Annotated in this window: 37 protein-coding genes and 2 pseudogenes (2 of these 39 cut by a window edge); 20 read left to right on the forward strand and 19 right to left on the reverse strand. The window is 65.5% G+C overall.

The window, feature by feature from the left end; genetic code table 11:
* The 9 genes and pseudogenes from UCD39_RS27560 to UCD39_RS27600 all read right to left on the reverse strand — a co-directional run.
* Nucleotides 1–76, reverse strand: partial view of a glycosyltransferase family 32 protein gene (locus tag UCD39_RS27560; RefSeq protein ID WP_330498801.1) — the 5' portion only. Its footprint begins 650 nt before the window's first position; 76 of the gene's 726 nt are visible here — the first part of the coding sequence; it begins with the start codon at nucleotides 74–76; its stop codon lies beyond the left edge, outside the window.
* Between the two features lie 35 nt (nucleotides 77–111).
* A complete protein-coding gene (locus UCD39_RS27565; RefSeq protein WP_330498802.1) occupies nucleotides 112–903 on the reverse strand; it encodes a glycosyltransferase family 2 protein in 792 nt (263 codons plus the stop codon).
* An 18-nt stretch (nucleotides 904–921) separates the two neighbouring features.
* Entirely contained in the window at nucleotides 922–3,027 is a 2,106-nt protein-coding gene (locus tag UCD39_RS27570) for a tetratricopeptide repeat protein (RefSeq protein ID WP_330498803.1), read from the reverse strand.
* Between the two features lie 73 nt (nucleotides 3,028–3,100).
* On the reverse strand, nucleotides 3,101–3,697 hold the full coding sequence (locus UCD39_RS27575) for a hypothetical protein (protein ID WP_330498804.1): 597 nt from the start codon (nucleotides 3,695–3,697) through the stop codon (nucleotides 3,101–3,103).
* A 106-nt stretch (nucleotides 3,698–3,803) separates the two neighbouring features.
* Nucleotides 3,804–5,681: an O-linked N-acetylglucosamine transferase, SPINDLY family protein gene (locus tag UCD39_RS27580; protein WP_330498805.1), complete on the reverse strand. Its 1,878-nt coding sequence runs from the start codon at nucleotides 5,679–5,681 to the stop codon at nucleotides 3,804–3,806.
* A 71-nt stretch (nucleotides 5,682–5,752) separates the two neighbouring features.
* Nucleotides 5,753–6,304, reverse strand: a complete 552-nt coding sequence (locus UCD39_RS27585) for a hypothetical protein (protein ID WP_330498806.1) — start codon at nucleotides 6,302–6,304, stop codon at nucleotides 5,753–5,755.
* Nucleotides 6,305–6,479: 175 nt separating this feature from the next.
* Complete coding sequence (locus UCD39_RS27590; protein ID WP_330498950.1) at nucleotides 6,480–15,101, reverse strand: hypothetical protein; 8,622 nt, start codon at nucleotides 15,099–15,101, stop codon at nucleotides 6,480–6,482.
* Nucleotides 15,102–15,110: 9 nt separating this feature from the next.
* Nucleotides 15,111–15,257 (reverse strand): annotated as a pseudogene (locus UCD39_RS27595) (hypothetical protein); the annotation flags it as partial.
* An 892-nt stretch (nucleotides 15,258–16,149) separates the two neighbouring features.
* The gene (locus UCD39_RS27600) at nucleotides 16,150–17,049 is read right to left on the reverse strand and encodes a LysR family transcriptional regulator (protein WP_330498807.1); all 900 of its coding nucleotides are present in this window, start codon (nucleotides 17,047–17,049) and stop codon (nucleotides 16,150–16,152) included.
* Nucleotides 17,050–17,296: 247 nt separating this feature from the next.
* Here UCD39_RS27600 and UCD39_RS27605 point away from each other — a divergent pair, with 247 nt between their 5' ends.
* The 4 genes from UCD39_RS27605 to UCD39_RS27620 all read left to right on the forward strand — a co-directional run bounded on the left by UCD39_RS27605 (nucleotide 17,297) and on the right by UCD39_RS27620 (nucleotide 21,256).
* Nucleotides 17,297–17,776 carry a cyclophilin-like fold protein gene (locus tag UCD39_RS27605; protein ID WP_330498808.1) on the forward strand — a complete coding sequence of 160 codons (480 nt, stop codon included), beginning with the start codon at nucleotides 17,297–17,299 and terminating at the stop codon, nucleotides 17,774–17,776.
* Between the two features lie 57 nt (nucleotides 17,777–17,833).
* Nucleotides 17,834–18,850 carry a zinc-dependent alcohol dehydrogenase family protein gene (locus UCD39_RS27610; RefSeq protein ID WP_330498809.1) on the forward strand — a complete coding sequence of 339 codons (1,017 nt, stop codon included), beginning with the start codon at nucleotides 17,834–17,836 and terminating at the stop codon, nucleotides 18,848–18,850.
* A gap of 255 nt (nucleotides 18,851–19,105) precedes the next feature.
* Nucleotides 19,106–20,221 (forward strand): alpha/beta hydrolase, encoded by a 1,116-nt coding sequence (locus UCD39_RS27615; RefSeq protein ID WP_330498810.1) that lies wholly within the window; start codon nucleotides 19,106–19,108, stop codon nucleotides 20,219–20,221.
* A 141-nt stretch (nucleotides 20,222–20,362) separates the two neighbouring features.
* Nucleotides 20,363–21,256, forward strand: a complete 894-nt coding sequence (locus tag UCD39_RS27620) for a LysR family transcriptional regulator (protein WP_330498811.1) — start codon at nucleotides 20,363–20,365, stop codon at nucleotides 21,254–21,256.
* Nucleotides 21,257–21,264: 8 nt separating this feature from the next.
* Here the strand turns inward: UCD39_RS27620 and UCD39_RS27625 are convergent, their stop codons facing one another.
* Both UCD39_RS27625 and UCD39_RS27630 read right to left on the reverse strand, forming a co-directional pair.
* Complete coding sequence (locus tag UCD39_RS27625; RefSeq protein WP_330498812.1) at nucleotides 21,265–22,464, reverse strand: MFS transporter; 1,200 nt, start codon at nucleotides 22,462–22,464, stop codon at nucleotides 21,265–21,267.
* Nucleotides 22,465–22,786: 322 nt separating this feature from the next.
* Complete coding sequence (locus UCD39_RS27630) at nucleotides 22,787–24,040, reverse strand: replication initiation protein (protein ID WP_330498813.1); 1,254 nt, start codon at nucleotides 24,038–24,040, stop codon at nucleotides 22,787–22,789.
* 860 nt (nucleotides 24,041–24,900) lie between these two features.
* Here UCD39_RS27630 and UCD39_RS27635 point away from each other — a divergent pair.
* From UCD39_RS27635 to UCD39_RS27660, 6 genes are all read left to right on the forward strand, one after another.
* A complete protein-coding gene (locus UCD39_RS27635) occupies nucleotides 24,901–25,929 on the forward strand; it encodes an AAA family ATPase (RefSeq protein WP_330498814.1) in 1,029 nt (342 codons plus the stop codon).
* Nucleotides 25,930–25,934: 5 nt separating this feature from the next.
* On the forward strand, nucleotides 25,935–26,804 hold the full coding sequence (locus tag UCD39_RS27640) for a ParB/RepB/Spo0J family partition protein (protein WP_330498815.1): 870 nt from the start codon (nucleotides 25,935–25,937) through the stop codon (nucleotides 26,802–26,804).
* A gap of 117 nt (nucleotides 26,805–26,921) precedes the next feature.
* A complete protein-coding gene (locus UCD39_RS27645) occupies nucleotides 26,922–27,350 on the forward strand; it encodes a pseudoazurin (protein WP_330498816.1) in 429 nt (142 codons plus the stop codon).
* Nucleotides 27,351–27,546: 196 nt separating this feature from the next.
* Nucleotides 27,547–30,438: a glycoside hydrolase family 127 protein gene (locus UCD39_RS27650; protein ID WP_330498817.1), complete on the forward strand. Its 2,892-nt coding sequence runs from the start codon at nucleotides 27,547–27,549 to the stop codon at nucleotides 30,436–30,438.
* Between the two features lie 149 nt (nucleotides 30,439–30,587).
* On the forward strand, nucleotides 30,588–31,289 hold the full coding sequence (locus tag UCD39_RS27655; RefSeq protein WP_330498818.1) for a response regulator transcription factor: 702 nt from the start codon (nucleotides 30,588–30,590) through the stop codon (nucleotides 31,287–31,289).
* Complete coding sequence (locus UCD39_RS27660) at nucleotides 31,276–32,661, forward strand: sensor histidine kinase (RefSeq protein ID WP_330498819.1); 1,386 nt, start codon at nucleotides 31,276–31,278, stop codon at nucleotides 32,659–32,661. The genes UCD39_RS27655 and UCD39_RS27660 overlap by 14 nt, the downstream gene beginning before the upstream one ends.
* Nucleotides 32,662–32,692: 31 nt before the next feature.
* Here the strand turns inward: UCD39_RS27660 and UCD39_RS27665 are convergent, their stop codons facing one another.
* Nucleotides 32,693–34,378 (reverse strand): methyl-accepting chemotaxis protein, encoded by a 1,686-nt coding sequence (locus tag UCD39_RS27665; protein WP_330498820.1) that lies wholly within the window; start codon nucleotides 34,376–34,378, stop codon nucleotides 32,693–32,695.
* A 461-nt stretch (nucleotides 34,379–34,839) separates the two neighbouring features.
* Between UCD39_RS27665 and UCD39_RS27670 the strand changes: the two genes are divergently transcribed.
* The 3 genes and pseudogenes from UCD39_RS27670 (at nucleotide 34,840) to UCD39_RS27680 (ending at nucleotide 40,813) form a co-directional block, all read left to right on the forward strand.
* Nucleotides 34,840–38,094, forward strand: a complete 3,255-nt coding sequence (locus UCD39_RS27670) for an efflux RND transporter permease subunit (RefSeq protein ID WP_330498821.1) — start codon at nucleotides 34,840–34,842, stop codon at nucleotides 38,092–38,094.
* A gap of 36 nt (nucleotides 38,095–38,130) precedes the next feature.
* Nucleotides 38,131–39,339, forward strand: coding sequence for an efflux RND transporter periplasmic adaptor subunit (locus UCD39_RS27675; protein WP_330498822.1), 1,209 nt, complete (start codon nucleotides 38,131–38,133; stop codon nucleotides 39,337–39,339).
* A gap of 5 nt (nucleotides 39,340–39,344) precedes the next feature.
* Nucleotides 39,345–40,813 (forward strand): annotated as a pseudogene (locus tag UCD39_RS27680) (efflux transporter outer membrane subunit).
* Between the two features lie 55 nt (nucleotides 40,814–40,868).
* Here UCD39_RS27680 and UCD39_RS27690 read toward each other — a convergent pair.
* The 3 genes from UCD39_RS27690 to UCD39_RS27700 form a co-directional block, all read right to left on the reverse strand.
* Nucleotides 40,869–42,557 carry a methyl-accepting chemotaxis protein gene (locus tag UCD39_RS27690; protein WP_330498825.1) on the reverse strand — a complete coding sequence of 563 codons (1,689 nt, stop codon included), beginning with the start codon at nucleotides 42,555–42,557 and terminating at the stop codon, nucleotides 40,869–40,871.
* A gap of 28 nt (nucleotides 42,558–42,585) precedes the next feature.
* A complete protein-coding gene (locus tag UCD39_RS27695) occupies nucleotides 42,586–43,614 on the reverse strand; it encodes a sulfotransferase family protein (RefSeq protein ID WP_330498826.1) in 1,029 nt (342 codons plus the stop codon).
* A 484-nt stretch (nucleotides 43,615–44,098) separates the two neighbouring features.
* On the reverse strand, nucleotides 44,099–46,264 hold the full coding sequence (locus UCD39_RS27700; protein WP_330498827.1) for a multicopper oxidase family protein: 2,166 nt from the start codon (nucleotides 46,262–46,264) through the stop codon (nucleotides 44,099–44,101).
* 215 nt (nucleotides 46,265–46,479) lie between these two features.
* On the opposite strand from UCD39_RS27700, the gene UCD39_RS27705 reads away from it, so the two are divergent.
* Complete coding sequence (locus UCD39_RS27705; protein WP_442943731.1) at nucleotides 46,480–47,490, forward strand: adenosine deaminase; 1,011 nt, start codon at nucleotides 46,480–46,482, stop codon at nucleotides 47,488–47,490.
* 31 nt (nucleotides 47,491–47,521) lie between these two features.
* Here UCD39_RS27705 and UCD39_RS27710 read toward each other — a convergent pair whose 3' ends face one another.
* Both UCD39_RS27710 and UCD39_RS27715 read right to left on the reverse strand, forming a co-directional pair.
* Nucleotides 47,522–48,097 carry a manganese efflux pump MntP gene (locus tag UCD39_RS27710; RefSeq protein ID WP_145735459.1) on the reverse strand — a complete coding sequence of 192 codons (576 nt, stop codon included), beginning with the start codon at nucleotides 48,095–48,097 and terminating at the stop codon, nucleotides 47,522–47,524.
* A 338-nt stretch (nucleotides 48,098–48,435) separates the two neighbouring features.
* Nucleotides 48,436–49,146: an EthD domain-containing protein gene (locus tag UCD39_RS27715; protein WP_330498829.1), complete on the reverse strand. Its 711-nt coding sequence runs from the start codon at nucleotides 49,144–49,146 to the stop codon at nucleotides 48,436–48,438.
* 288 nt (nucleotides 49,147–49,434) lie between these two features.
* Between UCD39_RS27715 and UCD39_RS27720 the strand changes: the two genes are divergently transcribed.
* The 6 genes from UCD39_RS27720 (at nucleotide 49,435) to UCD39_RS27745 (ending at nucleotide 56,108) form a co-directional block, all read left to right on the forward strand.
* Complete coding sequence (locus UCD39_RS27720; protein ID WP_330498830.1) at nucleotides 49,435–51,843, forward strand: WD40/YVTN/BNR-like repeat-containing protein; 2,409 nt, start codon at nucleotides 49,435–49,437, stop codon at nucleotides 51,841–51,843.
* 120 nt (nucleotides 51,844–51,963) lie between these two features.
* Nucleotides 51,964–54,516 carry a DUF748 domain-containing protein gene (locus UCD39_RS27725; protein ID WP_330498831.1) on the forward strand — a complete coding sequence of 851 codons (2,553 nt, stop codon included), beginning with the start codon at nucleotides 51,964–51,966 and terminating at the stop codon, nucleotides 54,514–54,516.
* Entirely contained in the window at nucleotides 54,441–55,037 is a 597-nt protein-coding gene (locus tag UCD39_RS27730) for a DUF748 domain-containing protein (RefSeq protein ID WP_442943732.1), read from the forward strand. The genes UCD39_RS27725 and UCD39_RS27730 overlap by 76 nt, the downstream gene beginning before the upstream one ends.
* A gap of 101 nt (nucleotides 55,038–55,138) precedes the next feature.
* A complete protein-coding gene (locus UCD39_RS27735; protein ID WP_330498833.1) occupies nucleotides 55,139–55,384 on the forward strand; it encodes a type II toxin-antitoxin system Phd/YefM family antitoxin in 246 nt (81 codons plus the stop codon).
* Complete coding sequence (locus UCD39_RS27740) at nucleotides 55,384–55,785, forward strand: type II toxin-antitoxin system VapC family toxin (protein ID WP_330498834.1); 402 nt, start codon at nucleotides 55,384–55,386, stop codon at nucleotides 55,783–55,785. Before UCD39_RS27735 ends, UCD39_RS27740 begins: the two co-directional genes overlap by 1 nt.
* Nucleotides 55,786–55,829: 44 nt before the next feature.
* The gene (locus tag UCD39_RS27745; protein WP_330498835.1) at nucleotides 55,830–56,108 is read left to right on the forward strand and encodes a hypothetical protein; all 279 of its coding nucleotides are present in this window, start codon (nucleotides 55,830–55,832) and stop codon (nucleotides 56,106–56,108) included.
* Here UCD39_RS27745 and UCD39_RS27750 read toward each other — a convergent pair.
* Entirely contained in the window at nucleotides 56,074–57,486 is a 1,413-nt protein-coding gene (locus UCD39_RS27750; RefSeq protein ID WP_330498836.1) for a sensor histidine kinase, read from the reverse strand. The genes UCD39_RS27745 and UCD39_RS27750 overlap by 35 nt on opposite strands.
* Nucleotides 57,473–57,671, reverse strand: the 3' end of a protein-coding gene (locus UCD39_RS27755) for a response regulator transcription factor (RefSeq protein ID WP_330498837.1). 527 nt of this gene lie beyond the right edge of the window; only the last 199 of its 726 coding nucleotides appear in the window; its start codon lies off the right edge, out of view; its stop codon occupies nucleotides 57,473–57,475. The genes UCD39_RS27750 and UCD39_RS27755 overlap by 14 nt, the downstream gene beginning before the upstream one ends.

Genomic DNA, 57,671 nt, shown 5'->3' on the forward strand with positions numbered 1-57,671 from the left:
TGATCTCCGGCCCGGTCCATAGGCAAAAGACGATGCGGCCGGCGAAGGCGTTCAGGTCGTGCGACGGTGGGATCATTGGGGTGCGATCATAGGAATGCCATGGGAGCAGGCTCAGAGCATGGAGGGGGTGACCGGAATACCCAGGCCGGTCATGAGGGCGACGCGGCGCTCGGCGATCTCAGGCGTGGGGGCGGGGTGACGGCGATAGACGTATAGGTAATCGATGACGACGTTGTAGTCGTTGGCCTGGCGGCTGTCGCCCCGGCGGTCCGTGGTCGCGTCCTTGACCTCGAAGATGCGGGACGCCAGCACCGGCACATGCACCGGAATCTGACGGTTGATGACGGCCAGCATGAAATCCCAATCCTCATACGCGCGCATGAAAACGTCGAACTCCAGCCCCGTCAGCAGGGCGCGCGGAAAGGCGAAGCAGGACATGTGGACCTGGTTCTTGATGTAGACCCCCGGCGTCAGGCGGCCGGCCATGTCCACCCGGTCCTCGCTCAGGAATTCCGGTCCCTCGGGGCGCCGCCGTTCAGTCACCACGCTGCCGTTGGCATAGACGGCCAGGCCCTGCTGAACCGCGGGTTGGGCCAACAGGGCGGGAATGAAATCTGGATGCCAGGCATCGTCATCATCCAGGAACAGGATATAGCGCCCGCGCGCCAGCATCAGGCCCAGGTTGCGGCTGGCGGAGGGGCCAGGGTCGCCATTGCGGCGGATGTAGATATCGTCGGCGGACAGCAGCTCGGCGCAAGCGCGGTCCGTCTCCGCATCCGTGGCGTCGGAAATGACGATCACCTCCACCGCCGCCGGCTGCTGCTTCACGGACACCAGGGCGCGGCGTAACAAGAGCGCCCGCCTGTGGGTGGGAATGATGACGGTGACCTCGGGCTCTGCCATGGCACGGGCGCCCCTGGTTCAGGGACTGCCCGGCGCTTGCGGGGCGCCCTGGGCCGCCACCGCGTCCGCCAGCCTAGCCGTGACCGCCGCCATGACCGAGGCCCAGTCGCCCGGCACCGTCTGCCGGAACTGCGTCAGCGTCGGATACCAGGGGCTGGTCTCCACCCCCGCCTCCAGCCAGCGCCAGCAGCTGTCGAAGCGGTTCAGCAGCCAGACCGGCCGGCCCAGCGCGCCGGCAAGATGGGCCACGGCGGAGTCCACGCTGATGACCAGGTCCAGCCCCTGCACCAGGGCGGCGGTGTTGGCCATGTCGGTGAAATCCGCCGTCCAGTCGACCAGGCCCAAGGCCGGGCCATCCGCCCCCTTCTGCAGGGAGAAGAAGCGGGCGCCGGCCTGCCCCAGCAAGGGGAACAGCAGCTCCGGCGCCACCGACCGGCTGCCGTTGCGCGGATGGCTGGGATTGCCCGCCCAGCACAGACCGACGCGCAGGCCCGGCCGCTCCGCCAGCCGCGCCTCATAGGTTGCCACCTCCGCCGCCGGGGCGGCCAGATACGGCACCTCCGCCGGAATGGTGGCCAGGGTGGTGCGGAAGGCGCCGATGAGATTGTGCAGGGGCAGGCGCACATCGAAGCCGGGGGACAGGTCGCCAATGGCGACGGCCTCATCGACCTCCGGCATCGCTGCCACCAGGCGCAGCAGCTCCGGCTGGCATTCCACGATGACGCGCGCGCCCAGGGCCTTCAGCGGCCGGGCATACCGCACGAACTGCAGCGTATCGCCCAGTCCACTGTCGGCGGACAGCACGATGGTGCGCCCCGTCTGGGGGATGGGCTGGCCAGCCTCGTCCACGAACAGGCCGACCTGGCTTTCCGTGATGCGGCCATGCCAGATCCAGGCGATGCCCTCGGCCCCCTTGGCGTAGTCGCCCTTCCGCAGGTGCTGGCGGCCGGTATAGATGTTGGCCTCGACATGGGACGGGTTGATCTGCAGCGCCTTGGCCAGATAGGCCAGGGCCTCGTCGGTACGCCCCAGATGTTCGCAATATTTGCCGATGCGGCAATAAACGTCGTCCAGGTTGTTGAGCAGGGCGCCCTTTTCCAGCAACAGCGCCACCGCGTCCTCATACGCCTCCAGCGTGTCGTAAACCTGGGCCAGCGCGTCGATGACGCGGGCGTCGGTGGGGGCCGCGGCCAGGGCGCGCAGCAGCACGTCCCGCCCCTCCTCCACCCGCTGGTGGGCCACCAGCTGGTTGCCCAGGTTCAGCAGGGCGTCGACATAGGTGGGGTTGATCTCCAGCGCCCGGCGCAGCAGCGGCTCCGCCTCCGCGAACGGGGCGATCAGGGCCAGGTTGTTCATGACCGCCAGGTTGTCCGGGTCGGCGCCCAGGATGGCGGTGTAGGCGGCGTGGGCCTCCGCCACCCGGCCCTGCTGGTGCAGGCCGATGGCCTCGGCGAACTTGGCGTCGATCTCATGCCGGCGGGCGACCTGGGCGAAGCGCGCGGCGCCGTAGTCCGCCGCCGTGGCCAAGCCCCAGCCCTTGGTCCGCTTGCGCAGCACGAACTCGATAGCGGACTCCGAGGTGCCCTTCAGCGTCTGGTCTCGCAAGGGCGCGTCATACTGGAAGCCGCTGTCCAGCTTCTCCAGCTTCAGCACCTCCACCTCTTCCTTGAACAGGTCCAGCAGCTGCACGATGCTGATCGACTTGGGCGACCAGCTCTGCGGCTTCAGGATGGTGAAGGTCCATTTGTGGTCCTGGTTGAAGATCGAGGGCCAGACGCCCTGCTCATACATATCCTCGTCCGGGATGGTGATGATCAGGTGACCGCCCGGCTTGCAGATACGGATCCAGTTGCTGAGCGCCCGCACGGGGTCGACCAGATGTTCCAGGCAGTGGCTGGAATGGACGAAGTCGTAACTGCCGTCCGCCACCCCCTCCATCAGCATGGCGTCGCCGTCCGGCAAATCCCAGGGACGGGTGGACGTCATCAGGGGGAAATAGTCCTTGAGCTTGCCCAGCGGATCGGGGCCGCAGCCGATGTCTATCCCCTCCCCCACGATCCAACGGCGGGCGAAGCGCCCATCCGCGGCGCGGCGCAGCATCTGCTTGGTCGTTTCATCCGCCATCACATTACTCCGCTCACCGCGCGGCACCCTGATACCGGCGTGCCTTCAAGGGGAAAGATGACGCCGCGCCCTGTCAGCGCGGCGTGATGACCAGATAGCCCTCGTCACCATAATCGCGGGCGATGGTGTGGGTGTGCCGGAACAGGCGGAAGGCGAAGTCGATATTGCGATCGTAGAAGGCCAGGGTTTGCGCATGGTCCGGCATGTTGCCGCCGGCGAAGGGCCCATCCTCATAGATGCGCAGGTCGTCCACCAGGATGACGTCGCGGCTACGCGGTCGCAGCTCGCGGATCAGGCTCATCTCCCGTTCCAAGGGCAGGCGGATGTTGTAGTCCGCATGGTCACCATACTTGGCCAAATGATAATCGGCACCGGGGAAGTGCGCGTCCAGCCAGTACATGACCGGCACCTCCGCCGGGATCAGCGGCAGCACGGTCTTCAGCACGTCCTCACTGGTGGCCGTCAGGATCTGGGCCTGATGCACGCTGGCCAGCCGCCCCCGCGCATGGTCCGCGATCTCGGGGAATATTTCGGAGGAGAACAGCCGCTCAAACCCGAAGGAGGCCGCGTGCAGCAGGCTGTCGCCCGCCCCGGTGCCGGTTTCGATGAAGACGCGGCAGTGGTAGGTGTCCAGCATGCCCCTGAGATCGAAATGATGCAGTTTTCCCATGGCTACCCACCGTTATTGCGACCGGAGCCCGGTGACCGGGGCATCCGTCTGATCAGGCACCCCGCCGAAGGCGGGGTGGAACGCGGTGTCGGATCCGGCGCGGACGTCAGCCGACCTGGCCCGGCTTGACCCGGATGGCCAGCAGCCGTTCCTCCAGGTCCTGGACGAACCGGTCGGTATCACCCAGGGTGCGCCGCCAAGCGTCGCCGCCGCCCAAGGCGTCGCGGAACACCCTGTACGCCTCCGGCTCCGTGCCCAGTTTGACCGCCAGGGCCACGTAATCGTCGACGCTGGTGGTGATGCCGGCGGACAGGCCCACGGTGCGCAACAGGCTACCCGCCATGCGCGATGAGAAGGTCTTGCCCGACAGGGTGACCATCGGCAGCCCCATGCGCAGGGCGTCGCTGGCCGTGGTGCCGGAATTGTATGGATAGGTATCCAGGAACACATCGGCCAGCGGCAGGCGGGCCAGATACTGGGCGGGGCTGGCCGGGCCGGCGAAGATCAGCCGCTCGGCCGCGATGCCGTGGGCCTGGGCCCGGTTCAGCATGTTCTGGCGTGCCCAGGGCGTACGCGCCAACAACCACAGGACGGAATTCTCCACCCCGCCCAGGATGCGCATCCAGGCGTCGAAGATCTCGTCCGTGATCTTGTAGGTGTTGGAGAAGCAGGTATAGACGAACTTGTCCGTTGGCAGGCCCACGCTTTCCCGCGTGGGCGACGGGTCCACCGGCGCCTTGCTGTCGTTCACCTGATAGCAGATGGGCATGTACAGCGGCTTGGGATGGAAGTCGGTAGCCAGTTCCTGCGGCACCACGAAGTCGTCCACGATGGCGTAGTCCAGCTCGGGGATGGGCTGGGAGCCGACGAAGCCGAGATAGGAAATCTGCACGGGCGCAGGCTTGCGGCGAATAATGCCGGGGCGGGACCCATCGGTCAGGCCATTGAGGTCGACAAGGATATCCAGTTCATGCTGTCGCATGAGATCCGCCACCTGGTCGTCGCTCATCTCGGCGACGCGGAACCACTGGTCGAAGGCGCCCAGGATGCGATGGCGCAGGTAGCTGCCGTCATCCAGGCCCATGTCATAGCCATAGACCTGGAACCGCGACCGGTCGTGCTTCTCGATCAACTCCACCATCAGCATGCTGACAGGGTGAAGGTTATAGTCGGAGGAGAGATACCCGATGCGGACCTTCTCATGGTCGTAGCCATCGGCGGGCGCCCAGCGCTGAAGATCGCCGAAACGGGAAATCCACCGCTCCACCCACCGGTTGACGACCGCGTTCTCATCGAACAGGGACATGAGGGTGAGGCCGCCGGAACTGGCGACCAGATCGTCCTTGGTCAGCCCGGGAATATGTTCGTAAACCGGCCAGGCACACATCTTCAGGCGCAGGTGCACCCAGTGGCTGATGGCGTCGGACTGGTTGGGCACGGTCAGCAGGCTGCGGTGCAATTCCCGCTCCGCCTCTTCGAATCGACCCATACGCTCGAGCAAACGGCCACGCTGATTCAGCAGGGTGGTACGCATGTCGTCGGGCTGGACGGCCCGGCGCCAAATCTCCAGCGCCTCGTCCGTCTTGCCCTGGTTTTCGGACATGAGCCCCAGGTTGATGGCGGCGACGAGGAAGTCAGATTTGAGCGCCAGGGCGGCGTTGTAGGCGGCCCCCGCCTCAACCACATCGCCGATGTTGGCGAGTTCCACACCCAGATTGAAATAGGCCGCGTGCCGCAGGGGGACATCGGCCGGCGTCTCATCCAGCCACAGCCGGTACAGCGACGCGGGCCGCATCCAGGGCGCCGAACCGCGCGCCACATCGATCAGGCCCAACAGGTTGTTGAAGTCCAGGCGCCCCAACAGGAAGCGGAAAGCCCGCTCCTCCACCCCCGGGGGGATTTTCCAATCTCTGGCGGTCAGGTATTTGACGATGTCGGCGGTTTGCAGCGGTGCCTGGTTTGTAGCGGAAGCGGCAGAGGGCACGATCGATGTTCCATAATAAAGTACCCTCAGGCCTTATCAATTCCTGAAGATATCGCCAATATCGCAAGGAATCATAACACGATGTTTATGGTGGAGCGATCTGCAACTTTACCCTGATCATCGGCAACTTGCGATGAATCCGCGGCGGGGGCGGACGACGCCGTGCCGGTGACTGGGGCCGCGGGGGATTGGGCGGCACCGCCCTGGGCATTGGGTGCCTGGGATACGGCGGTCTGGGTTTGCAGAACCTTGGCATAGGCCGTGCGCCCCTGAAGCTCACGCGAAGGGGACAGCCGGAAGGCGCCTTTATCGGACTTTTCGTTCTTCGTCGTCACGTTGTCACCAACCCGAACCACGGGCCGCTGGTATCCCGGCGTCGCCGGCAGGGCCTGAGCCGCCATATTATACGCCGCCACGCCCGAGAGCATACTCTGCTGTGATATCCGGACGGCATCGGCCGGGGTGCTGCTGGTCTGGCTGGCCCTGGACGGGTCGGCCCCGGCGGACCTGGCCAGGGCTTTCTGGAAATCGCCATCGCTCCGGCCGGCGGGCGCGGTCTTGGTGAAGGTGGTCTTGGTGACCCCTCCGCCTATCGGCCGCGATGATACCGGATCGTTACCCATAAACCCCAACCCGCACGCCTTCCCATACAGCGGAAGTTGTGCCTGAACCAGGAACCGGAGCCCTTAAAAGCGTCGAGGATTGGGGGAAGGATGACACCCCCAATCCTAGCGACGCCGCCCCTGATCGGGCCGAAGTGCTGCCCCGCACCCCGGCCCGAACCGTCATGCTACCTTATCACCCGGACAGGCCGGTCAGCCAGGCATTGACCTGATCAGTGCTGAACGCGTGGACCTGGGCCGAGGTGAACACGCTGGCCTGGGCCGTCGTCATGTGTGACAGCTGGTCAGTGGTCAACCCGGAAATTTGGTCCGTAGTCAGGTTGGTCACCTGGCTGGTCGTGAACTCCCGGATATCGGCCGTCGTCAGCGAGCTGATCTGGGCCGTGGTCAAGGACTGGACCTGGGCGCTACTGAGAACCGCGACCTGGTTGCTGGCCAGAGCTGACAGGTTGTCGGTCGTCAGACCCGCCACTTGGCTGGTGGTGAGCGCCTGCACCTGGCTTGTGTTCAGCGCCCGGACATCCGTGGTGGTCAACGCCCCCAGTTGCGCGGTGGAGAGCGCCTTGACCTGGGCACTGTTCAGGCCGGAGACCTGGGTGGTCGCCAAGGCGGAGACCTGATCCGTGGTCAGCGCCTGAACCTGCGCCGTCGTCAGCCTGGTCACCTGGGCACTGCTGAGCGCCGTGAGGTTATCCGTGCTGAGTGTCGACACCTGCGCCGTCGTCAGGGAGGAGACCTGGGCCGTCGTCAGCGCCCGGACATCCGAGGTGCTGAGCGCGTTCAGCTGGCTGGAGGTCAGGGACTGGACCAGGGCACTGGTCAGGCTGGCCACCTGGGCGGTGCTGAGGGCCGTCACCGTGTCGGTGCTCAGGTTCGACACCTGCGCCGTCGTCAGCTGGCCGACCTGGGCGGTGGTCAACTCACGCACATCCGCCGTCGTCAGGCTGTTCAGCTGCGCCGTCGTCAGCGACTGGACCTGCGCGCTGCTCAGCGACTGGACCTGGCTGCTGCTCAAGGCGTTCAGGTTATCGCTGCTCAGGCCCGACAGCTGGGCCGTCGTCAGCGACTGGACCTGCGTATTGGTCAGCTTCTGCACCGTCGCCGTGGACAGCGCGTTCAGCTGATCCGTCGTCAGCGCCTTCACCTGGGCCGTCGACAGGCCGGTCACCTGGGCCGTGCCCAGTGCGGCCACCTGGTCGGTGGTCAGCGACTGGACCTGCGCCGTTGTCAGCCCGGCCTCCTGCGTCGTCGTCAACACCGACAGGTTGGCGGTGCTGAGCGCCGACAATTGCGCCGTCGTCAGTTGCCCAACCTGTGCCGAGTTCAGTTCCCGGACGTCGGACGTGGTCAGGCTGTTCAGCTGATCCGTCGTCAGCGCCTGGACCTGGTTGCTGGACAGGCGGGCCACCTGGACGCTGGTCAGCGCGTTCAGGTTGGTTGACGCCAAGCCCGACACTTGGCTGGTCGTCAGTGCCGACACCTGCGACGAGGTCAGCGCCGTCGTGGTCGATGTGCTCAGCGCGTTCAGCTGATCCGTCGACAGGGCCTGGACATCGGCCGTCGTCAGGCTGGTCACCTGGCCCGTGCTCAGCGCCGATACCGTGCTGGTGCTGAGTGTCGACACCTGCGCCGTCGTCAGCTGGCCGATCTGGGCGTTCGTCAGCTCACGAACGTCAGAGGAGGCTAGGCTGTTCAGCTGGTCGGAAGTCAAGGCCCGGACCTGCGTGCTGCTCAGCGCCGCCGTCTGGCTGCTGCTCAGCGCGTTCAAGTTGTCGCTGCTCAGGGTCGACACCTGCGCCGTCGTCAGCTGGCTGATCTGGGGGCTGGTGAACTCCCGGATGTCGGACGTCGACAGCGCGTTCAACTGGGAGCTGGTGAGCGACTGGACCAGCGCGCTGGTCAAGGATGCCACCTGGGCACTGTTCAGGGCCGACAGGTTATCGCTACTCAGGTTCGACAGCTGGGCCGTCGTCAGCGACTGGACCTGCGTGGTGGTCAGCTTCTGCACCGTCGCCGTGGACAGCGCGTTCAGCTGATCCGTCGTCAGCGCCCGAACCTGCGCGGTGGACAGACCGGCCACCTGGGCCGTGCCCAGCGCCGCCACCTGGTCGGTGGTCAGCGACTGGACCTGCGTCGTCGTCAGGCCCGCTTCCTGCGCCGTCGTCAACGCCGCCAGGTTGGCGGTGCTCAGCGTCGACAGCTGCGCCGTCGTCAACTGGCCGACCTGGGCCGAGTTCAGCTCACGGACGTCAGACGTCGTCAGACTGTTCAGCTGATCCGTCGTCAGAGACTGAAGCTGGCTGCTGGACAGGCGCGACACCTGGCTGCTGGTCAGGGCATTCAGGTTGGTGGACGCCAAGCCCGACAGCTGACTGGTCGACAGCGCCGACACCTGCGTAGCAGTCAAAGCCACCGTGTCCGCCGTGCTCAGCGCGTTCAGCTGATCGGTCGACAGCGACTGAACCTCCGCCGTGGTCAGGCTGGCCACCTGGGCCGTCGACAGAGCGTTCACGTTGGTGGTGCTGAGGTTCGACACCTGCGCCGTCGTCAGCTGGCCGACCTGGGCCGTCGTCAGTTCCTGGACATCCGCAGTCGTCAGGCTGTTCAGCTGCGCCGTCGTCAGCGACTGAACCTGCGCGCTGGTCAGCTTGGACACCTGAGCGCTGCTCAGCGCGTTCAGGTTGTCGCTGCTGAGGTTCGACACCTGCGTCGTCGTCAGCTGGCCGACCTGGGCGGTCGTCAGCTCACGCACATCCGCGGTCGTCAGGCTGTTCAGCTGCGCCGTCGTCAGCGACTGAACCTGGCTGCTGCTCAGGCTGGCCACCTGGCTGCTGGTCAGGGCGTTCAGGTTATCGCTGCTCAGGTTCGATAGCTGGGCTGTCGTCAGCGACTGCACCTGCGTGTTGGTCAGCTTCTGCACCGTCGCCGTGGACAGCGCGTTCAGCTGATCGGTCGTCAGAGCCTGAACCTGCGCCGTGGACAGGCCCGCAACCTGGGCCGTGCCCAGCGCCGACACCTGGTCCGTGGTCAGCGACCGAACCTGCGCCGTCGTCAGGCCCGATTCCTGCGCCGTGCTCAACGCCGACAGGTTGGCGGTGCTCAGCGTCGACAGCTGCGCCGTCGTCAGCTGGCCAACCTGGGCCGCACTCAGCTCACGCACGTCGGACGTCGTCAGGCTGTTCAGCTGATCCGTCGTCAGCGCCTGCAGCTGGCTGCTGGACAGGCGCGACACCTGCGCGCTGGTCAGCGCGTTCAGGTTGGTCGACGCCAAGCCCGCGATCTGGCTGGTCGTCAGCGCCGACACCTGGGACGAGGTCAACGCCGTCGTGGTCGACGTGCTCAGCGCGTTCAGCTGATCCGTCGACAGGGCTTGGACATCGGCCGTCGTCAGACTGGTCACCTGGCCCGTGCTCAACGCCGACACCGTGCTGGTGCTCAGGGTCGACACCTGCGCCGTTGTCAGCTGGCCAACCTGGGCGTTCGTCAGTTCACGTACGTCGGACGAGGTCAGGCTGTTCAGTTGGTCGGACGTCAGGGCCCGCACCTGCGTGCTGGTCAGCGCCGCCGTCTGGCTGCTGCTCAGCGCGTTCAGATTGTCGCTACCCAGGGTCGACACCTGCGCCGTCGTCAGCTGGCCAACCTGGGCCGTCGTCAGCTCACGCACGTCCGCCGTCGTCAGGCTGTTCAACTGCGCCGTCGTCAGAGACTGGACCTGCGCGCTGCTCAGGCTGGCCACCTGGCTGCTGCTCAGCGCGTTCAGGTTGTCGCTGCTGAGGTTCGACACCTGCGCCGTCGTCAGCTGACCCACCTGGGTGTTCGTCAGTTCACGCACATCCGCCGTCGTCAGGCTGTTCAGCTGCGCCGTCGTCAGAGACTGGACCTGCGCGCTGCTCAGGCTGGCCACCTGGCTGCTGCTCAGCGCGTTCAGGTTGTCACTGCTCAGGTTCGACAGCTGGGCCGTCGTCAGCGACTGCACCTGCGTGTTGGTCAGCTTCTGCACCGTCGCCGTGGACAGCGCGTTCAGCTGAGCCGTCGTCAGCGCCTTCACCTGCGCCGTGGACAGGCCGGCCACCTGGGCCGTGCCCAAGGCCGCCACCTGGTCGGTGGTCAGCGACTGAACCTGCGCCGTCGTCAGGCCCGATTCCTGGGCCGTTGTCAGCGCCGACAGGTTGGCGGTGTTCAGCGTCGACAGCTGCGCCGTCGTCAGCTGACCGACCTGGGCGGCACTCAACTCACGCACGTCGGACGTCGTCAGGCTGTTCAACTGATCCGTCGTCAGCGCCTGCAGCTGGCTGCTGGACAGGCGGGACACCTGCGCGCTGGTCAGCGCGTTCAGGTTGGTCGACGCCAGGCCCGCGATCTGGCTGGTCGTCAGCGCCGACACCTGCGACGAGGTCAGCGCCACCGTGTCCGACGTGCTCAGCGCGTTCAGCTGATCGGTCGACAGGGCCTGCACCTCCGCCGTGGTCAGGCTGGCCACCTGGGCCGTCGACAGGGCGTTCACGTTGGTGGTGCTGAGGTTCGACACCTGCGCCGTCGTCAGCTGACCGATCTGGGCAGCCGTCAGCTCCTGGACATCCGCGGTCGTCAGGCTGTTCAGCTGCGCCGTCGTCAGAGACTGAACCTGCGCGCTGGTCAGCTTGGACACCTGAGCGCTGCTCAGCGCGTTCAGGTTGTCGCTGCTGAGGTTCGACACCTGCGTCGTCGTCAGCTGGCCGACCTGGGCGGTCGTCAGCTCACGCACATCCGCCGTCGTCAGGCTGTTCAGCTGCGCCGTCGTCAGCGACTGAACCTGGCTGCTGCTCAGGCTGGCCACCTGGCTGCTGGTCAGGGCGTTCAGGTTATCGCTGCTCAGGTTCGACAGCTGGGCTGTCGTCAGCGACTGCACCTGCGTGTTGGTCAGCTTCTGCACCGTCGCCGTGGACAGCGCGTTCAGCTGATCGGTCGTCAGAGCCTGAACCTGCGCCGTGGACAGGCCCGCAACCTGGGCCGTGCCCAGCGCCGACACCTGGTCCGTGGTCAGCGACCGAACCTGCGCCGTCGTCAGGCCCGATTCCTGCGCCGTGCTCAACGCCGACAGGTTGGCGGTGCTCAGCGTCGACAGCTGCGCCGTCGTCAGCTGGCCAACCTGGGCCGCACTCAGCTCACGCACGTCGGACGTCGTCAGGCTGTTCAGCTGATCCGTCGTCAGCGCCTGCAGCTGGCTGCTGGACAGGCGCGCCACCTGCGCGCTGGTCAGCGCGTTCAGGTTGGTCGACGCCAAGCCCGACACTTGGCTGGTCGTCAGCGCCGACACCTGGGAGGAGGTCAGCGCCACCGTGTCCGACGTGCTCAACGCGTTCAGCTGATCGGTTGACAGCGACTGGACGTTCGCCGTCGTCAGGCTGGCCACTTGGGCGGTGCTCAGCGCCGATACCGTGCTGGTGCTGAGGTTCGACACCTGAGCCGTCGTCAGCTGACCGATCTGAGCGTTCGTCAGTTCACGCACGTCGGACGAGGTCAGGCTGTTCAGCTGGGCCGTCGTCAGAGACTGGACCTGCGCGCTGCTCAGGCTGGCCACCTGGCTGCTGTTCAGCGCGTTCAGGTTGTCACTGCTCAGGTTCGACAGCTGGGCCGTCGTCAGCGACTGCACCTGCGTGGTGGTCAGCTTCTGCACCGTCGCCGTGGACAGCGCGTTCAGCTGATCGGTCGTCAGCGCCTTCACCTGCGCCGTGGACAGGCCGGCCACCTGGGCCGTGCCCAACGCCGCCACCTGGTCGGTGGTCAGCGACTGGACCTGAGCCGTCGTCAGGCCCGATTCCTGGGCCGTTGTCAGCGCCGCCAGGTTGGCGGTGCTCAGCGTCGACAGCTGCGCCGTCGTCAACTGGCCGACCTGGGCGGCACTCAGCTCACGGACATCAGACGTCGTCAGGCTGTTCAGCTGATCCGTCGTCAGCGCCTGCAACTGGCTGCTGGACAGGCGCGATACCTGCGCGCTGGTCAGGGCGTTCAGGTTGGTGGACGCCAGACCGGCGATCTGACCGGTCGTCAGCGCCGACACCTGCGCGGAGGTCAGCGCCACCGTGTCCGACGTGCTCAGCGCATTCAGCTGATCGGTCGACAGGGCCTGCACATCCGCCGTGGTCAAGTTTGCGACCTGAGCCGTGCTGAGGGCCGCCACGTTGCTGGTGCTCAGGTTCGATACCTGCGCCGTCGTCAGCTGACCGATCTGGGCATTCGTCAGTTCACGAACGTCGGATGAAGTCAGGCTATTCAGCTGGTCGGACGTCAAGGCCCGCACCTGCGCGCTGGTCAGCGACGCTGTCTGGCTGCTGCTCAGCGCGTTCAGGTTGTCGCTGCTGAGGTTCGACACCTGCGTCGTCGTCAGCTGGCCGACCTGGGCGGTCGTCAGCTCACGCACATCCGCGGTCGTCAGGCTGTTCAGCTGCGCCGTCGTCAGCGACTGAACCTGGCTGCTGCTCAGGCTGGCCACCTGGCTGCTGGTCAGGGCGTTCAGGTTATCGCTGCTCAGGTTCGATAGCTGGGCTGTCGTCAGCGACTGCACCTGCGTGTTGGTCAGCTTCTGCACCGTCGCCGTGGACAGCGCGTTCAGCTGATCGGTCGTCAGAGCCTGAACCTGCGCCGTGGACAGGCCCGCAACCTGGGCCGTGCCCAGCGCCGACACCTGGTCCGTGGTCAGCGACCGAACCTGCGCCGTCGTCAGGCCCGATTCCTGCGCCGTGCTCAACGCCGACAGGTTGGCGGTGCTCAGCGTCGACAGCTGCGCCGTCGTCAGCTGGCCAACCTGGGCCGCACTCAGCTCACGCACGTCGGACGTCGTCAGGCTGTTCAGCTGATCCGTCGTCAGCGCCTGCAGCTGGCTGCTGGACAGGCGCGACACCTGCGCGCTGGTCAGCGCGTTCAGGTTGGTCGACGCCAAGCCCGCGATCTGGCTGGTCGTCAGCGCCGACACCTGGGACGAGGTCAACGCCGTCGTGGTCGACGTGCTCAGCGCGTTCAGCTGATCCGTCGACAGGGCTTGGACATCGGCCGTCGTCAGACTGGTCACCTGGCCCGTGCTCAACGCCGACACCGTGCTGGTGCTCAGGGTCGACACCTGCGACGTCGTCAGCTGGCCGATCTGGGCGTTCGTCAGTTCACGTACGTCGGACGAGGTCAGGCTGTTCAGTTGGTCGGACGTCAGGGCCCGCACCTGCGTGCTGGTCAGCGCCGCCGTCTGGCTGCTGCTCAGCGCGTTCAGATTGTCGCTACCCAGGGTCGACACCTGCGACGTCGTCAGCTGGCCAACCTGGGCCGTCGTCAGCTCACGCACGTCCGCCGTCGTCAGGCTGTTCAACTGCGCCGTCGTCAGAGACTGGACCTGCGCGCTGTTCAGCGACGCGGTCTGGCTGCTGCTCAACGCGTTCAGGTTATCGCTGCTGAGGTTCGACACCTGCGCCGTCGTCAGCTGACCCACCTGGATGTTCGTCAGCTCACGCACATCCGCGGTCGTCAGGCTGTTCAGCTGCGCCGTCGTCAGCGACTGCACCTGCGCGCTGCTCAGGCCCGCCACCTGACTGCTGGTCAGGGCGTTCAGGTTGTCACTGCTCAGGTTCGACAGCTGGGCTGTCGTCAGCGACTGCACCTGCGTGTTGGTCAGCTTCTGCACCGTCGCCGTGGACAGCGCGTTCAGCTGAGCCGTCGTCAGCACCTTCACCTGCGCGGTGGACAGGCCGGCCACCTGGGCCGTGCCCAAGGCCGCCACCTGGTCGGTGGTCAGCGACTGAACCTGCGCCGTCGTCAGGCCCGATTCCTGGGCCGTTGTCAGCGCCGACAGGTTGGCGGTGTTCAGCGTCGACAGCTGCGCCGTCGTCAGCTGACCGACCTGGGCGGCACTCAACTCACGCACGTCGGACGTCGTCAGGCTGTTCAACTGATCCGTCGTCAGCGCCTGCAACTGGCTGCTGGACAGGCGGGACACCTGCGCGCTGGTCAGCGCGTTCAGGTTGGTCGACGCCAGGCCCGCGATCTGGCTGGTCGTCAGCGCCGACACCTGCGACGAGGTCAGCGCCACCGTGTCCGACGTGCTCAGCGCGTTCAGCTGATCGGTATTGAGGGCGGCCACCTGCGCGGTCGTGAGTCCGGCCACCTGCGCGGTCGTTAGATTCGCAACGGTGGCGGTGCCAAGTGAGGCGATCTGGGCGGTAGTGAGCTGGCTGATCTGCGCGGCGCTCAGTTCGCGCAGATCAGAAGACGACAGGCTGTTCAGCTGATCAGTGGTCAGCGACTGCACCTGGCTGCTGGACAGGCGCGCTACTTGCGCGCTGTTAAGCGCCGAGAGGTTGTCGGTACTGAGACCGGAAATCTGGGCAGTGTTCAAGCCGCCGATCTGGGTGGCGCTGAACTCACCGATGTCGGAGGTGCTGAGCGCGTTCAGCTGGCTGGTGGTCAAGCCCTGGATTTGCACGGTGCTGAGCGCCTGCACCTGGGCGCTGTTGAGCGCCGACAGGTTGTCGCTGCTGATGCCCGCGATCTGTTTGGAGGTCAGGCCGCCCACCTGGGCCGTCGTCAGCGCCCGGGCGTCCGCCGTGTTAAAGGCGTTCAGCTGGTCGGTGGTCAGGAAGCCGACCTGCGTCTTGCTGAATTCCTGCACGGAACCGGTGGTCAGCGCGCTCAGCTGATCGGTGGTCAGCGCCTGGATCTGATCGGAAGATAGAGCCTGGACCTGGTTGGATTTCAGCGCTTCAAAATCTGCCGTCGACAGGACGGAGATGTCGGCGTCGCTGAACGCCTGAAGCTGCGAAACACTGAAAACCATTTGGCTGGCCTGGAAGGCCGCCACCTGGGTCGTGGTTAACGCCTGAATCTGGGCCGTTGAAAGCGCAGCGACGTCAGCTGTGCTGAGGGCCTGGATATTCGCCGTGGATAGGGCGGCAATCTGGGTCGGCCCCAGGAAAGTAATAGGCGAGACCATTTACAACCTCCGATCGCACCTCGTTTGAGGCGCCTCATGGACGGCGATGAACAACACCCATTTTTTGGGCGCAACCACAGCCATGTGGTTGATATGGCAAAAACAAACCCGCTTCGCGCTTCCCTTATGGCTACGCTGGCGAAACCCTCAGGCAACCCTGACGACGTCCCTTGTGGACCTAAGCCGTCCGACTGACCCCTATACCCAAAGCGCAAATGCACCTCTGGCACACGGATAGCCTGAGGGGCACGATAATAAGATGCGAGGGTAACTTCAAGGCGTATTTTAAGCGCATTGCTAATGAAGGCCCTGAATCCGCCTACCCCAAAGTGTTAACGAGACGTTAGCGGCCGAGTGTCCCGGTCAGTATGGGATAAACAGAAAGGACGGGACATCAATATATGGAGGGATAAGGTTGTTTCTTATTCCTTGAAATTTCCCAATCCGCCGCGGCGTTGACTCTGTTTCAGTGTGTCAGAAACATGATAACGCTGTCCCAACGATGGTTAATCGTGTCCCTATCTCATGTGATGACATGAGCAATTTTCGTCCTATGGCCTGTGTGCGATGCGTTACCGCTGTAGACAAAGACCTGTAATCTGCTGCTCTCAAGAAGTGCATGACAAATTTGCTGATGAAATCAGGTGCGGCTACTGGGGAAGGGACGGCCGTTTCCCCAGACGCGTCGCCCGGACGGGAACGCCCGTATAAATTTCGAGCGGCATCAATTCATGCCACAGGGCGACCGCCGCGGCGAATGCTTAAGTTATCAGAGGAGGTATAGCAGCCCCGGCCAATACAGGCCCCGGTTGCGCGAGGCCCGGGGAAAGGCGTCACACCCACCAGATATAGACACCGCGATGGTGGACTCGGACCCATGGCGACCAGCGGGTCAAGGGACGCCCCCATACCGCAACGCCTCCACCACGATCTGAAAAGCGGGGAGATTCTGTCGCCGGCTGGGATAATAAATGAAGTAACCTGGGAACGGCGGCGACCAGTCGTCGAGCACCAGGAGCAATTCCCCTGCCTCGACGTGCCGGCGAACGATATCCTCGGGAAGATAGGCGATACCGTAACCACTCATTGCCGCATCCACCATGGCGTATGAGGTGTTGAACGTCAGCTGTCCCTGCACGCGGACCCGCAACTCTTTGCCATCCTTGGAAAATTCCCAGGCATAAAGGCCACCTTGGGTGGCCTGGCGCCTATTGATGCACATGTGGGCGATCAGATCGTCGGGGTGGCGGGGTACCGGCCTGTTGGCGAAATAGCCGGGCGAGGCGACAGCGACCAAGCGCCAGTCAGGGCCGATTCGCACAGCGACCATATCCTTTTCGACATTCTCACCCAACCGCACGCCGGCATCGAATCCATCCTCAACGATGTTGCGCAGGCCGTTATCGATGCTGAATTCGATCTGGATGTCCGGATATCGGCCCATCACAGAGCGAAGCCTGGGCCAGACGACACTTTCCAGCGCATGGTCGGACAACGTTATGCGGACCGTGCCCGCCGGCTTTTCACGGAATTCCATGAGGGCGGCGATCGCCCCCTCGATCTCGGAAATGCGCGGGGCCAACGTCTGGCGCAACCGCTCGCCCGCCACAGTCGTCGCCACACTGCGGGTGGTGCGCGTCAGCAGACGGATGCCCATGCGCGTCTCCAACTGCTTGATGGTATGGCTGAGGGTGGATTGCGAAACGCCAAGCCTGGCAGCCGCCCTGGTGAAACTGCGCTCCTCCGCCACCGCAAGGAACCAGAGCAGCTTGTTGAAGTCCTCTCTCGCCATCCCCGCCCCCTCATCCGCCGCCGCGTCACCCATCGCCCGTAAGCGAGGGCAGATTATTTATGGCCTGTATCGATAAATCCAAGCGGATTACTTAGTCTAATCCCAATACGGCCAATGCCTTACACTCCCCCTCAAGCAGTGGCCCTAAAGCGGTGGAGCGCCACTGTCCGCCAACATCCCACGCCTTCTTCCTGGGTCGCTGCGTCACCCACGTGGCAGCCCTTCGAATTGGTAAGGAAGCAAGCTGATGATTCAGCACCACCCCCTCCCAGTCATCGCCTCCCGGCGGGGATTCATCACCGGCCTGGCGGCCGGCATCACCTGTCCGCAGCTGGCGGCCGGATCAGAGGGGGTGACGGGCAGAAAGGAGCGCGGCATGAAAATCAGGATAGCCTTCAGCAGCCACAGCTTTACCGCCAGCCTTGAGGACAATCCCTCGGCATGGGACTTCGCCAGCCTGCTGCCGCTGGCGCTGTCGATATCGGATTATTCGACCAACGAGAAGATCGCCTATCTGCCGCGCAAGCTCTCGGAAGAGGGCGACCGGCCCTTCGGGAACGAGGCGCCGGGCGATCTTTGCTATTACGCGCCCTGGGGCAACCTGGCCTTCTTCCATGCTGGATATCGCTATTCGGCGGGATTGATTCGGCTGGGTCGGCTTGAGGATGGCATCGCCCCCCTGCTGACGCGCGGCACATTCCCCCTGCATATCGACCGACTGTCTTGAGTCAGTCGGCGATCTGCCCCCCAAAGCCCTGACAAGCCCAAACCGAGGAGTTCCGAGATGCTGGCCACCATTCTGCATGGCGCTGGTGACGTGCGCTATGAGCCCGTCGCCGACCCGCAAATCCTCAAGCCGACCGACGCCATCATCAAACTGGCGGCCACCTGCATCTGCGGGTCGGACCTTTGGCCATACCGCGGACTGCAGCCGACCAGCGGCCCCGCCGCCATGGGCCACGAATATTGCGGCGTGGTGGTGGACGTCGGTGCCGACGTCCGCACCGTTCGCCCTGGGCAGTTCGTTGTCGGGTCCTTCTGCATCTCTGACAACACTTGCCCACACTGCCGCTTCGGCTTCCCCTCCTCGTGCGAGCAGCGGGAGTTCATGAGCGGTGCCCAGGCCCCGTTTGCCCGGGTGCCCCTGGCGGACGGCACCCTCGTGCCGCTGGCGGAAATGCCGCCCGACGACCTGATCCCCAGCCTGCTGGCCGCGTCGGACGTGCTGGGCACGGGGTGGTACGCCGCCTATGCCGCCAATGTCAGGCCGGGCGCCACGGTGGCGGTGGTGGGCGATGGTGCGGTGGGCCTGATGGGGGTCCTGGCCGCCAAGCAGATGGGCGCTGAGCGGATCATCATCATGAGCCGTCACAAGGCCCGCCAGGACCTGGCCTTGGACTACGGCGCCACCGATATCGTGTCGGAACGGGCCGAGGCCGGCGTGGCCCGCATCAAGGAACTGACCGGGGGTATCGGCGTGGACGGCGTGCTGGAATGCGTGGGCACGCAGGAATCCATGCGCCAAGCCATCCAATGCGCCCGTCCCGGTGCCATGATCGGCTATGTCGGCGTGCCGCATGGCGTGGAACTGGACGGCCAGTCCCTGTTCTTCTCGCAGACCGGCATGCTGGGTGGGCCGGCCCCCGTCCGGCGTTTCCTGCCCCAGCTGATCGAACTGGTGCTTCAGCGCAAGATCAATCCCGGCAAAGTCTTCGACCAGGAATTGCCCATCGCGGACGTCGCGGAAGGCTATCGGGCCATGGACGAACGACGCGCCATCAAAACCCTGCTGCGGGTTTAAGTCCGTCTTTTGAAGGACTGCGCCATGAGGGGTCGGCGGCCGCCGATCCCCTTCCCCGGCTCCGGGCCCACGGGCGCGAACCGGCGCGCAGCGCCCTCCCGGAAACCGCATCAAGCAGGGGGCCACCAAACCCGCTGGCCTCTATTAGACCAGTCCGATTGATGAGCCGCCCTCATCATCTCAAGCAAGTGAGGGCGTCTAATGCATGGCGGCGGCGGAAGCCACATTTGCCCGGACCACAGGGGAGTATCGAAGATGGCCACGCATATCGATACCGCGGAGCGCGGTGACAACCAGAAGAGCAAGACCGGCCTGGCGCGGCGGAATGTGCTGAAGCTGGCAGGCGCAGCCGCGATGGGATTCATGGCCGACATCGACCGGCAGCCCGCCAAGGCGCAAGACATGTCGAACGGCGCCGACAACTTCTACACCAGCGACCTGGTGACGGTTCGGCCCGTCACCTTCAAAAACCAATATGCCATGAGGGTGGCGGGAAATCTGTTCACGCCCAAGACCCTGAATACGACGGTGCGGGCGCCAGCCATCGTGGTGGGTCACCCCATGGGCGCGGTCAAGGAACAGAGCGCCAATCTTTACGCCACCAAGATGGCGGAACGCGGCTTCGTGACCCTATCCCTGGATCTGTCGTTCTGGGGCGCGAGCGAGGGCTGGCCGCGCAACGCCGTCTCCCCCGACATCTACGCCGAGGATTTCAGCGCTGCGGTGGACTTCCTTGGCACCCATCCCTTCATTGACCGGAAGCGCATCGGCGCCATCGGAATTTGCGGCAGCGGCAGCTTTGTCATCAGCGCCGCCAAAATCGATCCGCGCCTCAAAGCCATCGCGACGGTCAGCATGTACGACATGGGGGCTGCCAACCGGAACGGCCTGCGCCACGGGCTGAGCCTGGAGCAACGCAAGCAGATCATCGCGGCGGCGGCCGAGCAGCGCCATGTCGAATTCACTGGTGGTGAAATCCAATACACCAGCGGCACGGTCCATGCGCTGACCGCGACCTCGACACCGGTTGAGCGCGAGTTCTACGATTTTTATCGCACGCGTCGGGGAGAATTCACCCCCGACGGGCAGTCACCGTTGCTGACAACGCATCCCACGCTGACCAGCAACGTCAAGTTCATGAATTTCTACCCCTTCAACGACATCGAGACGATTTCCCCCCGCCCATTGTTGTTCATCACCGGGGAGATCGCGCATTCTCGCGAGTTCAGCGAAGACGCCTATCAACGCGCGGCGGAACCCAAGGAACTGCTGATCATCCCAAGGGCGGGGCATGTCGACCTTTACGACCGCGTGAACCTCATCCCCTTCGACAAACTTCAGTCGTTCTTCAGCCAACACTTGGCGACCTGACGCCCTATCAAGGCGGCGTTGCGTCCTCCCTTACCAGAGTCACCATAATCGCCCCCATCGGCATGCCGGTGGGGGCGCGTGCGTTGTGTCCAACGTAAGCCACGCGGCTATAGTCAACCCATGACAGAAGGATGCCGGGCGATGCCGCGCGAGAACGTCAATGACCTGATGGTCTTCGTGGCCGTCGCGCGGGAGCGCAGTTTCACGCGCGCCGCGGCGCAGCTGGGCGTCAGCCAGTCAGCCCTCAGCCATACCATTCGGCACCTGGAGGCCAGGCTGGGGGTGCGGCTGCTGTCGCGTACCACCCGGGCGGTCGTCCCGACGGAAGCGGGCGAACGACTGTTGGAGGGTATCGGTCCCCATTTCGAGGCGATCGAGGCGCAGGTCGACGCGCTGAACGCGTTGCGGGACAAGCCGGCTGGCAACATTCGCATCGTTGCGTCGGACCACGCCATCAAGCATGTCCTCTGGCCCAAATTACGCCAGTTCCTGCCCCGCTATCCCGACATCAAGATCGAACTGGTTCTCGACAACGGTCTCAGCGACATCGTCACCGAACAATTCGACGCCGGCGTACGCATGGGCGGGGATGTGGCGAAGGACATGATCGCCGCCCGGATCGGCCCGGACTTCTGCCTGGCCGTGGTGGGGGCGCCGTCGTACTTCGTCGCCCATCCGGAACCGCGGCATCCCAAAGATCTGGTGGGCCACGCCTGCATCAATTTCAGGCTCCAAGGGTCGGGGACCCTGTATGCCTGGGAATTCCAGGAAGACGGACAGGGAATGCGGGTTCGTGTCGACGGGACCTTGATTTTCAATAACATATTTAACTGCCTGGAAGCGGCCCTGGACGGCTTCGGCTTGGCCTACATCCCGGAGGAAATCATCCTGCCCCACGTCGCGGATGGGCGGCTGGTTCGCGTCTTGCAAAAATGGTCACCCTACTGGGAAGGGTATCATCTCTATTATCCCAGCCGCCGGCAGTCCTCGCCCGCCTTCGTGGCCCTGGTGGACGCCCTGCGGCACCGCGGGTGAGCCATCGGCTATGTCGGCCGGCCACGGTCGGCGCGCGCTGTCAGAAGAGCCACGCAGACGGCGAAGACCAGCAAGGCCGCGCTGGCACTGAACGTCGGCCGGTAGCCCCCCGCATCGAACAACGCGCCGCCAACCGTGGCGCCCAAGGTGATCGCCAGTTGCACCACCGCAACCATGAGACCGCCGCCGGCCTCAGCGTTTTCCGGCATGGTACGGGATATCCAGGTCCACCAGCCCACCGGCGCCGCGGTGGCCACCAGCCCCCAGACGCTGAGAAGCAAGACGGTAACGGGGACGTTCCCGTGGGCAATGACGAGGGCCAGGGCGATGGCCGCCATCGCCGCCGGAATGACGACCAGCGTCCGGTAGAGCCCCCTCTTGAGAAAGGCCCCAATGAGGATGGTTCCGACGAAGCCGCTGATCCCCATGACCAGCAGCATGAGCGACAGGCCGGATACATCAACATGCCCAGTCGTTTCGAGGAAGGGCCGCAGGTAGGTGAACAGGGAAAACTGCCCCATGAAGAACAGGCTGACAGCCGCCATGCCCAGCGCCACCACGGGCCGGCGCAACAGGACGAAGGGGTTGCGGTGACTCAACGATTCCGTCGCCCGCATGGACGGCAGGCTCACGAGCTTCCAGACCAGGACGACGGCCGCGACCGGCACGACGCAGAAGAAGGCGCCCCGCCAACCGATCAGGCCGCCCAGGAAACTGCCCAGCGGGGCCGCGACAACCGTGGCCAGGGCATTGCCTCCATTGAAGATGGCCAGGGCCCGGGGCACGAGCCCATCCGGCACCAGGCGCATGGCCGTCGCGGCCGACATGGACCAGAATCCGCCGATGGTCACGCCGATCAACGCCCGGCCGACCATGAAAATCAAATAATTGGGGGCCAATGCCACGATGGCGCCGGACACGATCATGAGGCCTGTCAGCGCCAGCAGCAGCGGCCGGCGGTCATGTCCACCGGCCAACCGGGAAATGGACAGGCTGGTCAGGACGGCGAAGGCGCCGGAAACGGAGATGGCCTGCCCCGCCTGCCCTTCGGTGATACCCAGATCCGCCGCGATCGGCGTCAACAAGCTGACAGGCATGAATTCGGACGCGACAAGCGCGAAAGCGGCGAGTGACATTGCGAAAACCGCCCCCCATGACGCTGGGCGGGCGTTCAAACCATGGACGTCAACGGGGGCTTGGGCCAGCATTCCTGATCGACCTCGACAGTGTACCGATATGAAACGACCAGGGCGCCACCGGTCTCCCGCTGACGCGGGGTTGGGAGGCGCCGTGGTCAGGCGCTACACTTAATCTAGGGCGGGCTAGGGCATTACCCGTGATGGCCTGCTTGCCATCATGATGTCTGTTCATAAATCCAGGGGCGGCGCGTCCAAGTCGCGAACACACGCAAGCCATCGCCTTTTTCACTTGCGTCCTGACAAATCTTGAGGCGCTGATTTGGGCACATTCACGTTCGGGAAAGCGCCGGATCATTAAGAGGGTTCTGACGTCAGAACCCGGGGGATGGCCTCACCGCAGGGTAAGGGCCGCCTCTTCCGCAACCCATTCCACCCACTTGTGGATATTGCTGGCGGCGGCGGCGGCGCGTACCTCGGGGGCTCCCAATTCTCGGGCCCTTTTGTAAAGGCGGGTGCGAACGTCCAACGGCTCGGCGGCCAGCCGGTCGATCAACCCCTGGTTTGGAACGCGCGGCGCCAACGCCGGAGGCGGGGCGGCCACCACGATGGGGGCGGCCTCTCCCGCCAGTTTGCGCACGAAGCCGGCGAAGGCCAGATCGGCATTGCGAATCTTGCCCGTCTGACCCGATGCCCAGCCGGCCCAACGGTCCAGCGCCATGTCAATATCGACGCCCGGATACTCGGCGCGCAGCTGTTCCACCGCCGTGTCGCTGACGCGGCGCTTCAACCCCAGGACGGAAACGGGCCGGTCACGATCCGTCTTGCCATCCTCCAAATCCACAGTGTCGGCGTCCCGGGCACCCGCGGCGAAGCCACCCTTGCCCACGGACCCCACAGGATCGATGGCGAACTCGGTGGCCCGGGCGGCAGAGGTCAACGCCGCCCGCTCCTTCTTCCGGATGGTGAAGAGTAACGCCACCACCGGGCGACCGCGCGAGGGCGATCGGATGGGGGTATAGCTGCACTCGATGGCCGAGAGTTCGTTGACCTCGCGCACCGCCCGTTCCAGCACCTCGCGCTGCAGGATGCCGAAGTTCTTGTTGGCTGAGGTGTTCTTGACGCTCAACAGTTGACGGAAGGTATCGATATCCACCTCCCAGTCCGGTTCGCGCAGATTGACCCGCACACTCAGCAACTCGTACAGAGCCAAGGCGTATTTGGAACTGAAGCTGGTGCATACCGCCAGGTGGATCCGCGCCCAGGCGGACGGCTCCGCCAAGGCGGGGCGAAGTTCCGCCGGGAAAGACCATTCCGCATACCCTTTGCCCTTGGGCAGGGCACGGAAACTCAACAAGGGGGCGCCACCCTCCTTCAGTTCCCCATCCGCGCTGAGGTAGGGGAACTCCACCCGCACGGACATGAGCCGGTCGAAACAGCTTTTCAGGCGGGCGTTGCTATGCTCCGTCTCTTCCCCGATGGCCCGCTTCAGGTCGGCGGTGGAAGCGCGGAAAGGCGGCAGAGCCGCAGTGGCATCCGCCAGCTTGTCCCAACTGTGTGCCAGGATGACATTGAACAGCTTCTTGTCGGACAGGGTCAGGCCGCCACCGGTCTCGATGATCTCGATGGTGCCACGGGGCTTGGGCACGGTGGGATCCGTGTCCAGGCGAAAGGGGTCACCTGTCGCCTCCGGGCGCCTCGCGGGCGGTTTTGCTGCGATCCTGCTCATGCTGTGCAGTCGACCAGCACCACCACACAGAGTCAACCACGCCCCGGAAGGTGGCGACAGAACACATAGAAAGGCGGCGACGGCCCCGTCAAACTGGCGAGAAAACACATAAGGAAGGGCACGTCGCTGATCTGGGTGGCGAGAAAACACATAGAGACAGCCCCCGTTCCCCTGGAATCGGCCCCCCGGCACCGACGACTCCGCCCCCGCCGGTCGCTGGCGAGAAAACACATTGAAACGACCTTTAGGCCCTGGCGAGAAAACACACAGAGATCTGTCGTCCGGTCCGGGAAGCGACCGCTTAATGCATTGATATTGAATGAATATTTTTGCACCCCCGTGAACCCTTACGGCGTGACGAGAAAACACATGGGAACGACTCGGCAGGCATGGCGAGAAAACGCATGGAAAGGGTTTGTCGCCCCGTGGACATTCCCCCCTCCACGTCCATCGCGGCCCATGGCGAAAAAACGCATGGAAACAAGCCGATGACGAGAACCCGCACAAGGACGCCGGATAAAACGCATGGAGAGCGGCGACAAAGCACATCGAGACTCGGGAGAAAGCGCATGGAAATGTTCCTTAACCCCGTGAACTAAAACACTTTCTCGGACGCGAACAAGAACAAGAGGAATCTGGAAAGAGTCTGACGAGGTCCCCTTCTTGAATAAGGCGAAGGCGAACCATCAACTATCAACCATCAACGTTGGCGTTGACACTTGATGGTGGTGCTGGCAGGTTCTGACGTCAGAACCGGCTGGAACGTGAAGGATGGGGCGATGAACGGCGACCGGATGCGCGAGTTGCGCCAAATGCTGCGGCAAAGCCAAGGCGACCTGAAGGATATGCTGAACCAGCGCCTGTCCCGCTCCTACGACAAGCCCAAGATCAGCCGCTGGGAAAACGGCAAGGAGCCCATCCCCGACGACGTGGCAGCGGAGCTGGAACAGATCGCCTCACACAAGCCGCGCAACGCCAAGGTCTTTGTCCTTGCCAATCAGAAGGGCGGCGTAGGTAAGACCACAAGCGCCCTGAACCTGGCCTATGCCCTGGGCCAGTCCGGCAGCCGGGTGCTGTTGATCGACATGGACCCGCAGGCCACCGCCACCGTGGCGCTGCTGGCTGACGCGGCGGTAGAGGTTTACCGCCAGGGTCGCACCATGGCCCACGTCATCCTGCAGAATCGGGCCATGGCCGATTCCATCCTGAAGCCGGGCATGGTCGAAACGGCGGTACCCCTGCCCTTCGACCTGGCCGCCAGCCACATCGAGCTGTCGGAAACCGATGGCCGGCGCGAACCCGGTTTCGATGCCGCCCTGCGTGAGGCGGTGGATACGGTGCGCGCCGGCTATGACTTCATCGTCATCGATGCGCCACCCAACCTGGGCATGCTGACCTGGATGGCCTTGGCCGCGGCGCAGGAGGTGCTGATCCCCGTCCGAACCGAGCCCTATGACACCATGGGCGTGGGCCTGATCCTGAACACCATCCATAAGGTGCAACGGCGCCTGAACCCAGGCTTGCGCCTAGCCGGTATCCTCCCCACGCAGTTCGGCCGCCGGAAGTCGGTGGATCGGGAGGTGCTGGCCCATCTGGTGACGGCGCTGGGGGAAAAGGTGCCGGTGCTGGAGGCCGTGCCCGACAGCGCCGTGTTCGGCCACGCCGCCCGCAACGGCCGCATCGCGCTGGAGGCATCGCCCACCTCGTCCGCCACGGCGGTTTATCGTAAGCTGGCGGACTGCATCATCGCCGGCCGGCCGTTGGCCCGCGCGGATATCGACTTGATTCCTGTTGAGAGCGAGGCCTGAGCGCCATGACGGTGAAGAAACGACCCTCCCCCATCCTGGGCGCGGCATCCGCCATGATCGGCGAGGCCTCGGGCGAGTTGGTGATGTCGCGCGACAGCCGCTTTCACCATAGCATCGAATTGCCGGTCGACCACATCGCCCCCGATCCGGAACAGCCGCGCAAGTTGTTCTCGGAGGAAGGACTGGACGGCTTGGCCGCCAGCATGGCGGAGCAGGGGCAGTTGCAGCCCATCCTGGTCCGCCGCAACCCCGATGACCGTGGGCACTGGATCGTGGTGGCGGGTGAACGCCGCTGGCGGGCCGCCCAGCGTTTGGGCTGGGGCGTTATCCTGGCCATCGAGCACACTGGTGACCCCGAAGTGCTGGCGCTGATCGAGAACCTGCAGCGCGTTGACCTGACGCCGGTGGAAGAGGCGCGCGGCCTGAAGCGCCTGATTGACGGCAAGGGCTGGAGCCAGAACCAGGCGGCGGAAGCCTTGGGCAAGACCAAGGGCGAGATCAGCGCCACACTGCGCATTCTCAGCCTGCCCGATGATATCCTGGAAGGGGTTCTGACGTCAGAACTGGGCCTGTCGCGCAATGTGCTGGTGGAACTGTCGCGGGTGGATGAACCGGCGGTGCGGGAGCGGCTGATTCAGTCGGCCCGCAGCGGCACGCTCAGCATCCGCACCATCCGTGCCGCCAAGGCGCAGGACGCCGTGCCGGAGGTGCTGGAGGGCAAGCCATCCACCGGCATCACCGCGCCGGGCGTGAATCTGGCCTCCGTGGAACGGCTGGTCAGCAATCTGCGCTCCTTGCGGCCGGCGGCCCTGAAGGATAAGGACCGGGAGCGTCTGCGGGCCCTGCGGGCCGCCATCGACGCGCTACTGGGGTAATTCACCGGCACCGAATCATTGCGCCAGCGCAAAGACGCAGCAAATCAGCCGTCGTAGGGAAGGGGCGGGGCTGGATGATGGATCCGGCACCGCCTCATCTCATGATGGAGAGTATAGATGCGTTCCCTTCCCCTGGCGCTGGTGGCCCTGATGACCTTGGCCGGCCCGGCCTTCGGCGCCGAGCATGTCGTCAAGATGTTGAACAAGGGTGCCGACGGCATGTTTGTGTTCGAGCCGGCGCTGGTGAAGATCGCGCCGGGCGACAAGGTGACCTTCCAGTCCGTCGATGCCGGACACAATGTGGAAAGCATCCCCGGGATGTTGCCCGATGGCGCTCCGGCCTTCACCGGCAAACCCAATGAGACGCTTACCGTCACCTTCGACAAGCCGGGCGTCTATGGGTATCGCTGCAAGCCGCATTACGGCATGGGCATGGTCGGTGTGGTTGTGGTCGGCACGCCCACCAACCTGGACGCCGCCAAGGCGGTGCCGCAAACCGGCAAGGCCAAGGCCGCGTTCGAGAAGCTGCTGGCTGCGGCCAAGTAAGATTCTTCATAAGCGTTTGGAAACGCGGGGAGAACGGCTTCGGGGGTGTTCCTCAGCCTCTCCCCGTTCCCTGGTTCAATCCCTCAAAGTTGACCCCCTCCCGTATATAGTCATATGATAATATTATGGCGGGGACGCGCCTGGGTGGTCGCCAACATTGGTGACCAAGCCCACAGGCCCGGAGGGAAAGAACAACATGAGCAGCACGCGCGGCCGGATACTGGCTTCGATCCACAGCGGCCAATCCAATCCTGCGGAGGAAACGCCGGCACCTGCGACCGGGCCTTTCAACGGCACGGTCGACCGGCGGCGCTTCCTCGCTACCACAGGGGGGGCGTCCCTGGCGGCAGGGCTGGTCAGCCGCACGGTGTTGGCGGCCAATCCACCGTCGCCCGCCAATCTAGCGGTCATGGCCCGGACCAGCTGGTCCAATCGGTCCAGCGGCACGCGACTGGCGGCCATCAACACCAACGCCGCGCCCACCAACTCCAAGGATGATACCGAGGGCGCCTTCGCCACGGAGCCGGAGTCCGGTCCGGCCTGGGTGGAGTATGCCTGGGACGTGCCGGTCCGCACCGACGCGGTGGATGTCTATTGGTGGCTGGGCGGATGGAAGGGGGCCTTGCCCACGGGGTGGCGGGTGTCCGCCTGGGATGGCAAGCGCTTCGTGCCCGTACGGAACGCGCGGGGGCTGGGCCTGGCGCCTAACGCCCACAACCGCACCACCTTCGACCCCGTCACCACCACGCGGCTGCGCCTGGATATCGACCCGGCGGCCAAGGCCTCCGTCGGCGTGCTGCAGTGGCGGGTGTGGAGCCATGGCGCCGTGCCGGTGTTCCCGCCCTTGGTCACTGCCGGTCAGGACCGCGCCGTCGTGCTGGGCGGGCAAACCTATCTGGGCGGCAGGGTGCGCACGCTCGATGCCACCCCGGCCGCCGCGGCCCTGTGGCACAAGGTCAGCGGGCCCGGTGCTGTCAGCTTCGCCGATGCCACCCGCGTCGACACCACCGCCCGTTTCTCCGCCCCCGGCGAGTACGTGCTGCAACTGAGCGCCAAGGCGGATGGCAAGTCGGCCCAGTCCACCTTGAAGGTACGGGCGGAAACGCCGCCGCCGGACGAGCGGCTGGATGTCGTCTACACCACGCCCTATGCCATCGACAGCCCTCTGTGGTCGGCGCGGGCCAAGGCGCTGATCACCACCTGGATCCCCCATTGCGTCGACTATTGCGAGCGGACGGACCTGAAGATCGGGCAGGGGGGCCTGGACAATTTCATCGAGGCGGGCAAGGCCCTGCGCGGGGAGCCGCACGGCGTCCACAAGGGCTATGTCTTCTCCAACGCCTGGGTGCACCAGACGGTGGAATCCATGTGCATCGCCCTGATGGTCGACCCGCAGGGCGATCCGGAGATTATCGCCGCCCATGACCTGATGCGGCGCAAGCTGGGGGAATGGATACCCATCATCCTGGCGGCGCAGGAGCCCGATGGCTATCTCCAGACCGCCTATACCCTGGCCGACCGGGCCAAATGGCCGGCGCGCTGGTCGCCGGAGCAGCGCGGCAACCATGAGGGCTATGTCGCTGGCTATTTCATCGAGTCCGCCATCAACCACTACACCCTGACCGGCGGCAAGGATCTGCGCCTGTACAACGCCGCCAAGAAGCTGGCCGATTGCTGGGTGGCCAACATCGGCCCTGGCAAGAAGGAGTGGTTCGACGGCCACCAGGAGATGGAGCAGGCGCTGGTGCGTTTCGGGCGCTTCGTCAACGATATGGAGGGGCGGGGTCACGGCGACGCCTACATCCGGTTGGCGCGCTTCCTGCTGGACAGCCGGCGGGGCGGTTCGGAATACGACCAGAGCCACCTGCCGCCGGGCCGGCAGTATGAGGCGGTGGGCCATGCCGTCCGCGCCGTCTATTTCTATTCCGGCATGGCGGACATCGCGGCCGAAACCCGCGACATCGATTACCAGAGCGCCGTGCTGTCCCTGTGGGACAACATGGTGAACAAGAAATATTACGTCACCGGCGGCGTTGGCAGCGGTGACACGGCGGAGGGCTTTGGCGAGAACTATGCCCTGCGCAACGACGCCTATTGCGAATCCTGCTCCAGCTGCGGGCTGATCTTTTTCCAATACAAGCTGAACCTGGCTTATCACGACGCCAAGTACGCCGACCTCTATGAGGAGACGATGTACAACGCCCTGCTGGGCTCCACGGCGCTGGATGGCAAGACCTTCTGCTACACCAACCCGCTGGTGGATACCGAGCGCACGGCCTGGCACGTTTGCCCCTGCTGTGTGGGCAACATCCCGCGCACCCTGCTGATGGTTCCGACCTGGGCCTATGCCAAGGACAAGGCCGGGGTGAACGTCAACCTCTTCATCGGCAGCCGGGTGAATGTGGGCGATGTCGCCGGCACCCGGGTGGAGATGGTGCAGAAGACCAACTACCCGTGGGACGGGGCGGTGTCCCTGACCGTCAACCCGGCCCAAACCACCCCCTTCGCCGTGCGTATCCGGGTGCCTGATCGCGCCACCAGCGCACTTTACACCGCCGTGCCGCCGGTGCGCGGCCTGGTCAGCCTGACGGTGAACGGCCAGCCGGTCCAATACCGCCTGGAGAAAGGCTACGCGGTGGTGGAGCGGGAGTGGGCGGCGGGCGACCGCGTGGATTTCGTGCTGCCCCTGGCGGTGCAGCGCGTGACCGGCGATGACAAGGTGGAGGCCACGCGGGGCAAGGTCGCCCTGCGCTACGGTCCGCTGGTCTACAACGTGGAGAAGGCGGACCAGCCCACCATCGACGCGCCCTTATCGACCGCACCGCTCACCGCCGAATGGCGGCCGGATCTGCTGGGCGGTGTGGTCGCCATCAAGGGCCGCTGGCAGGATGGCACGCCCTTGCTGGCCATCCCCAACTATGCCCGCATGAACCGTCTGCCGGTGCGGGCCGATGCCGTCGGCGGCACCAATTCCGGGATCAACTACGCGCTGGGCGCGCAAGGGCAGGTGATCGCCGACGCCGGCGCGCCGGGGGACGAGGATTTCGGCCGGGCCCGGCATTCGCAGGTGTGGATTTCCATGGTGTGACGGATGGGCGATTTGGCGGGCAGGGGGGCGTGACGGCGGCCTTGCGCGGGGCGTAACGTCGCCACCCCCAAAAATCACCTCCGTCCAAATTCCCAACCGGACAGGAAGGCACTAGATTAAGGGGAGGATCTTCCTGGAACCTGTGCCCGATGCCGTCCTCCGAAACCATTGCCCACCTCCATCTGGTTGAAGATGAGCCCGACATGGCGCGGGAGATTGTGACCAGCCTGGAGGCCCGCGGCTATTCCGTCAGCCATTCCGTCACCGCCGCCGCCGCGCTGGAGATGCTGCGCGCCGACCGGGGCGTGGCGGTGATCATCGTCGACCGCATGCTGCCCGGCGGCATGGACGGGTTGGACCTGGTGCAGGACCTGCGGGACGAGGGTATCGCTACCCCCATCCTGGTGTTGAGCGCGCTGGGCTCGGTCGATGACCGCGTGCGGGGCCTGGATGCCGGTGGCGACGATTACCTGACCAAGCCCTTCGCCGTGGCGGAACTGGTGGCCCGCGTGGAGGCCCTGCGCCGCCGCCCGCCGGATACCCGCGCCACCACCCTGCGCGTGGGGTCGCTGGAGATGGACCTGTTGAACCGCACCGTGCGCCGGGGGGAGCGGGAGGTGCCGCTGCTGCCCCGGGAATTCAAGCTGCTGGAATATCTGATGCGCCGGCCGGACCAGGTGATCACGCCGGCCATGCTGTTGACCGACGTCTGGCATTATCGCTTCGTGCCGCAGACCAACGTGGTCGACGTGCATATGGGCAAGCTGCGCCACAAGATCGACGATGTCGGGGAACTGCCCATGATCCATCGTGTCCGTGGCGCCGGGTTCATGCTCCGTGCCGCGGATTGATCTCTTCCGGGCCGGTCCGTTCCGGCTGGCGCTTGGCTTCGCCACGGCGCTGTCGGTGGGCATGCTGCTCATCTTCGGCTTCATCTACTGGCAGACCAGCGAGGTCGAAACCCGGCGCATGCGGCGGGACCTGGTGCAGGAGGCGGCGCTGGCGGCGCAGACGCGCGACGACGTGCTGCTGTACCAACTGCAGGTCCGCATCATGGCGGACTATCATCGGGTCACCGTGGCCGCCTGGTTCGATGCTGATGGAAAGCCGCGCTACGGCAACCTGGACGCCTTGCCACCGGATTTGCCCATAGACGACAGCGGGCATCGCCTGGATATCCAGACCAACAACACCGATCGGCCCGAGCCCGCCATCGTGGCGGCCGCCCGGCGGCCGGACGGCGGTGTGGTGGTATTGGGCCGCGCCATGGATGAGCTGCTGGCCTTGCAGCGGGTGGTGGCCCAGACGCTCATCATGGGCCTGCTGCCGGCCGTGGCCCTGGTTCTGGCCTCCGGCATCGTGGTGGGCGCGCGGGCGCGTCGGCGGGTGGAAATCATGCAGCAGACCATAGGCCGCATCATGGGCGGCGACTTGCGCGAACGATTGCCCCTGTCCGGCAATCGTGATGCCCTGGACCAGCTGTCGGCCCGCGTGAACCAGATGCTGGACCGCATCGTCCATCTGTTGGATGAGATACGGGCGGTGGGCGACAACATCGCCCATGACCTGCGCACCCCGCTGTCGGTCATGCGCGCCAAGCTGGAACGGGGGCTGGCGTCCCCCGGCCCCGGTGAGCTGCGGCGGGGGGCCGAGGCGGCGCTGGCCGACCTGGACAAGGCCTTCGCCATGATCACCGCCCTGTTGCGCATCGCGGAACTGGAGGACAGCCGCCGCCAGGCCGGGTTCACCACCGTGGACCTGACGGAGGTGGCGATGGAGGCCTTCGACCTATACGAACCTTTGGCCGAGGCCAAGGGCGTGACCCTGGAGCGGGAGGAGGCCGAGCCCCTGTTCGTCGTGGGGGACCGGGATCTGCTGATCGAGGCGGCGGCCAATCTGGTGGACAACGCCGTGAAGTTCACGCCCGAAGGCGGCCGCATCGTCATCCGGACCCACATGGCGGCGACGGAGGAGGGCGGCGGCCAGGGCCCGGTGCTGGAGGTGTCGGACACCGGACCCGGCATTCCCGTGGCGGAGCGGGCGGCCGTCATCCGCCGCCTGTACCGCTTGGACAAAAGCCGCCATGTCCAGGGCAACGGCTTGGGCCTGTCCCTGGTGCAGGCCATCGCCACCCTGCATGGGTTTCGCCTGGTGATCGGCGGTGGCGAGACCGGTGCCGTCATCGCCCTGGCCTGCGGCACGCCGCAGGCGCAGGGCGATTAAGGAAACCGGCGCTCGGGACCGCCGTCGCGGCTTACGCCCGCACCGAGGTGAGGAAGACCTGCACTTCCTGGCGCAGATTTTCCGAGTTGTCCGACAGCTCTCCGGCGGAGGTCAGCACCTGTTGCGCCATCGTGCCCGTGGTGGTGGAGCTTTCGGTGACGCCGGCGATGGCCTCGCTCACCTGATGGGTGCCCTGGGCCGCCTGCTGGACGTTGCGGGCGATCTCCATCGTGGCGGCGCCCTGCTCCTCCACCGCGGAGGAGATGGCGGTGGAAATGCCCCTGATCTGCTCGATGATCAGGGAAATGTCCTTGATGGCCGTCACGGTGCTGTGGGTCTCCTCCTGCATCGACGTGATTTGCTGGCCGATTTCACCGGTGGCCTTCGCCGTCTGGTCGGCCAGCATCTTCACTTCGCTGGCGACGACGGCGAAGCCCTTGCCCGCCTCGCCGGCGCGGGCGGCTTCGATGGTGGCGTTGAGCGCCAGAAGGTTGGTCTGGCTGGCGATATCGTCGATCAACCTGACCACGCCGCCGATCCGCTCCGCGGCGCCCATCAGGTTCTGCACCAGGGCGTTGGTGGCGGTGGCCTTGTCGAACGCCTCGCCGGCGATGGCGGCGGACTGCGTCACCTGCCGGGCGATTTCCTTGATGGAGGAGGACAGCTCCTCCGTGGCGGTGGCGACGGTCTGCACATTGGCCGAGGTCTGCGTGGACGCGGTCGCCACGGTGACGGCCTGGTTGGAGGATTGCTCCGCCGCCGACGCCATGGTCAACGACGCCTTCTTCAGCGCTGCGGAGGAGGTGGAAACGGTCTGGACCATGCCCATGACCTTGGCCTCGAAATCGTCGGCCATGCGGTTCATCGCCCGCTTCTGATCTTCCGCCGCCTGCGCGCGTTGCGCCTCCTGCTCCGCCCGCAGGTGGGCGTTGTCGATGGCGTTGCTCTTGAACACGCCAACGGCGCGCGCCATCCCCCCGATCTCGTCCTTGCGCTCCGTTCCCGGAATATCGACGGCGGTGTCGTTCCTGGCAAGCCGGTCCATGGCCGCCTGCAAGGCGCGGATGGGGTTGACGATCCCCCGTCCGATCAGCCACGCCATCACCAGCCCGGCCACTATTCCCGCTGTACCGGCGGTGATCGACAGGCTTATGGCCTGGTCGATCACGTCCTTCACTTCCTGGGCGTTCTGGTTATTCAGGTTCTCGAAGTAATGAGAAACGGCGTCGTTGGCATCTGCGTAACGCTTGGCCGAGTCATCGATCATCTTTACTGCCGCGCGGAACTCCTCTGAATTGGCGGCGACGCCGCGCGCCCGCAAGGCATCAAAGGATTTCGCATCCGCAGCAAACGTGGTCACGGTGTCCGCGAAGGCCTGCGTCAGCTTTTTGCCCTCATCGGTGCGGATTTTCCGGCTCACGGTATCGATATCCGATATCGCATCCCCAAAGGCTTTGTCGCGTTTAGCGATATAGGACTCCTCACCCGTTGCCACGTAGCTCCAAGTCATGACGCGCCCTTGGCGGACATTGAGATAGGCATTCTTCAGTCCGATGACCGCCTCCGAACGGCGATGGGCCGTCTCATATTCCCGCTTGATACTCTCAAAACGGATAACGGAGACTGTAATCAAGGTAATGATCAGGACTATTAGTATTCCGAATGCGCCAAAAAGGCGCGTTGGAATCTTAAGATTGGACATCAAAGTCGCCACCATGGACTGGAATGTAGATCATCGCCAAAATATGCAGGATATTCTCGCGGAGAAAAGGGCGTCTTTTGCACCAGGGTCATGCTCTCGCTGCGTCTCCTGGCAGCGACCACCCTTCTATCCTTTCCCGTTCGATTCGGAATGGCCTGGTTCTGGGGATGGCGTGGATTATCTACTTTAAATTGTCTTTTTCTGAAATCCTGCTCCACCTTTGGCCGCGCCTGGCATCCATGGCGGCCTGATGAGACAGATATTTTAGCCTGCCGAGGGCCATCGGCTTCTGTGTCATTTCGCACTGCAACCAAAAAAATTATTTAATCCCAATTAACCGGAACGTCCCCTATTTCCCAGGGTGTTGGGTTTTCCGAACCCGTTCTCGAGGGATCACGAGACGTGTCGCACCACATCCTGAATGACCGCCACCGGCCCCGCGCCGACCGTTCCCGTTTAAGCGCGGGGGCGCCGTCATGATCGAAATCGTCAAGATCGCCCTGCGGCGGCCCTACACCTTCATCGTGATGGCCATCCTGATCCTCATCTTCGGCGTGTCGTCGGCGGTGAAGACGCCGACCGATATTTTCCCCGACATCGGCATTCCCGTCATCGCCGTGGTGTGGACCTACAACGGCCTGCAGCCCGACGACATGGCGGGGCGCATCATCGGCTATTACGAGCGGTCGCTCACCGCCACCGTTAACGATGTCGAGCACATCGAATCCCAGTCGATGCAGGGCTTCGGCGTGGTGAAGGTCTTCTTCCAGCCCAACGTCAACATCAACGCCGCCCAGGCGCAGGTCGTGGCCGTTTCGCAGACGGTGCTTAAGCAGATGCCGCCGGGCATCAACCCGCCGCAGATCTTGACCTTCAACGCCGCCAGCGTCCCCATCCTGCAATTGGCGCTGTCCAGCGACCATCTGTCGGAAACAAGGCTGAACGATATCGCGCAGAACTCCATCCGGCCGCAGTTGGTGACCGTGCCGGGCGCCGTGCTGCCCTCGGTCTATGGCGGCAAGGTCCGCCAGGTTCAGATCGACCTGAACCAGCAGGCCCTGCACGCTTACGGCCTGTCCGCCACCGACGTCGCCGCCGCCTTGTCGGTGCAGAACCTGATCACCCCGGCCGGCACGCAGAAGATCGGCAAGCTGGAATACCCGGTGGACCTTAACGACTCCCCAGTGAATATAAATACTTTCAATGACTTGCCAATCAAGACGGTGAACGGCGCCGTCGTCTATATGCGGGATGTCGCCAATGTCCACGACGGCAGCCCGCCCCAGACCAACGTTGTGCATGTGGATGGCAAGAAGGCGGTGCTGATGTCGGTGCTGAAGGCCGGCTCCGCCTCCACCCTCGACATCATCGCCGGCGTCTATCAGCGCCTGCCCGACGTGAAAAAGACGCTGCCCGATGGCGTCACCCTGACCCCCATCGGTGACCAGTCCATCTTCGTGAAGGACGCCGTCAGCGGCGTGATCCGCGAGGGTGTCATCGCCGCCGGCCTGACCGGCCTGCTGATCCTGCTGTTCCTGGGCAGCTGGCGGTCCACCCTCATCATCACCGTGTCCATTCCGCTGGCCATCCTGGCCTCCATCACCACCCTGTCCGTCCTGGGTGAGACCATCAACGTCATGACCCTGGGTGGCCTTGCGCTGGCCGTGGGCATCCTGGTGGACGACGCCACGGTGACCATCGAGAACATCAACTGGCACCTGGAACACGGCAAGCCCATCGAAACCGCCATCCTGGACGGTGCCAAGCAGATCGTGGTGCCAGCCACCGTTTCGCTCCTGTGCATCTGCATCGCCTTCGTGCCCATGTTCGGCCTGGGCGGCGTGGCCGGCTTTCTGTTCCGCCCGATGGCGGAGGCGGTGGTGTTCGCGCTGATGGCCTCCTACGTGCTGTCGCGCACCCTGGTGCCGACCCTGGCCAACTACCTGCTGCGCAATCAGACGCATGCCGGCCATGGCCTGCACACCGACGTCCACGGCGCCCCGACGCGCAACCCCTTCGTCAAGTTCCAGCGGGTGTTCGAACGCGGGTTCGAGGCGGTGCGGTCGACGTACCAGGGGCTGCTGCTTCTGGGCTTGCACAACCGTCGTTGGCTGATCGGCGGCTTCCTGGTGGTGTCGCTGGGATCCTTCGGCCTGGCGCCCTTCCTGGGGCAGAACTTTTTCCCCGCGATCGACGGCGGGCAGATCAAGATCCACGTGCGGGGCCGCACCGGCCTGCGTATCGAGGAAATGAGCCGCCTGTGCGACCGCGTGGGTGACGCCATCCGCCATGTCATCCCGCCCAAGGATCTGGCCGGGACCGTGGACAACATTGGCCTGCCGGTCAGCGGCATCAACATGGCCTATGGCAACAGCGGCACCATCGGCGTGGAAGATGCGGACATCCTGATCGCGCTGAAGAAGGACCACGCGCCGACCGACAGCTATGTCGATACCTTGCGCCATGACCTGCCGCGGCTGTTCCCCGGCACGACCTTCGCCTTCCTGCCGGCGGACATCACCACCCAGGTGCTGAACTTCGGCCTGCCGGCCCCGCTGGACGTGAAGGTCGTCGGCAGCGACCTGGAGGCCAACCGCGCCTATACCAACAAACTGCTGGCCAAGATCGCCCGCATTCCCGGCGTGGCCGACGCCCGCATCGAACAGGCCTTCCAACTGCCGTCGCTGAAGGTGGCGGTCAACCGTTCGCTGGCCGGGCTGGTGGGGCTGACCGAGAAGGACGCCGCCACCACCATGCTGGATACCCTGGCGGGCAGCACCCAGACGGCGCCGACCTTCTGGCTGAACCACAAGAACGGCATCTCCTACCCCGTGTCCATCCAGACGCCGCAGCGGGACATTGACACCATGGCCGGCCTGCAGACCCTGCCGCTGACGCCCGCCAGCACTGGCCGCGCCAGCCAGCTTCTGGGTGGCTTGGCACAGATCAGCCGGGGCCGGCAGGACGCGGTGGTGACCCACTACAACGTCCGTCCCACCATCGACATCTATGCCACGCCCAAGGATCGTGACCTGGGCGCCATCGCCAGCGACGTGCAGAAGGCCATCGACAGCATGGCGGCGGAGTTGCCGCGTGGCAGCCACGTCGACATCCAGGGCCAGGTCACCACCATGACCAGCGCCTATCACCAGCTGTTCGTCGGCCTGGCCTTCGCCATCGTGCTGATCTACCTGCTGATCGTCGTGAACTTCCAATCCTGGCTGGACCCCTTCGTCATCGTCATGGCCCTGCCCAGCGCGCTGGCCGGCATCGTCTGGATGCTATTCGGCACCGGCACCACCCTGTCGGTGCCGGCCTTGACCGGTGCCATCATGTGCATGGGGGTCGCCACGGCCAACAGCATCCTGGTCATCAGCTTTGCCCGGGAACGGCTGGCCGCCGGTGTCGACGCCCTGACCGCGGCGATGGAGGCGGGTCACACCCGCTTCCGCCCGGTCCTGATGACGGCCCTGGCCATGGTCATCGGTATGGCGCCCATGGCCATCGAGCCGGGGCAGAACGCTCCTCTTGGGCGCGCCGTCATCGGCGGCCTGGTCTTCGCCACCCTGGCCACGCTGTTCCTGGTGCCGGCGCTGTTCAGCCTGGTGCATGCCCGTGACCATGAGCGCGCCCATGCCCCGGGGGACACGCTCATGACGGACACGCCCCGGATGGCCACGCCACCCCGGCGCCCATCTGATCCCATCCCCTTCGACCCGATCTTCCCCTAAGCCGCAGCCGCCGACCCGGATAGGAGCGCCCCGACAATGTCCACCGCCCAGATCACCACCCCCAATCCCCGCCGCCTGGCCCTGTTGGGCGGGGTGGCCCTGCTTGCCGCCGGCGCCATCGTCGCCGTTGGCCTCACCGACCGCGCCCGGGCGACGCGCGAGCTGGTCCAGTGGAACGCCGACCAGGCCATCCCCACCGTGGCCCTGGCGCCCCTGACCCGCGGCGCGGCGCAGCAGGCGCTGACCCTGCCGGGCACGCTGCAGGCCTATACCCAGGCGCCCATTTACGCCCGGGTCAGCGGTTATCTGAAAAGCTGGGACAAGGATATCGGCGCCAAGGTGAAGGCCGGTGACCTGCTGGGCACCATCGACACCCCCGACCTGGACCAGCAGCTGGAACAGGCCAAGGCTGACCTGACCAAGGCCGAGGCGACCGCCCGTCTGGCCGACCTGACGGCCAAGCGCTGGGCGGCGCTGGTGGCCTCGCAGTCGGTGTCGCAGCAGGCCGCGGACGAGAAGGTGGGTGACAGCGCCGCCAAGCGCGCCGCAGTGGAAAGTGCTGCCGCCAACGTCCGCCGGCTAGAGGCGCTGACGGCGTTCAAGCGCATCGTGGCGCCCTTCGATGGGGTGGTCACCGCCCGCACCACCGACGTCGGCGCCTTGATTAACGCCGGCGGCGGCGTGGGGCAGGAACTGTTCCAGGTGTCGGACCTGCACCGCATGCGCCTGTACGTCCAGATCCCGCAGGCTTTCGCCAGCCTGCTGACCCAGGGTGTCAAGGCCACCTTCGACCTGCCGCAATATCCCGGCCGGCATTTCGACGCCACGCTGGTGACGACGGCCAACGCCGTCAGCCAGGCGTCGCGCACCATGCTGGTGGAGTTGCAGGCCGACAACCCGGACGGTGTGCTGACCCCCGGCACGTTCGCCGAGGTGCATTTCCAGGTGCCCAGCAGCCCCGACATGGTCAAGGTGCCGGCGACCACCCTGATCCCCAGCGACAAGGGGGCCGAGGTGGCCGTCGTCGGGCCCGATGGTAAGGCGCTGCTGAAGACGGTCACCATAGGCCGCGACATGGGTGACAGCGTGGAGATCGTGGCCGGCCTGACGCCGGCGGACAAGGTGATCGACAACCCGCCCGAGACGCTGGCGTCGGGCGACCCGGTGCGCCTGGCCGGGGCGGGTGGGGTGACGGACAAGATGGCGGATGCGGCGTCCCCCGCCGCGCCCAAGGCGGAACGGTAACAGCCATGTCTCTCGGCAAAACCCTTCTGGCCGGCGGCGCGCTGCTGGCGCTGTCGGCTTGCAATCTGGCGCCGGATTACCAGCCGCCCCACCTTGACCTGCCACCGGCTTTCAAGGAGGCCGGCGGTGCCCCGTGGCAGCCGGCCCAGCCGGCTGACCAAGTTGCACGCGGCCCGTGGTGGACCGCCTTCAACGACCCTGTGCTGAACGGCCTTGAGGATAGGATAGAGGCGGCCAATCCCACCTTGGCGGTGGCGCTGGCCCGGTATGACGAGTCCCGCGCGGATGCCGCCGCCGTCTCCGCCGGCCTGTTGCCGCGTGTGGATGGCACCGCCAGCCTGACCAACAATCGGCAGTCCAAGGACCGGCCGCTGCGCGGTGCCGGCCAGCGGGATGTCTATGGCTCCAACACCGTCGGCGCCTCGGCCTCCTATGAAATCGACCTGTGGGGCAAGGTGCGTAACCAGGTGGCGGCCGGCAGGGCGACGGCCCAGGCCAGCGCCGCCGACCTGGCCTCGGTGCGGCTTGGCCTGCAGGCGGAACTGGCCAGCGACTACTTCGCCCTGCGCGGCCTGGATGAACGGGCGCATATCCTGGCCGACACGGTGACGGCCTATGAGAAGCAGCTCAGCCTGACCCAGACGATGTTCCAGGGCAACATCGTCGCCGGCATGGATGTGTCGCGCGCGGAAACGCAGCTGGACAGCGCCCGGTCCCAGGTTTCGCAGGTTGCCTCGCAGCGGGCGCAGATGGAACATGCCATCGCCGCCCTGGTGGGTGCGGCCCCGGCCCAGTTCTCACTGGCGCCCGTGCGCTGGACGCCAGCCTTGCCGGCGGTGCCGACCGGCCTGCCGTCCACGCTGCTGCAGCGCCGGCCCGACGTGGCGGCGGCGGAGCGCGACGTGCTGGCGGCCAACGCCGGCATCGGCGTGGCCCGCGCCGCCTATTACCCGGACCTGTCCCTGCAGGCGGTGGGCGGCTTCCAGGACACGGGCTTCAACCTGCTCAAGCTGCCCATGGCCTTCTGGTCGGTGGGACCGGGCATCACCCTGCCGCTGTTCGAGGGGGGCGGCTGGATGCCGGCCTGGCCAAGGCGGTGGCCCAGCATGACGAAGCCTCCGCCAAGTACCGCGAGACGGTGCTGAACGCCTTCCGCGAGGTGGAGGACAATCTGGCCGCCATCCGCTGGCTGGGGGCCGCCGCCAAAGACGAGGACGCCGGCACCCTGGCGGCCCAGCGCACCCTGGACATGGCCATGAACCTGTATCGGGATGGCGCCGACAGCTATCTGGAAGTGGTGACGGCGCAAACGGCCCTGTTGGAAGCGCAGCAGAGCAGCCTGGACCTCCACACCCGCCAGGTGCAGGCCGATGTGGCCCTGATCCGCGCCCTGGGCGGGGGGTGGAGCGTGGAGGCGCTGCCGTCGGACAATGAGGCGACGCGCTTGCCGGACCAGGCGACCAAGGCGCCCTGAAGGAAGGGTGGCGCCCCTGCCAGGAACGCCGCCCTTCCTTCCCCCGTGACCGTCGTCAGATGGCGCGCAGGCGGGCGAAGAAGCCGGTGATCTCCGCGTTCAGGGTGTCGGCGTCCAGGCGCAGCGCTTCGGAGGCGGAGCGCAAGGCGTTGGCCGACTGGCTGGTCTGTTCGGCGGCCCCGGCGACGCCGACGATGTTGGAGGTCACCTGCTGGGTGCCGATGGCCGCCTGGTTGATGTTGCGGGCGATCTCAGAGGTGGTCGCCCCCTGCTGTTCCATGGCGGAGGCGATGGCGGTGGCGATGGCCCGCATGTCGCCCACGACATGGGCGATGTTGCCGATGGCGTCCACCGCGCGGGTGGTTTCCTGCTGGATGCCGGTGATGTAGCCCTGAATCTCGTCCGTGGCCTTGGTGGTCTGGCTGGCCAGGGTCTTGACCTCGCTGGCGACGACGGCGAAGCCCTTGCCCGCCTCACCCGCCCGGGCGGCCTCGATGGTGGCGTTCAGGGCCAGCAAGTTGGTCTGGCTGGCGATTTCCTGGATCACCTGGATGATGTTGCCGATGCTCTGGGCGGCGTCCGCCAGGCCCTGCATGGTGACGCCGGTCCGCTCGGCTTGGGCCACGGCGCGCTCGGCGATGTCGGTGGAGCGGGTGACCTGGCTGTTGACCTCGCCCACGGCGGCGGCCAGTTCCTCGGCGGCGCTGGCGATCATCTGCACATTGCCCGTCGTTTCGGCCGAGGCGTTATTGGCCATTTCCACCATGCCGCGGCTCTGCGTCGCCATGTCCGCCAGGCCCGATGAATGGTTGCGCACGTCTTGCGAGGCGCTGACCACGTTGTCCAGAACCTGTGCCGTGCGCTGCTGGAAGTCGGCCAGCGAGTCCTCCACCGCTTGCTGTCGGCGCAGCTTCTCCTGCTGCTCGGCCTGTTGGGCCTGGGTCAGTTCGGCATTGCGCAGGCCGTTGCGCTTGAACACCTCCAGCGCGCGGGCCAACCGCCCGATCTCATGCTTGTCGTTCAGCAGGGGGATGTCGACGCCGAGGTCGCCATCGGCCAGTTGGCCCATGCGTTCGGTGATCAGCTTCAATGGCTTGGCGATGCTGCGCGCCAGCAGATAGGCGACCAGCCCCCCGGCGAGGACCACGAGGGCCGTCAGCAGCAACATATCAGTCAATATATCATGATATATCATGTCCACGTCATCGACGTAGATGCCGGCCCCCAATGCCCACTGCCACGGCTCGAAGCCCAGGCTGTAGGTCATCTTGGGGAAGCTTTCGGCCGGGCCGCCCTTGTTGCCGGGCCGCGGGTAGGTATAGGTGAAGGAACCGCCGCCCTGCCTGGCGGCCTCGATACCCAGGCGCACGGTTTCCACCCCGTCCGCGGTTTTGAAGTCCATGCGGTTCTTGCCCTCGAACTCCCGCTTGATGTGGACAACGGTCACGCCATCGTACTGGTTGACGTAGACGTATTCGCCATTGCCGAAGCGCAGCTTGCGAATGTCGTCCTGGGCGCCCTTCTGCGCCTGGGCGCGGGTCATCTCACCGGCTTGTTCACGGTCGTACCAATTTTGCGCGATCCCACGGGTGACCGTGAGGATCTGCTTCAGCTCTTCCTTGCGGTCGTCCATGAGCGTGGTGCGCAGGGTGGACAAGGCGAAGCTGACCGCCAGGGCCAGGGCCAGCACCAGCATGGGCATGAACAGCGCCAGCCGGTGGGAAATCTTCAGTTTGTTCAACATGAGGGGGGTCTTTCGCGGACGAATGGGGTCAGGCGGTGGCGACGGCGCACGGGTTGCCGTCCGCGCGGAAAAGGGCGTGGGGCAGGTCCAGATCGCGGGCGCAGGCCTCGGCGTGGCGCTGGTACACCTCCTCCACCCCGAAGCGGTGCAGCAGGTCCAGGTCGGCGTCGGTGACAGAGCCCCTGTCCCGGTCCTGGTAGCCGTAGCTGGCCACACCGCCTGCCTGGTGGTGCAGGCCGGGCGCGGCATAGGCATCCGGTTCATCGGGGAAAATGACGCTGGACCCGGCGCCGTCCAGGCTGTCCATGCGCTGCCAATGGGTCACCATCTCCGGCGTGAAGCGGTCACCCAGGCCCACGCGGCTGAACAGGGCCTTGGCCGCCGGTACCGGCTGGCGGGTCGCCTCGTACACATAGTGGGTGACGGGAACGCCCTGGCGGCGGGCATAGGCCGCCACCCGCACGGCATTCAGCGAGGCGATGACGAAGTTTTCCATCAACTGCTCACGCCCCATGCGATGGGACCATTTGCGCAGCCATGAGGCCAAGCCGTGCAGCGGCTGGCGATCCAGCACCACCAGGTGCAGCCGGCTGGCGGGATAGCCCGCCTCGATCAGCATGCGCAGGGGAACGTACAGGCATTCCGCTGTCAGGTAGGGGCCGGCCACGTCCTTGCAGAAGATGTGGGGCGCCTGGTCGGCCAGGGGAACGACCCAGGGGCCAGGCGTGCCGGCGGCCAGCACATGGCGCATGATCGCCTTGGTCGGCTGGTAATAGGACGGCAGGCCGGCCACACCGAACAGATTGGCCAGGGCGGTGGACCCCACGCGCGCCCGGCCCCAGGCGCAGGTCAGCTGGGGGAAGTCCTGCTCAGCCCTATCGCGGAAGCCCGCCCGCAGGTGGGTGGCCACCTGATCGTTCAATCCGGCAAAAGGAAATTCGCGTGTTTGATACCGTCCATCGGATGAAAGGCAGATGCCATCCAGCGCCGCGTCATCCTGTTCCACCAGTTCGGCAAGCGCCGCCAGGTCGATGATTTTCTTGTAGAATGCGACCATGAGTCTTCCTATCCCAAGAATTCCTTGGGCCTATTGCGGGGGTGCCTTGGGGATGGGTGGGGTTGCTTTCCTACACCAAGGTATAGGGTAGAGACTCTTAAGACAATATTAATAAGAAAAGATTCACAAACGGTACCACTAAAGTCCATATTACATTTCTGTGAACGCGTTTACATAGCAATTTATAAATAGTTGTTCAGTTTAGTTGACTAAAATTTTCCCGATTTATTATCGATTTTTCAGGACTAGAGCGGATCGAGGAGAAGCGGTATCGCTTTTGAACGCAAGCCAGCATGCTGAACAAGGCCTTGGGCGCCGCCTTCGGAGTGTCGCTCGGGTCCCCGCTGCGTCTTGTAAAAGCGCAGGAGGCTTGTTGAGCTTCGCTCAAGCATGTCAGCGCCAATCCCATTTCGAGGCGCGCAAAAAAACGGCCCAGCCGGGAAGGCTGGGCCGCAATGAAGGGAATTTGAAAACGTGAGGGTGATCAGTGATGGGCGTGGGCCAAGCCGCCGTCGCCGTCGCTGATGCCGATTTGCACGTTCTCCATCATGCCGCTGTCCTCATGGTCCAGGATGTGGCAGTGCAGGACGAATTCGCCGATATAGCGCTCATACCGGGTGCGGACGATCAGGCGGTAGTAATGCACCGGCGGGTTGGGTGACGGCTTGACGCCGGGCGGGGCGAAGGCGCTGAGGTTGGTCTTGACCCACAGTGTGTCCTTCCAGGCGCCTTGCAGGCCGGCGAACTGGGTGTCGCCATCGTCATCCACCGCGCCGGGCAGACTGACGTCCCGGCCCTTCTCATTATAGATGTGAACGATCTGGAAAGGGTTCACATGGATGTGGAAGGGGTGGCTTATGCTGTAGGAACGCAGTTCCCATTGCTGTGCCCTGCCCAGCACCAGCTTACGGTCGATACGGGCCGGGTCATAGGGGGCGGTTCCCTTGGGCACCCAGTTCGTGCCGTCGTACTGCACCATCTCGAAGCTCTTGCCCACGGTGAACTTGGTGTCGGTCAGGCCGGTATAGGGCTGCTTGTTGGGATCGTCGGGCACGCCCGGCCCAAGGTAGAACACCATGTCCTCCTGGGGCATGTCCTTCACCATGCCATCCTTGGTTACGTACTTCAGTTCGTCATCGGTGATGGTGGGGTGGGGCACGAAGCGGGTCAGCTTGATGGCTGGCTTGCCGTCGCGGTCCTTCGCCGTCAGGTCGCCGATGATCTGGTCGCGGACGTCGGGCCGCATGTTGCTGCGGGCAGAGGCCACCAGCGTTTCCACCAGGGTCTGGGTCGGGTTGGCGGTCGGGGTGCCGCCGCGCACCGTCACCACGCCCAGCAGGTTGCGCGGCGTGGCCGAACGGCTGACCGTGGAGGAGGCGTCTTGCGGCCGCTCGGTCACGCAATAATTGCCGGCTTCGGGAAAGACCACCAGCAGGTCATAGCGATATCCCGGCTGCAGGGTGGTGCTGGTGTTGGTCAGGGTGTTGCCCATGGTCAGGCCGTCGGCCGCCACCACCTGATAGGGTATAGCCGGGCCGGTGCACACCGTGTCCAGGAATGGGGTCATGCCGGCCTTGGTGGGGCGGGCGGCGGCCTGGGTCGTGTCCGCCATCTTGTGGAATTCCACGCTGATGGTTTCGCGGATGCCGGCATGGATCAGGCGCCAGCGCTCCACGGTGCCTGCCTGGGCGTCGGTGAAGGTGGGCATGACCACGCCGTTGATGCTGGTCCAGCGGCCGGATTGCTGCCAGCTGTTGGGGCCGAAATTGTCGATGTTGTCGATGATGCCGGTCTGGTTGGCCGTACAGTTCCAAGTCTGCTGGCCCTTGTCGTCCAGGCAATAATATTGGATCTGCTGGAAAACCAGCGTGCGCTCCTTGAACGATTGTCCGCCGGGGGTCACCAGCAAGGTGTCCAGGTCGCCGTTGACCTCGGGCGTCGGCTTGCGGTCGCCGCGGATGATCAGGGCGCCGGCCATGCCGCTGGCCACCTGCAGCGCCGTCGAGCCGTGGCGGTGCGGATGGTACCAGAAGGTCCCGGCCGGATGGTCCGCCGGTATGTTGTACTCATACTGGAAGCTGACACCCGGGTTGATGGAGATCAGCACGTTGTCGCTGTTGCCGGTCGGGCTGACCCACAGGCCGTGGGAATGCAGGTTCGTGCCGTTGAAGCAGTGCGGCTGGTCCACCGGCTTGCTGCCGTTGGTGCAGTCCGGATCCGGCGGCAGGTCGTTGTGCAGGGTGATACGCACAGTGTCACCGGGCGTCACGTCGATTTCAGGCGCCACGTACGGCGTTCCCGGCGATACGCCGGTGCCGATGTAACTGCGCAGGTGCAGGCGCTGGTAGCGCTGCTCGCCAGGATCGTACAGCGCTCCGTCGGTGAAGTTGATGTGCAGGTCGAAGGCGCGCTCCTTGCCCGCATGCGGCTGCGGCGCCGTCGCCAGGCTGACGGCTGAGGGGGCCTTGGGCAGCCCCAGCACGTTGGCCGATCCTTGCGCCGGTGCCGTCTGCGGCAGGACGGGCGGATTGGCGAACGTGCTTTGCGCCGCCACGGGCTGCGCGGTCGCCGCCCCCAAAGCCAGGCTCAGGGCCGCGGCCCCCGCCCAGCGCCAAGTGATTGACGCGCCATGCGTCGAATGTCGGTGCATGCTTACCCCCTTTTTGCGGCCCTAGGCCGCCCTATGGTTGAGTTGTTGGGGGCAATTTAACAGATGCCACGCGGCGATACACCCGTTTAGCGAGTGTAATTTTGATTTATGCTCCCTTCAGATGTAATCCGCTTGTTAATGGTTCCGTGGGAAAGGCTGTCGTCGATGGGCGGCCTGGCGCTACACTGACTTTTTCCGCGACCAGAAAAGGCAGCCTGATGACCGACCCTCTCTCCGATTTCATCCGCAGCCTGCCCAAGGTGGAACTGCACCTGCACATCGAAGGCAGCCTGGAGCCGGAGCAGATGTTCGCGTTCGCCCGCCGTAACCGCGTGGCGCTGCCCTTCCGCACGGTGGAGGAGGTGCGGGCCGCATACGCCTTCACCAATCTGCAGGACTTCCTGGACATCTATTACCAGGGCGCCCAGGTCCTGCGCACGGAAGAGGATTTCCGCGACCTGGCGCTGGCCTATTTCCGCCGGCTGGCCGCCGACGGCGGCGTGCATGCCGAGATCTTCTTCGACCCCCAGACCCACACCGACCGGGGCATCCCCTTCCCGGTCGTGGCCGACGGCCTGCTGGCCGGCATGGCGGCGGCGGAGAGGGAGTTGGGCATCACCGCCCACCTCATCCTCTGCTATCTGCGCCACCTGGATGAGGAGTCGGCCTTCGCCACGCTAAGGGCGGCGGAGCCCTATCTGGACCGCATCGCGGGCGTGGGGCTGGATTCGTCGGAGGTGGGCAACCCCCCGTCGAAGTTCGCCCGGGTGTTCCAGGCCTCGCGGGAACGGGGGCTGAAGCTGGTGGCCCACGCGGGGGAGGAGGGGCCGCCCGACTATGTCTGGCAGGCGCTGGACATCCTGGGCGTGGAGCGCCTGGACCATGGCAACCGCGCGCTGGAGGATGAGGCGCTCACCCGCCGCCTGGTGGACCAGGGTACGACGCTGACGGTGTGCCCGCTGTCCAACCTCAAGCTCTGCGTCGTGCCCAGCCTGGAGGCGCATCCCCTGCGGCGCATGCTGGACCTGGGCCTGAGGGCCACGGTCAATGCCGACGATCCGGCCTATTTCGGCGGCTATCTGCTGGACAACTACGTGCGGGTGGCGACGGCCTTGGGCCTGGACCGGGGGCAATTGGCGCAACTGGCCCGCAACAGCATCACCGGGTCCTTCCTGGATGCCACCGCCCAGGCGCCCCACCTGGCGCGGTTGGACGCCCTGGCGTGACGCCCTCGCCGGGATGGCTTGGTGGGACTGGTCAGCCGCCGAAGCCGCCTAAGGTGTGGTCATACAGCACCTTGGCCCCGATGCCGATCAGGCCGATGCCGCCCGCCACTTCCGCCCAGCGGCCCAGCACAGGGCCGGCCGCCCGGCCCAGCATGACGCCGCCAAAGGCCATGGTGAATGTCACCAAGCCGATCAGGGCGATGGTGGTCGGTATGTCCACATTCATATAGCCCAGTGTGATGCCCACGGCGGTGGCGTCGATGCTGGTGGCGATGGCGGTCATGGCCAGGGCCAGGGGCGAGTGCCGTTCGGCCTTGGGCTTGTCTTCATCGTCGTTCTTCCACGCCAGCCAAGCCATGCGGCCGCCCACGATCAACAGCAGGCCGAAAGCGATCCAGTGGTCGTACGCCTCGATGTAATGGGCGAAGGACAGGCCCAGGCCCCAGCCCAAAATGGGGGCGGCCAATTCGAACAGACCGAAATAGGCGCCCACGCGCGCGGCCTCGCGCACACCTGGGCGGTTCAGGCTGGCGCCCTTGCCCAGAGAGGCGGCGAAGGCGTCCATGGACAGGCTGAACGCCAGGGCGAAAGAGGTGGTGATGGGCATGGGAACCTTCGGGGCGGCAAACGCGACAGGCCAGGCAAGCGACAGCAGCACCACGCGTCCGGCCTGGCCCGGTCGAACACGACATGCCACTGGTCTCGCCAGCGGTCCCCGGCAAGCGGTGGACCGGTCGCACGCGCCACGGGCCGTACCGGCAAGGCCGGCTTACACCGGTCACGCCAGGGGCCCAAGTCTGTTGACGCGGCGCCCGCTCAGTATCGGCGGGCGGCTACTCCCCAATGATGGGCGCTGCTTAGCGGCTCATGGGGGGCGCTGTCAACCCTTCGTGGGCACCGCACCATGGCCGCTTTCTTAACCACCCCACCCCTTACGCCTATGGATCAAAGCCCGTTGGCGTGGCGCAGGCGTTCGACGGGATAGGCGTCCGCTAGAACGAAGAAGCTGCGCTGGGTATCAAGCACGGGTGAAAGGCGGTCCAGGGTCGGCAAGACGGCGGTTCCAACGGCGGACAGGGCTGTTGCTTGGTCCGGGAACCAGAACTCCAGCACATGATCGGCATAGGGCTCCGCGCCCCCCGGACCGGGCAGGGCGACGTTGACCAAGCCGGCGACAGGTTGTGACAGGGTTCGCAGGTCGTTCACGGCGCTGTCTCGGGCGGCATCGAACGCAGTGATGTCGGTCGAGGGTGACCGCTTCAGGAAAATGAACAGCTTGGCGGCGTCGGGCGTCGTAACGCCCCATTTCCCTTCTTCACGGACCACGGATTTCAGGACGGTGTCCTGATCGACGAAATTGTCTTCATCGGGACGCAGGCGGCTCAGATAATAGGGGGTGGAGACGGATGCGGCCAGATGACCGAAATCGTTGAACCAGACCTCGGTGACGAAGTCCCTGTCCGCCAGCCAAGGTCCGGAAGAGTCCGCTTGCGGATAAAAGACGTGATTTTGCTCATAGCGACTGGGCATGGCGCCGGCGTCGGCCGGCGGCGCAAACACCATCGGCCCGTGGACCGTCCGCAGATGCGTCAAGGCCTGGTCGCGGCTCTTGGTCAGACAGCGGCGACCCGCGATCAATAATTTTATGTCATTCATGGCGTTCCCCCTGGTTTGTGAGGGGACTCTCTCATCCGGAAACTGAGAACCAAAATCACTTATATCGAATAAATGTATCGATGATCGTGATTGGCGGCGGCCGATTAGGCGTCGATGTCTCCAGCTTTTTCTTAAGCGTTCCACCTTATGTTGTTTCCAGTCGTATTCAGCATGGCGAGAAAACAGCCACGTTCACATGGCGATGGCGTCTCGTTGCTTGATGTTACCGGTAACTTAGGCGACAGTGACTGCCGAAAACGATTACAAAACGGGGTTGGGAACGCTGTCATGACAGGAAGCTCGTCTTTCGGGCGGGGGTGCCGTCGGCTGCCCGCCACCTTCGCCGCCACGGTTGCCCTTTCGGTGCTGGCCGCTTGCCAGGCCGATCCTGGTCTCAGGGCGCCTCCCACCGCCACGGCGCCGTCGCTGTCCCAGGGGCCGGCATTGGTGGGGCAGGTCGCTTATCACTGGAAGAATGTGCAGATCGTCGGTGGTGGTTTTGTCGACGGCATCATCTTCCACCCCACCGAGCCCGGCTTGCGCTATGCCCGCACCGACATGGGGGGCGCCTACCGCTGGGATGGGGTGGCCGGACGTTGGGTGCCGTTGCTGGATTGGGTGTCCTACGCCGACACCAATCTGATGGGCGTGGAAAGCATCGCGCTGGATCCGCGCAACCCTGACCGGGTCTATCTGGCGCTGGGCACCTACACCAGTCCGGATGCGCCCAACGGCGCCATCCTGCGGTCCGATGACCGCGGGCGGACCTTCCGCCGCGTGGATGTGCCCATCAAGTTCGGCGGCAACGAGAACGGACGGGGCAATGGCGAGCGTCTGGCCGTCGACCCCAACGACCCGGACACCCTCTACCTTGGCACCCGTCATGATGGCCTGTGGGTCAGCCACGATGGCGCCGCCACCTGGTCGCGCGCCTCCTCCTTTCCCGATGTGACGGAGGATGCGTCGACGCAAGCCGTGGCTGGCGTGCCACCCTGGGTGCGGGGCGGCGCCGGCCTGGTGTTCGTGATCTTCGACCCCCGCAGCGTGGGAAAGGATGCCCGGGGCAGCCGCACGATCTATGTCGGCGCTTCGCTCAAGGGCCGCGACAATCTGTTCCGCAGCACGGACGGCGGCAAGACATGGGCGCCCGTGGCGGGCCAGCCCACGGCCAACCGGCCAACGCGCGCGGCGCTCGCCGCCGACGGCACGCTTTACATCGCCTATGGCAGCAGCCCCGGCCCCACGCGGATGACCGACGGCGCCGTGTGGAAACTGGACACCCGGCGGGGCAAGTGGACCGACATCACGCCGGAGAAGCCGGACGCCGCCCACGGCAGGGCCTTCGGCTATGCCGCCGTGGCGGTGGACGCGCACAACCCCCGGGTGGTCATCGCCAGTTCCTTCGACCGGCACCGCCGGCCGGGAACCTCACCCGGGTTGGGTGAGGATATCTTCCGCAGCGTGGATGGCGGCAAGACCTGGCACGGCGTGTTTGGCGGCCCCCAGGGCGATGGCAAGAACGGCGGCGTCTATGACTACAGCCTGGCGCCCTATGTGAAGCCCACGCCCATCCATTGGCTGTTCGATGTCGAGATCGACCCCACCAACCCCGATCACGCCCTGTTCACCACCGGCTATGGTGGGTGGGAGACGGTCGACCTCCGCGCCGTGGACAAGGGCCAACCCACCCACTGGCAGGTGATGAGCACGGGCATCGAGGAAACGGTGGCCATGGCCTTCACCAGCCCCACCCAGGGCGCGCCCCTCATCTCCGCCATCGGCGACTATGGCGGGTTCGTGCATTGGGATCTGGACAAGCCGGCGGCGGAGGGGGCGGCGGCCCCGCCGCTGTTCGGCAACACCGACAGTGTGGTGTCGGCGCCGCTGAAGCCGGAGGTGGTGGTGCGCGTCGGCATCCGCGACGAACGCTATCCCGGTGCCAATATCGGCTACTCGCTGGATGGGGGCCACAGCTGGCAGCCGGCCGGGATGCCCACGCCCGAGGCCAAGCGGGGCAAGGTCGCCGTCTCCGCCGATGGTGCCACCTGGGTGTGGACGCCGCAGGGGGCCAAGGAAGGGCTGGTGTCCGGCGCCTTCGTCACCACCGACCGCGGCGCCACCTGGACCAGCGCCCAGGGCTTGCCGGAGGGCGTGCGGGTGATCGGCGACGCCATCGATCCCGACACCTTCTACGCCCTGTCGCTGTTCGACGGGAAACTGTACGTCAGCACCGACCGGGCGGCGCATTTCCAGGCCCGGCCCTTCACCCTGCCCAACGGGCTGCCCACGCCGGCGGTGGTGCGGAACGGCCGGGGCGACCCCCGAGGCGGCCAGGATGCACTGTACGCTATGCCGGGCGCGCGGGGGGACTTGTGGATCGCCGCCTTCGACGGCCTTTACCATGGCACGGCCGCCGGCGGCGCCTACTCGCGGATGCCGGGCGTGGAACAACTGCACGCCTTCGGCTTTGGCCGGGCGGCGGCGGGTGCCGCCACGCCGGCCCTGTACCTGGTGGGCACCATCGACCGGCAGCGGGGCATTTTTCGCTCTGACGACGCCGGCCAGCACTGGGTGCGGGTGAATGACGACCAGCACCAATGGGGCCTGATCCTGCAGGTGTCCGGTGATCCCAAGCGCTATGGCCGCGTCTATGTGGGCACCCATGGCCGCGGCATCGTCTATGGTGATCCCGCTTAAGGGAATTACCATATAAGCCAAAGGGTTAGTGCCTTCCGGCTAATAGGGGGTGGGCACTAACCCGATACCCTTTGCAGCTTTGCCACTATAGGATGGTGTCCGCGATACAGGATGCCATCCATGCCCACACTACCGCCCGTCCCGCCCACGCCGTCCCCCGTCCCCCAGCAGGGGTTGTGGCATCGCCTGGGTGCCGCCCTGCGGCGGCGTCGCCTGGCGGAACCCCGCCTGTGGTGGGATTTCCGGCGCAAGCGCTTCTGGGCCCTGGCCATACTGCTGACCTATACCGCGGCCGGCTTCCTGGTGGCGCCTCTGCTGATCCGTCGCCAGGTGGTGGATCTGGGGCAGGCCACCTTCCAGCGGCCGCCCACCCTCGATGGGGTGAGTGTGAACCCCTACGCCCTCAGCGTGGAACTGCGCGGTTTCCGCCTTACGGAGGCTGACGGCGGTCCGCTGCTGGGCTTCGACCGGCTCTATGTCCGCCTGGCGCCGGCGGGCCTGCTGCGTTGGGCCTGGGGCATCGCCGATATCCAGGTGCAGGGGCTCCGGGCCACCCTGGTGCGCTATGGCGAAACCGATACCAATATCGGGCGCCTGATCCAGGCCGCCGCCAGGGACGACGGGCCGGCCAACGGCCCGGCCAAGGCGGATGGGCAGTCCGGTGATCAGTCCGGGGGGCTGCCCCGGCTGCTAATCCGTCATGTGACCATCGTGGACGCGGCGGCGGACCTTACCGACCAGGTACCCGGCACGCCGTTCAAGACCAAGGTCGGTCCCGTCAGCATGGAATTCAACGACCTTAGCACCCTGCCCGAACGCCAGGGGCGCCAGCATGTGCAGGTCGGCCTGGAAGGCGGCGCCACGCTGGAATGGACGGGCACGTCCAGCCTGAACCCCATCGTTTCCGCCGGCCATGTGGCGGCACGCGGACCCTATATCCCCTTGCTGGCCCGGTATTTCGGCGATGCGCTGCCCGTCAAGGTCCCCACGGGAACCGTCGCTGCCGACCTGGACTATCAGCTCAGCCGGGGAAAGGGCGCCGGTTACGCCCTCGCCATCGATCATCTCAGCCTGGCGGTGCGCGGCCTGACGGTTCATGAGGCGGGCGTGAAGACGCCTTTCCTGACCCTGCCGGAATTGCATCTGGCGGGCGGCCGCTTGACTTGGCCGGCAAAGACAGTCGGTGCCGACACGCTGACCGTGGACGGGTTGAGCCTGGACGTGCGGCGGGGCGAAGATGGCCGCCTTGGTCCCATGCCCTGGTCCCCGGGTAACGCCGGGCCTGACCCTGACACCCAACAGGCCCCCCCGGCGGCGGGGACGGCGCCCTGGTCCGCCGTTCTGGGCAAGGTGCTGCTGCGCAAGGCCAAGATCCAGGTGGAGGATCGCGCGACCCGTGAGCCGGCGCGGCTGGAATTGACACCCATCGACCTGACCGTGGAGGGCGTGTCCAGCCAGGCGGGCGCGTCCTTCCCCTTCACCCTGGCGGCGGCGCTGTCCGCCGGCGGGCAGATCAAGGCGGCGGGCAAGGTGACGGCCCTGCCGACCCTGGGGCTGGAGGCCAAGCTGGCGGCGTCCGACCTGCCGGTCGCGGCCGCCCAGCCCTATGTGCACGATTGGGCACGGGTTGATATCCGCGATGGCCGGCTGGCGGCGGACGGCGATCTCACCTACAGCGCGGCGGACGGTCTCGCCTTGGCGGGCAAGGGCGATGTGCTGGCGCTGGCGGTGGCGGAGCAGGGGGGCGACACGCCGCTCGTCTCCTGGGACAGCCTGGGCGTGGATCACTATGAATACCGCCAGTCGGCCAATGACCTGCGCATTTCCCAGATCACCGTCGCGGCGCCGTACGTGCGTCTTCAGGTGGCCGCCAACCAGACCACCAATTTCAACCACCTGATGGTTGTGCGGGCCGCGCCCACCGCCTTGGCCTCCGCTCCAGCGTCCCCGCCGGTGGTCAGCGTGGGCCGCGTGGTGGTCACGGGCGGCAAGGCCGATTACGGCGATGCCTCCCTGCCATTGCCGTTCTCGGCGCACATCACCAACCTGCAGGGGGAGGTGGCGGCCCTGACCACCGCCGCCACCTCGTCCTCGCGCTTGGCGCTGCGGGGTCAGGTGGGCGACTTCGGCCAGGTGACCGTGCAAGGCCGCCTCGTGCCGTTCGACCCCGGCCGCAACACCCACGTCAACCTGCTGTTCCGCAACGTCGAATTTCCCGAGCTGTCGCCTTACACGGTCAAGTTCGCCGGTCGCCGCATCGCGCAGGGGCGGTTGGATGTCGACCTGCATTACGAAGTGGATGGTGGCCGCCTGAACGGCACCAACCGAGTGGTCATTCGCGATATCAAGCTGGGCGACCGGGTGGATGTCCCCGGCGCCCTGGACTTGCCCCTGGATCTCGCCATCGCCCTGCTGAAGGATGACGAGGGCAAGATCAACGTCGATCTGCCGGTCAGCGGCAACATCAACGACCCGCGCTTCGACATCGGCAGCGTCATCCGCGCCGCGGCCGCCGACCTGCTGACCAACCTGGTCACCGCCCCCTTCCGCGCGCTGGCCGCCCTGTTCGACGGGGGGACGCGGACAAGCTGGACCATATCGACTTCGCCCCCGGTCGCGCCGACCTCGCCCCGCCGGAACAGGAGAAGATCGTGCATCTGGCCCAGGCGCTGAGCGCCCGGCCGCACTTGGCCCTCCGGGTTCCGGGGGTGGTCGCCCCTGATGCGGACAGGGGACGACTGCAACGCGACGCGCTGGATGCCCGCATGGCCCAGGCCCTGGGGGACCATTACACCCTGGAGGGGCAGCGCCAGTTCCTGGAGGCGCTGTTCAGAGAGCGTCTGGGGGCGGACCAACTGCCGCCCCTGCGCCAGTCCTTCACCCGCGCGCCGGAGGTGCCGCCCGCGTCGACCGCCAAGATGCCGCCAGCCTCCGCCCCGGGCTTGGCCCCGGTCCTGGACGAACCGGGCTACATAGCGGCCTTGCGCCGCCGCGTCGCCAAGACCGAACCGGTGGATGACCAGGCATTGGCCGCCCTGGCGCAGGCCCGTGCCGCGGCGGTGGTGACCGCCCTGAAACAACGTCTGCCCACCTTGGATGACAAGCGTATCGCCGTGCGGCCCGTCGTCACCGCCCAGGTGGGAGAGGACCGCCTGATCCCCCTGAAGCTGGATGCCGCCAGCGTTGGGGAGTAGGGGCGTCTGGGGTGGATCAAGGGCTGGTGGATTGACCGTCATCCCCAGGCGCCATAACATCGACCAAATAAATCGACCAACTTGAGCAAGTGAGGGTGTCTATGAAGGAGATTCAATCATCTGACGCCAAGACCCATCTGCCCCAGTTGCTGGATGAGGTGGAGCGGGGGGAGACCATTGTCATCACCCGCCATGGCCGTCCCGTTGCCCGTATCATTCCGGAACCTCAAGGCCGTGAGGCGGAAACACGGCGGGCACAGGCCCTGATCCGTGAATTTCGCCAATCCATGCCCAAGCTGACGGTGGAGGAGATACTGACCGCTCGGCACGAGGGCCATAAGTACTGATGCCCTTCGTCGTGGATGTCTCGGTCGCCGCCTGTTGGCTGATGCCCGATGAGGACAGCAACGCCGCGACCGTCGCCTTTGAGCGTCTGACCACCGATCCGGCGGTGGTTCCGAGCCTTTGGTGGTTCGAGATCAGGAACATGCTGTTGGTCAATGAACGCCGGCGGCGTCTGGACGAAACACAGACGACGCGTGCCTTGGCATTGTTGGCTCAGCTTCCTTTCCGGATCGACACCTCCCCGGACAGTACGTCCGTCATGCGGTTGGCCCGGCAACACCGATTGACGGCCTATGACGCCGCCTACTTGGAATTGGCGCAGCGGTTGGTTTTGCCCTTGGCGACATTGGATGACGCCTTGGCCAGCGCGGCCCGACGTGAAGGCGTTGCTTTGGTGGGGTGATGGAAGGCGTTAACCTCTACCCGATCAACAGTCAGGATATGATCATGCACCGGCATGTCGCCTGGCTCATGATCCTCATCCCGTTCCTATTGGGTCTCGTGCTTTACGGCCGCTATGGTCGCCACGCGCTTTGGGGAATAGCGGCCATCGCCCTGTTGGTGCCTGGGGGGATCGTGCAGCTTTTCGGTGGCGGCCGATCCATCGAGTTCGTGACGGAGGGGATGCTGCCCTTGGCCCTGGTTTTCGGCGCACCGTCCACTCTATTGGCCGTGGCCATCGCCACCTTGTTCAGACGGCTGCGGCGCCGGCCACCGGCGCCCTGACCGCCGTCGCGCCTTCCGCCACCAGTTCGATCACGCAGCCGGGGTTGTTGTCCCCCACCCGGGGCGCCAGGCCGTGCAGGCGGGCGATGGCGGCCACCAGGCTCAGGCCCAGGCCGGTGCCCTCCAGGTGGCGGGTGCGGTCGGAGCGGTAGAAGCGGGAGAAGACCAGGTCGCGTTCGTGCGCCGCGATGCCGGGCCCGCTGTCGGCGACGCGAATGACGGTGGCGCCGTCGCCCTCGCGCGGGCCCAGCGACAGCGTGACCTTTCCGCCGGGTGGTGTGAACTTCAGGGCGTTGTCCACCAAGTTCCCCACCGCCTCCATCAGCAGGTCGCGGTCGGCGAACATGGGCGCCACCGGCGTGATGTCGACGGTGAAGGCGATGTCCTTGGTTTCGGCGATGGGCTCGTACAGTTCCTCGATCAGCAGGATGATCTCGGTCGGGTCCAGCATGCTGAAGCCACGCCGGCGCTTGCTGTTCTCCAACTCGCGGATGCGCAGCAGGGCGGTGATGACGGCCAGGGCCTGGTCCAGGCCGCCGATGGCCTTGCCCACCGTTTCCCGGGTTTCCTCCAGCCCCATGTCGCCCTTCATGGTGCGCTCCAGGCGGGCGCGCACCCGGGTCAGGGGGGTGCGCAGGTCGTGCGCGATCTCGTCGCCCGTGGCCTTGATCTCGCCCAGCAGGCGTTCGGTTTCATCCAGGATGCCGTTGAACAGCTGCGACAGCCGGTCCAACTCATCCCCCGGGCCGGCGCCAGCGACGGGCAGGCGTTCCTGCACCTGGCCGCTCATGATGCGCTCGGCGGCGCGGTGCACATCCTTCAGGCGCTGCTGCGTGCGCCAAGCCAGGAAGATGCCGGCCGCGAGGGCCAGGCCCATGGCCGGAATGGCGCCCATGGTCAGGGCGTGCACCACCACCTCGCGCAGGACGACCATGTATTGGCCGTTGCGGCCGATGACCAGGATGTTGCCATTGGGGATGCGCAGGGCGGCCAGTCGAACCTCGACGGCGCCCATGGCCGGAAGATCGGTGCGCACGGCCTGCACCACATGCACCTTGCCATCGATGGGCATGTCCGCAGGCACCGCTTCCAGGTTGCCGTCAATGCGGCGGCCGCCCGGCGTGAACAGGGCGGCATAGCCAACGCGGTGGAAATCGCCGGTTACGTGCGTGTTGATCAGGGCCAGGATCGCGTCCTGATCCTCGCTGGCCAGGGTGCGCGCATCCTCGGTGATCAGGGCGTCGATGCGGTTGGTTTCGAAGACCGTGGCCCGCCAATAGATAAAGGCGAACAACAGCAGCGACGATCCGGCGAAAAAGCAGGCGAACACCATGGCCAGCCGGAAGCTGGTGGTGCGCGCGATCTCACTGAGGTTCACGAAGGACGAACCCCACGTTGCGGATATTGTAGATCATGGGGAAATCGCCAGGCGCGTCCACCTTGCGCCGCAGCTTGCCGATATGGACGTCCACCAGGTTGGTCTGGGGTGAGAAGCGATAGTTCCACACGTCTTCCAGCAACATGGCCCGGGTGATGACCTGGGCGGGATGGCGCATCAGGTAT

This window comes from Nitrospirillum karajorum (assembly GCF_036348415.1).
GTDB lineage: Bacteria > Pseudomonadota > Alphaproteobacteria > Azospirillales > Azospirillaceae > Nitrospirillum > Nitrospirillum amazonense_B.

Coding starts and splice junctions, on each gene's coding strand:
- UCD39_RS27565 (WP_330498802.1), bottom strand. CDS start 903: ATGGCAGAGCCCGAGGTCACCGTCATCATTCCCACCCACAGGCGGGCG.
- UCD39_RS27570 (WP_330498803.1), bottom strand. CDS start 3,027: ATGGCGGATGAAACGACCAAGCAGATGCTGCGCCGCGCCGCGGATGGG.
- UCD39_RS27575 (WP_330498804.1), bottom strand. CDS start 3,697: ATGGGAAAACTGCATCATTTCGATCTCAGGGGCATGCTGGACACCTAC.
- UCD39_RS27585 (WP_330498806.1), bottom strand. CDS start 6,304: ATGGGTAACGATCCGGTATCATCGCGGCCGATAGGCGGAGGGGTCACC.
- UCD39_RS27590 (WP_330498950.1), bottom strand. CDS start 15,101: ATGGTTTTCAGTGTTTCGCAGCTTCAGGCGTTCAGCGACGCCGACATC.
- UCD39_RS27600 (WP_330498807.1), bottom strand. CDS start 17,049: ATGGCGAGAGAGGACTTCAACAAGCTGCTCTGGTTCCTTGCGGTGGCG.
- UCD39_RS27605 (WP_330498808.1), top strand. CDS start 17,297: ATGATTCAGCACCACCCCCTCCCAGTCATCGCCTCCCGGCGGGGATTC.
- UCD39_RS27610 (WP_330498809.1), top strand. CDS start 17,834: ATGCTGGCCACCATTCTGCATGGCGCTGGTGACGTGCGCTATGAGCCC.
- UCD39_RS27615 (WP_330498810.1), top strand. CDS start 19,106: ATGGCCACGCATATCGATACCGCGGAGCGCGGTGACAACCAGAAGAGC.
- UCD39_RS27620 (WP_330498811.1), top strand. CDS start 20,363: ATGCCGCGCGAGAACGTCAATGACCTGATGGTCTTCGTGGCCGTCGCG.
- UCD39_RS27625 (WP_330498812.1), bottom strand. CDS start 22,464: ATGCTGGCCCAAGCCCCCGTTGACGTCCATGGTTTGAACGCCCGCCCA.
- UCD39_RS27635 (WP_330498814.1), top strand. CDS start 24,901: ATGAACGGCGACCGGATGCGCGAGTTGCGCCAAATGCTGCGGCAAAGC.
- UCD39_RS27640 (WP_330498815.1), top strand. CDS start 25,935: ATGACGGTGAAGAAACGACCCTCCCCCATCCTGGGCGCGGCATCCGCC.
- UCD39_RS27645 (WP_330498816.1), top strand. CDS start 26,922: ATGCGTTCCCTTCCCCTGGCGCTGGTGGCCCTGATGACCTTGGCCGGC.
- UCD39_RS27650 (WP_330498817.1), top strand. CDS start 27,547: ATGAGCAGCACGCGCGGCCGGATACTGGCTTCGATCCACAGCGGCCAA.
- UCD39_RS27655 (WP_330498818.1), top strand. CDS start 30,588: ATGCCGTCCTCCGAAACCATTGCCCACCTCCATCTGGTTGAAGATGAG.
- UCD39_RS27665 (WP_330498820.1), bottom strand. CDS start 34,378: ATGGTGGCGACTTTGATGTCCAATCTTAAGATTCCAACGCGCCTTTTT.
- UCD39_RS27670 (WP_330498821.1), top strand. CDS start 34,840: ATGATCGAAATCGTCAAGATCGCCCTGCGGCGGCCCTACACCTTCATC.
- UCD39_RS27675 (WP_330498822.1), top strand. CDS start 38,131: ATGTCCACCGCCCAGATCACCACCCCCAATCCCCGCCGCCTGGCCCTG.
- UCD39_RS27690 (WP_330498825.1), bottom strand. CDS start 42,557: ATGTTGAACAAACTGAAGATTTCCCACCGGCTGGCGCTGTTCATGCCC.
- UCD39_RS27695 (WP_330498826.1), bottom strand. CDS start 43,614: ATGGTCGCATTCTACAAGAAAATCATCGACCTGGCGGCGCTTGCCGAA.
- UCD39_RS27700 (WP_330498827.1), bottom strand. CDS start 46,264: ATGCACCGACATTCGACGCATGGCGCGTCAATCACTTGGCGCTGGGCG.
- UCD39_RS27710 (WP_145735459.1), bottom strand. CDS start 48,097: ATGCCCATCACCACCTCTTTCGCCCTGGCGTTCAGCCTGTCCATGGAC.
- UCD39_RS27715 (WP_330498829.1), bottom strand. CDS start 49,146: ATGAATGACATAAAATTATTGATCGCGGGTCGCCGCTGTCTGACCAAG.
- UCD39_RS27720 (WP_330498830.1), top strand. CDS start 49,435: ATGACAGGAAGCTCGTCTTTCGGGCGGGGGTGCCGTCGGCTGCCCGCC.
- UCD39_RS27725 (WP_330498831.1), top strand. CDS start 51,964: ATGCCCACACTACCGCCCGTCCCGCCCACGCCGTCCCCCGTCCCCCAG.
- UCD39_RS27735 (WP_330498833.1), top strand. CDS start 55,139: ATGAAGGAGATTCAATCATCTGACGCCAAGACCCATCTGCCCCAGTTG.
- UCD39_RS27740 (WP_330498834.1), top strand. CDS start 55,384: ATGCCCTTCGTCGTGGATGTCTCGGTCGCCGCCTGTTGGCTGATGCCC.
- UCD39_RS27745 (WP_330498835.1), top strand. CDS start 55,830: ATGCACCGGCATGTCGCCTGGCTCATGATCCTCATCCCGTTCCTATTG.